A 56,350-nucleotide genomic window follows, 5' to 3' on the forward strand; every position below is an offset into this window, starting at 1 on the left:
TTGCCGGGCGGGTGCACGAGCTGGCGCATGATGTCCTTGCTGGCATCGGCGACGCCGCAGGGCACGAGGACCGGGTACCACTTGAAGCCCTGGCCGGTCTCCTTGTCGTACGTGGTCAGCGCCGCGAAGTCGTTCTGCCAGCCGTCCATCGGCTCGCCGTCGCTGAGGAAGAAGACCGCCGGCCGGTGCACCTTGAAGCCGTCGGCCCGCAGCTGACCGATGTCCTGCTGCAACTGACTGCGCAGCAGCCGGAACGCCGCGCCGTAGTCGGTGCCGCCCCGCACGATCAGCTTCGGCAGGTAGTCCTGCCCGCTCATGTCGGACAGCGGCAGGACGACCTGGGCGTCGTCGGAGAAGTCGAGCAGGCCGAAACGGATCTTGTCGGCCAGGATCGGGTTCTTGGCCAGCGCGTCGGCCACCGACGGCAGGATCTCGTTGGCGGCGTCGATGTTACGGCCGGCCATCGAGTACGAGACGTCGACGACCAGGTAGAACGGCAACAGGATTCCCTGTTCGGACATGACTTCCTCCGGGCTCGGGTGGTGCTCAGGACAGGGTCTGGGCGATCTCGGCGATGCCCTGGGCGGCGCCGACCACGGCACCGGCCCCACCGGCGCCGACGGAGAGGTCCCGCAGCAGCGCGAGCAGGCGGTCCTTGCGTGGCCGCGGTTCGCCGGCCTCGGCGCGCAGGGCCAGCGCGGCCGCCTTGACCCGTTCGGGTTCGGCCAGCTCGGCGCGGTTGCGGTTGACGACCTCGAACAGGGCAGCGATCGCGGCGGTCAGCTGGTCGGCGGGTGTGCCGTACTGGTGCACCGTGCCGTTCGGGCCGATGACCTGGGTGCCGCCGCTGATGTGCTTGATCTCGACGTTCATCTCGGGCTCCTCGCTACGGGATGGCCGCGGGCGCCCACGGCGCCGCGGTGGGCTGACCCGGTACGGCGGCGGACGGCTGCTGCACGACGGTGCCGTTCGCGCCGATCACGGTGTTGCCGTTGGTGATCGAGCCGATGCTGATGCTCTGGTTGACGATGCTGGTCTGCTGCCGGGTGAACTCGGAGGTGTCGATCCCGTGCGTGCTCAGGAAGTCGAAGATCGACTCCAGCATCGCCTGGCGCAGGATGCCCAGGTCACGGTCCTCGTCGGCGTACTGGAAGAGGCCGATCCGCTCCGGGCTGGCGGCGTCGGAGCGCAGCCCGCTGCCGGCGCCGTAGTCGTAGATCGGGCTGCGCCGGGCCTGTTTGCGCTGCCGGTTGGCGGCTCGCGCCCGGCGGGCCGTGCCGCGCGCGTCGCGCAGCAGAGCACCGGGACTGCGCAGCAGCTCCCCCAGCGTGCCGGTCACCGAGCGCAGCACCACCCGCCAGGCCACGTTGCTGGGCAGGTACGCCGCAACGCACAACTCGGCCCGCAACGGCAGCAGCACGAAAGCGTGATGCTCGACGAACAGGTACGCGGCCGTCCGCTCGACCCGGACGAACACCTCGACGACCAGGTCACCGCCCCACGAGACCTTGCGCAGGCACAGATACGTACGGGTGGTCGGCTGCGGCTGGACGATCCCGGCGCGCAACGCGGCTGAGCTCACGGTCGTCAGCGGACGGTTCATCGGATCGGGATGCAGCCCCGGCACGGTGCCCGCCGCGGTGCCGGCCACGAACAGCCGGTTGTGCACGTCCAGCCCGGGGATGCCGGTGCGCCGGGCCGCCAGCGTCAGATCCTTGTGCAGGTCGGCGGCGGTGAACGGGCGGACAGCCGTACCCGCACTCGCGGGCCGGGTGCAGTTGATGTTGAGCTTCCAGCGGGCCAGCAGGGCGCCTGAGCCGACGAACGGCTCCCCGCCGGAGAAGACCACCACGTTCGAGGTCATCACCGAGGCCAGGTACGCCTCCGTCGCCCCGTCCAGCGGCGGCGCCAGGTCCCGGGGCTGGGCCGGATCGTCCCGTACGGCCAGCGCCCGGCGGTAGCCGTCGAGGCGATGCACCAGCAGCACCGTGAAACCGGCGATCCAGGCGCCCAGCAGCACCATGATCAGCAGTGGCGCCGCCGTCTCGCCGCCGGCCACCAGCACCGGCAGGGCCAGGGCCAGCGTGCCCGCCAGCACCCCGGCGAGCAGGCCGTGCTGCCGGCGGTGCCGGGTCACGGCGAGATCGGCGTGCCGGGCCAGTGCCACCAGGTCCATCCCCGGGCTGGGCCCGAGCGCGTCCAGCGAGTCACCGGTGAGGACGCCCAGCACGTAGCCGGCGAACCCGTCGGAGAGGTGCACGGCCGAGCACAGGTAGCGGTCGGCGTACGAACCGGTGCTCGTGGTGGGGGTGGTCATGGGACCGGCACGGAACCCTTCGTCTATGCGTTCGTTAGCTGCAGAGAGAGAACTTAGGGACGCTCTGGCGCAGCTATGGCGCACGAGGATCGGGGGAACGGTTCGTGACGGGGGGCGACTCGGGGCGGCAGGGACGCTGCACAGCCGAGCTGCGCCGCCTGCTGGAAGGCCCGTACCGGTACGTCTGGCTGCGGTCGGTGAGCCGCGCGCACGGCGAACAGATCAACTTCAGCGCGGTGGCGAAGGTGCTGGCCCGGACGGCTGAGCTGGACCGCCCGGAGGGCGTGCACCACCGCGAGCTCCGCGACCGGGTACGCCGCGCGCTGACTCACGACCGCCTGACGAACGACACCCTGGACCTGTTCATCCGGGCGTTCGGGATCCGCACCACGGACGCCGAGCGGCTGTGGATCCTGCTGCTGGAACGGCCCGCGGTGCCGGAACCACGAGCGCCGCAGCAGGACCGCGTCGACATCGTCCGGCCCGACGCCTGACCGATTGCGGACCGCCTTCTCGGCGGAACAATCCGGTGCCGCCGGTGGTTACGACAGTCAGCGCAGGTGGAAACCGGGCCTGAGAAGGTGATGAAGGTCATGGCTCAGCCGGCCCGTACCTGCCACGATGCTTGTGGCAGTGGCCGGGGCACGCTACCTTTAGCGCAGTCGGGACCTGGACGTAGGCGGCACTACCGCCCCTGGGAATCCCAAATCGGCCGAGTTTCAGACACCGGCCCCCTGTTTCTTTCTTTCCGGCGCACGGGCTGTCGTCGATCTTCCGCAGCCGCGCCGACGCGTATCCGCGTACCTCAGATGAGGAGTAGTTCATGACAGAGCGTGACGTTCGCTCCGGCGAACGCCGTACCACCAGTGCCCGCCGCCGGCCCGCCGGCACCGGGCCCCGCAACCGCCCGGCCGACACCGGCCCCGGCGCCCCCGGCGCCGATGTCGCGGTCGACGGCCTGCTCGACATCGTCGACGACAAGGCCTGGCTGCGCGCCGACGGCTACCTGCCCGGCCCCGACGACATCGCGGTGTCCTCGGCCCAGGTCCGCAGCCACGGTCTGCGCCGCGGTGACCACGTCACCGGCATCGCGCACGTCCCGAGCGGCCGCAAGCCGGCCACCCTGGACGTCGTCACCATCAACGGCGAGGACCCGCTGCGGGCCACCCGCCGGCCCGATTTCTACCAGCTGACCGCCCTGTACCCGCAGGAGCGGTTGCGGCTCGCGACCGAGCCGCACGTCCTCACCACCCGGGTCATCGACCTGGTGATGCCCATCGGCAAGGGGCAGCGCGCGCTGATCGTGTCGCCGCCGAAGGCCGGCAAGACGATGGTGCTGCAGGCCATCGCCAACGCCATCACCCACAACAATCCCGAAGTGCACCTGATGGTCGTGCTCGTGGACGAGCGGCCCGAAGAGGTCACCGACATGCAGCGCTCGGTGCAGGGCGAGGTCATCGCGGCCACCTTCGACCGGCCGCCGACCGATCACACCGCGCTGGCCGAACTGGCCATCGAGCGGGCCAAGCGCCTGGTCGAGACCGGCCGCGACGTGGTCGTGCTGCTGGACTCGATCACCCGGCTGGGCCGGTCGTACAACCTGGCCGCGCCGGGCCGCGGCCGCACGATGTCCGGTGGCCTGGACTCCACGGCGCTGTACCCGCCGAAGCGCTTCCTCGGCGCCGCCCGCAACATCGAGCACGGCGGCTCGCTGACCATCATCGCGACCGCGCTGGTCGACACCGGGTCGGCGATGGACACCGTCATCTTCGAGGAGTTCAAGAGCACCGGTAACGCCGAGCTCAAGCTCGACCGTTCGCTCGCCGAGTCCCGGCTGTTCCCGGCGATCGACGTGACCGGCTCGGGCACCCGGCACGACGAGGCGCTGGTGGCGCCGGCGGAGCTGGCCCTGATGCACCAACTCCGCCGGGCACTCGGTGGTGAGGACCGCAAGCAGAGCATGCGGCAGTTGCTCGACCACCTCAAGGCGACCAGCACGAACGCCGAGTTCCTGCGTCGCGCCACCCGAAATTAAGGCAGGTCGACCGGGCGCAGCACGCGGTCGATGGCGTGCGCGATCTGCTTGTTGCCCTTGTTGATGTCGAAGGCGGCGACCCGCGGGTTGCGGTCGTTGCGGTCGGCGTCGATCAGCGCCACCTTCTTGCTCCGCCACCAGGACCGGTAGACGTCGACGGTGACCGTCGCGCCCGCGGCGGTGGTGAGCTTGGCCCTGTCGGCCTTGAGCGCGGCCTTGCGGTCGATCGTGGCACCCGGCACGACGTGGTAGAGCAGCACCGCCTCGACGGTGTTGATGCCCAGGCCGGCGACCGTGGTGAACGCCGCCTTCTCGGAGGGCAGCTTGCGGGACTTGCTGACCTCCTTGGCGAGCTGGCGGAACGCACCGTCGTTGGGCACGAAGGCGGTCAGGGCGACCGTACCGTCGGTGAGGACCTTGACCGGGCTGGCGGGCTTGGCGTCCAGCACGGCCAGCACGGCCGCGGTGAGCACGTCGAAGTCCTTCGAGTTGCGGTCGAAGCCGCTCTTGTCCGCGGTGAGCACGGCGGCGAGCGACTTGGTGCCGAGCGGTTTGGTCTTGCCGTGGGCCTGCGCGGGCGCCCCGAGAGCAGCGGTGGCGAGAACGGTGGCCGTGGCCCCTGCGGCGATGCGGGTGGCCAGTCGAGCGATGTTCATCAACACGCCTTTCGTCATCCGTACCGGTCAGCGGCGAGTGCCGCCTCCTGGTGTTCGCCCACGATCGGGGCGCTGGATGCACGTGGCGCTCAGCGGTCCAGGAATTCACCCAGCAGCCGCTGCCAGGCGGCCGGCTGGTCGAGGTGGGCGTCGTGTCCCGAGTCCGGGATCGTCACCAGCTCAACGCCGGGACGCAGCTCGAGCATGCGTGCGACCTCCTCGTCCGGGATCCGGCTCTCCGCGCCGCGGACCAGCAGTGTCGGCACGCGGAGCCGCTGCCAGCTCTCCCATTGCGCGGTCGCGGCGACCTCACGGATGGCGGCCTCCATGATGTCGGCGTCGAAGCGCGGCCAGTAGCCGTCCGGCCGGTGCTCCAGTTCTTCGGCCCAGGCGCGGGCCAGGGAACCTTCCCCCAGGAACTCGACCGCGGCCGTACGGGACGGGAACGGCACCGGCCAGGAGGCGAACCACTTGCCGAGCCGGCTGGGGTAGTCGTCCTCGCTGCCGCCGACCCCGCCCTCCAGCATGATCAGCCGGCTGACCAGCTCAGGGTGCCATGCCGCGGTCAGCATCGCGGTGTGGGCGCCCATCGACTGGCCGGCCAGCGTCACCGGGCCACCACCGGCCAGCGCCTCTATGACCTTGACCACGTCGGCCACGTACGCCGCGCGGGAGACGTCGGCCGGCCGCCGGACGCTGTGACCGTGGCCGCGCTGGTCCGGGGCGATCACCAGGTGTCCGGGCCGGGCCACCGCCAGCTCCCGGGCGCTGCCGGCCAGGCCGTGCAGCAGCACCAGCGGCGGACCGTCCGCATCGGAGACCAGACAGGACAGATGCTCAACCGTGACACGCCGCATGTCCCCATCATCGGTTCGCCGCACCGGGGTCCGCACACCGGACGTTCGGGCAGCTAACCTCCGCGCTACGGACAATTCAGCTCACGGCAGAGCGAAGTCGCTGGTCGTCGACCATTTCGGCGTGCCAGGCTCTGCTGGTGAACTCAGACCCCGCCACAGTGCCCACCCGGGTGTACACCGCCGAGCAGACGGATGCCGGATGGCGTTCCATGTCCCTGCTGGTCCGGCATGTGCAGCGGGGTGGTCACCCGGTCGCCGTGACACCGACGGTCGAGCTGGAGGCCGAGGAGAAGCAGTACGGCTCCTTCCTGGTCGACGTGTCCGCGTACTTCTCCACCAAGGTGGACTATTCGAGCAGCATCTTCGCCAGTGGCGGGCTGTTCTTCACCGGGCACCGCGCCGAGCAGAGCAGCGAGGCCCGGGCCGGCTGGAGCGACGGTGAGCGGCAGGCCGCGACCGTCACCAGTCAGCGGCTGCTGGTCGGCGACACGGCCTACGACTTCCGCTCGCTGATCATGATCCAGCCCAACCCGCTCGACTGGTCGGTCAACCTCTACTTCCAGGGCGCCCAGCCGATCATGCTGCGCGGGCCGTGGGTGCCGTGGATGACCGTGGTCATGTGCGCCGAGCTCTACGGCTCGCCCTGGCCGCCCGGGCACGCACCGGAGATGGATATCCCGATCAAGGATATGTGCGAAAACGCGCAATAGCGCGGGCGCGGGCCGGGAGATCCTGTCACGCTGAGGCCCGTGTATGACTACGACCTGTTGGTGCTGGGCTCCGGGCCCAGCGGTCAGAAGGCCGCCATCGCCGCCGCCAAGCTGGGCAAGCGGGTCGCCATCGTCGACCGCCGCGACATGCTCGGCGGGGTGTGCATAAACACCGGCACAGTGCCCTCCAAGACCCTGCGCGAGGCCGTGCTCTATCTGACCGGCCTGAGCCAGCGCGACCTGTACGGCAGCAGCTACCGGGTCAAGGAGCAGATCACGGTCAGCGACCTCGCGGCGCGGACCCAGCACGTGATCACCCGGCAGACCGACGTCATCCGCAACCAGCTCGCCCGCAACCACATCGCCATGCTCACCGGCACCGGCCGCTTCGCCGACGCGCACTCGATCTGGCTCGACGGCGGCACCGGGCACGACGCCAAGGTCAGCGCCGACAAGATCATCATCGCTGCGGGCACTCGGCCGGCCCGTCCGGACAGCGTCGACTTCGACGACCGGACCATCGTCGACTCGGACGGCGTGATCAACCTGGAGGCCGTGCCACGCAGCATGGTGGTGGTCGGCGCCGGGGTGATCGGCATGGAGTACGCCTCCATGTTCGCCGCCCTGGGCACCAAGGTCACCGTCGTCGAGCGGCGCGACAAGATGCTCGACTTCTGCGACGAGGAGATCGTCGAGTCGCTGAAGTACCACCTGCGCGACCTGTCGGTGACGTTCCGGTTCGGCGAGGAGGTCGCCGCCGTCGAGCGGCACCAGACCGCCGCCCTGTGCATCCTCAAGAGCGGCAAGAAGATCGTCGCCGACACCGTGATGTATTCGGCCGGCCGCCAGGGGCAGACCGACGACCTGGCCCTCGAGGCCGCCGGGCTGAGCGCGGACAAGCGCGGCCGGATCGACGTGGACACCAACTACCGCACCGCGGTCGACAACATCTATGCGGTCGGGGACGTCATCGGCTTCCCCGCGCTCGCCTCGACGTCGATGGAGCAGGGTCGGCTCGCGGCCCAGCACGCGTGCGGCGAGCCGGCGCGCGAGATGCACGAGTTGCAGCCGATCGGCATCTACACGATCCCGGAGATCAGCTTCGTCGGGAAGACCGAGGACGAGCTGACCGACAGCGCCACCCCCTTCGAGGTGGGCATCGCCCGCTATCGCGAGCTGGCCCGCGGCCAGATCGTCGGCGACTCGTACGGGATGCTGAAGCTGCTCGTCTCCCCGGACGACGGCCGGCTGCTGGGCGTGCACGTCTTCGGCACCGCGGCGACCGACATCGTGCACATCGGCCAGGCCGTGATGGGCTGCGGCGGCACGGTGGACTACCTGGTCGACGCGGTGTTCAACTACCCGACGCTGTCGGAGGCGTACAAGGTGGCGGCCCTTGACGCCAGCAACAAGATCCGCAACATCACGAGGATCGACGGCTAATAGACCCAGACGCGGGTGTCGATCGGGATCTTGTCGTTGGTCCACATCCAGTTCATCGCGGCGATGGACACCCGCGCGCAGCCGTGCGACGCCGGGTACGGCGGCACACTGTTCGCCCCGTGCACGGCGATGCCCCCGTTGAAGTACTTCGGCCGCCAGAGCAGACCCAGCGGTGCGTGCCGCCAGCCGTCGATCTGCCGCGACACCCGGAACTTGCCGCTGGGGGTGTCGGCCAGGAACGTCGCGCCGTTCTGCTCGTAGTGCTCCATCGAGCCGGTCGAGGTGTTGAAGACGTGGCTGATGGTGCCGTTGTCGACCAGCATCAGCAGCTGGCGCCTGAGGTTGATCTCGATGACCCGGCCGCTCGTGCTCTTCGCCTTGGGCCGTACCCCCTGGTCCAGGGCTTTCTGGGTCTTGGGACCGACGACGCCGTCACGGTTCAGGCCCGCCGCCTTCTGCAGCGCGTAGACCGCCTGCTGGGTCCGGCCGCCGAAGGTGCCGTCGGCCTTGCCGTTCCAGTAACCGAGGTCGGTGAGGCGCTGTTGCAGCGCCACGACCCGGGCGCCCTTGACGCCGGTCTTCAGCTTCTGCGGCTTCGGCGCGGCGGCGGTGGGCTTCGTGCTGGGGCTCGTACTCGTGCTCGGGCTGGGTGACGCGGTCGGCACCGGTCCGGCCGACGACGGCGCGGTGGCGGGCGCGGAGGGTGCCGCGGCCTGCTCGGAGCCGCCGGTGTCGCACCCGGCGGCCAGTGTGACGAGGGCCGCCACCGTCGTCGCGTACGTCAGAGCTCTTCGCATGGTCACAAGCGAAAACTTCTCAGTGCGGTCGGCGCGCCGTCAAGCTCGGCCCTGACAGATTTGAGAACGATCGTTCTTGACCGATCGTTCTCAAATGGCCTACGGTGGGGACATGGGCCGGCCGCGTGGATTCGACGAGGACGAGGTCGTGCGCGCAGCGGTCACGCTGTTCGGGCGGCAGAGCTTCGCCGGCACCAGCGTCGACGACCTGGTCAGCCACCTCGGCGTGCACCGCGGCAGCCTCTACAAGACGTTCGGCAGCAAGCGCGGGCTCTATCTGGCCGCGCTGCGGCAGCACGTCGACCGGGACGTCACCGTCGCCGCGGAGGTCTTCGCCGCGGCGAACGACGTTGATGAGGCGGTGCGCCGGATCACCGTCGCGGGGCCGGATCTGGGGCTGCTGTTGCTGGCCCTGGTCGAGCGGGCGCCCGTCGACCCCGAGGTCGCCGCCGAGACGACCCGGGCCCTGGCCCGGCTGCGGGACGCCCGGGCCGAACTGGACCGGGCGCTGGGCCTGCTACTGCGGACGCGGGCCACCGGGCCCGCGCCGGAATTCGTGGGGGAGTGACGTCATGGCACACGTGCGCATCGAGGGCGGCGAGCTGATCGTCGAGATCGAGGGGCTCAACAAGGTCTGGGCGCTCAAGAGCAGAATCACCGTCCCGCTGAGCCACGTGCGGGGCGCCACCGTCGATCCGGGCATCGTGCGCGAGCCCAAGGGCCTGCGCTCGCCCGGCACCCACATGCCCGGCGTCATCGTGGCCGGGACGTTCCACTCCGACGGCGAGCGGATCTTCTGGGACGTGCGCGACGCCCGCAAGGCGATCGTCATCCAGCTCGACGACGAGGAGTACGCCCGGCTCGTCCTCGAGGTCGACGATCCGCACGCGGCAGTTGACCTGATCGAGCACGCGTTGTGACGGGCGCGGGCCGTCCTGCCGAGGGGGTGGGACGGCCCGCGCGATCAGAGACGCTCAGCGGGCGGTGAGCCGGAAGCTCTGCGCCGCCGTGCCGTTGCAGGCGTACTGCACCAGTTGGACGCTGTCGGCTGTCGAGGCGGCGGGGACGTCCAGGCACTTGCCACTGTTGCGGTTGACGAAGTGGTACGAGCCGTCGGCCTCGGCCACCGGCTGCCACTGCTGGTTCGCGCCGCCCCCGTACGCCCAGGTCTGGATCGGGGCGTTGTCGGCCGTCGACACGTTGGTCACGTCCAGCGCCTGCGCACTGTTGCCGCGGTTGTTGATCCGCACGTAGTTCCCGCTGGTCGGCACGAACTGGTACTGCTGCGCGGTGCTGGTGTTGCAGGCGTACTGCTGGATCGCGGTGCCGCTGGTGGTGCCGGCCGCGCGGGCGTCGACGCACTTGCCGCTGTTCTTGTTGGCCACGGAGTACCAGGCGGCCGGGTTGATCGCCGGGTCGACCGGCGGGTCGGTCGGCGGGGTGCCGGTCGCGCCGCCGAGCCAGAGCAGGCCGTTGATCAGCCACTGGTTCTGCTGGGCGCTCGCGAAGGTCGACGACGTCCGGGTGTTGGTCGCGTAGTTCATGTCGTTGTGCCCGAAGTTGGTGTAGAGCATCTTGTAGTTGCGGTTGGTCCAGATCAGCGGATAGAAGCCGCTGCGCCACTGCTGGTTCGGGTCGGTGCCGACCGGGAAGCTGCCGGCGTCGACCGAGGCCAGGATGTCGATGTCCGGGTTCTGCCGCAGGTCCCGGCTCCACGAGTACCACTCGCTGACCGCGGACGGGATCGTGGCCGGCAGGCCGGCGGTGGACGGATGCGCGCGGTCCTCGATCCGCAGCGTCTCGGCGGTCGGCCCCCACGTGTTGGTGGCGAAGTTCCCCGAGCCCAGGAACGAGTTGTAGTACCAGCTCCACGAGTTGGCGTCGGTGGTGAACGCGCTGACGTGGAAGCCCATCCAGGCGCCACCGTTCTGCATGTACTGCTGGAACGCCGCGCGCCGGTCGGCCGGCGGTGCGTCGTCCAGGAACATGATGACCTTGTACTGGGCCAGCTCACCGGCGTTGAGGCGGCTCCAGTCGGTGGTCGCCTCCCAGGTGAAGCCGTACTGCGCGCCGGCCCGGGGGAACCAGTCGCGGGCCTCCTTGTCGAAGTCGATGTGCGCCGCGTCCCAGGTGCCGTTGTAGAACGCCAGGACCTTGAACGGCGTGGCCGCGGCTGCTTCGGCGGGGCGCAGAGCAATGCCGGCGGTGGTGACGGTGAGGAGTGACAGGGTGGCGGCGAAAGCGCGTCTGAGCAGTTTTCTACCCACGTGATGTGTCCTTGGGGGAAGCAGGGGATTTGCAGGACGGGCGGCCGCTGCTGACATCTTCAGCCATCGATGCATGTGTTCACAAGGTTAGGAGTCCTAATAGTTAATTTAAGTTCCGATCACCGGGAAGCCGCGTCAGGCGACTGGTGGATGCGGGTGTGAAAAAGAATCAAGTACTCTTCGCCTATGTCATGGAAGGCGAGTGCCCGGCACGGCGTACGCGAGGCGCCCGCCGGCCTCGCCCTGCTGCAGGATCTGGTGAACACCCGCGGCAGCATGTCCTACGCTCCGGACCTGCTGGCCGGCCCCGACGACGCGCAGCGCTGGCTGACCGACGCGCTCGGCACGTGGTCGCGGGTGGCCGGTCTGCCGGCGCCGGTGATCCTGCTGTCCTCGACCGACATGCGCTCGCTGCGCCGGCTGCGCACCACCTTCGAGAACGTCATCCTGGCCGGCGGGCGTAACCCTGAACCGGACGGCGCCCTGCCGCCGGCCGACGTGCCGGTCAGCCTCGTGCCCGACGCGGACGGCTGGGTGCGGATGGTGCCCAGCGGGCGCGGCACCCGGTGGCTCGCCTCGGCTCTGTGGGCCGAGGCCCTGCTCGCCCAGCAGGCCGGGCTCTGGCCGCGGCTCAAGCTGTGCCACAACGTCGACTGCCGGGCGGCGTTCTTCGACACCTCGCGCAACAACAGCGGCGTCTGGCACGACGTCAGCACCTGCGGAAACACGGCCAACCTGCGGGCGTTCCGGGAACGCAAGCGGCTGATGGGCAACTCCGGCAACCAGCTCGGCGGCCCCAGCGTGCAGCGGCCCGACCTGCACTGAACCCGCGGGAACCAGGAGCCCTCGGCGGGCGACTATGGGGATATGGCGTGTGAGCGGTGGCGCGAGTTGGTGTCCGCGCAGCTGGACGGCGAGGACGACCCGGCCGATCGGCCGCGGGTCGAGCAGCATCTGGCCGGCTGTGCCGGCTGCCGGGGGTGGCTGGAGCAGGCGGCCACGGTCAACCGGCTGACGCGTACGGGGCTCGTGCCGGACGTGCCCGACCTCAGCGCGGCCATCCTGGCTGCCCTGCCGTCCCCGCCGGCCCGCCGGCGCCGGCGTCTCGGCTCCGGGCCGCTCTTCGTGGCCCTCGCCGCGGTCGGCGCCGTGCAGCTCATCCTCGGGCTGGCGCAGGTCGGAGGCGGGGCCAGCAGCGCCCACGTGCACACCGGGCTGGACGCGACGCCCGGGCACCTGTGGCACGAGTCGGCGGCCTGGAACGTGGCCGTCGGGGCGGGCTTCCTCTTCATCGCGCTGCGCCGCAGCCGGTCCACCGGCCTGGTGCCGATGCTGACCGCCTTCGTCGGGATGCTGCTGCTGCTCTCGGTCAACGACCTGTCGGCGGCCCGGGTCGACACGACGCGGCTGGTCAGCCACGGCTTCGTGCTTCTCGGCTACCTGATCGTGGTGGCGCTGTCCCGGGTCGCCGGCGACTCGGCCCGACCTCCCGGTGACCGGGTGGGCGGTGGCAACGGCTGGCACTTCGTCGAGGAGGAGCCCGCGCCCGAGCCGGCCCTGCCGAAGCTGCGCCTGGTGCCGCGGGGACCGCTCACCGCGGCCGCGCCGGTGCCGGGCCGGGAGGCGGAACGGCGCCACGCGGCCTAACGGGTGTCTCGCGGGCGGACCGACAGCTCACGCCACTCGTCCGGGCCGATCAGCAGCGCGCGCACCATGTCCAGCGCGGCGTCCTCACTGTCGTACTCGAAGAAGTGCGAGACGCCGTCCGAGCCACCGGCGCGCTGCTCGACGTACCACTGGTCACCGCTCGTCCGCAGGTAGACGTCCTTGCGGGCGATGCGGCCCCATCTGCCGTTCCACCAGTGCTTACGCTGTTCCATCCCGGCACTGTATCGAACATCTGTTCGAACAGTGCCGGGTGGGTTGATCTTTTCGCGGAATCAGCGCTGCGGCGGGTCCTGCTGCTGGTGCCGGCCCAGGATGTCGTTGACCGCACCCGGCGCGACCTGCTGGCGGACCAGTGCGTCGCGGATCTCGGTGAGCAGCTTGACCTCTTCGCTCGGGGCCTCCGGCGGCGGCTCCTCGCCCCGCTTGCGGCGCTCGGCCAGCCGGTTGAGCGGGTAGACGACGAGGAAGTAGAGCACCGCCGCGGTCAGCAGGAACGTGATGACCGCGTTGATGAAGCTGGCGTAGTCGAACTTCACGCCGTCGACTTCCCAGGTGCCCGCCGAGGCGCCGGTCCCGCCGCCGAGGAGCTGGATCAGCGGCTTGAGGAAGGCGTTGGTGAAGGCCGTGACGACCGCGGTGAACGCGGCGCCGATGACGATGCCGACGGCGAGGTCAACGACGTTGCCCCGCATGATGAAGTCTTTGAAGCCTTTGAGCATGGACAAGAGTCACTCCTGCACGTGAGGCGAGGGTTCGCCGGGGCAGGAGTTTCCCATGGTCCGTCGCCGACAAACCAGGCGGATCCGCTCAGTCGAGCGCCGGCTCCTCGGCCGTCACGGCCTCGTCCACGGTCGGGTAGGTGTGCAGCACCTCGACCAGGCCGCTGACCTCGAGGATGCGCAGCACCCCGCGCTGCGGGGCGGCCAGGCGCACGACCCCGCCGGCGTCGTCGGTGCTGTTCTTCGCGCGTACGAAGACCGACAGCCCGGTGGAGTCGCAGAACGACACCTCCGCGAGGTCGAAGACCAGACGGGTGCGCCCCTTCTCCAGCAGGTCGCTGATCTGGTCCTGGAGCTGCGGCGCGGTGGCCATGTCGAGTTCACCGGCGACCGACACGACGACCATTTCGCCGCGCTGTTCCGTTTGTACCGTCAAGGACATTCAGGACCTCCAGTTATGTCCCGAACGCTACTCCACGGCGGGACAGGTGCGCAGAACGGGGACCGAGTTGGTGCCGAGATTTTAATTGGCCTACAGCAAGTAACCGAAGACGCGGTGGTAAAGTCCGGCCGTCCCTCGGTGACGACTGCCCGCGATCCGCGGAGCCGCTCCCGGGAATGATCACTATCAGGGAGGGCGGCGGTGGCGCTGAGCACCGAGGAAGTAGGACGCTTCGCCGGACTGCTGGAGAGCAACGGCGACGCGCTGACCACCGCCTGGACCGATGCGGTGGCGACCCTGCTGCGGGGCCGGCTCAGCCACGCCGAGCTCCACCGGCAGATCGCGGAGCTGCAGAAAGGCTTCCAGTCGGCGCTGTCCGGCGGGGCCGGCGACCTCCAGGCCGACGCCGCCGGCGAGCTGCGCGCGCTGCTCAGCGAGCTGTCCAACACCCGCGCCCGGCAGGGCTTCAGCGCCACCGAGACGGCGGTCAGCATCTTCGCCCTCAAGGAGGCCATGCTGACCGTGCTGGGCCAGGGCGGCGACATCGATGCGGCTACGTTGCGTGACTATGTCGCCTTCTCGGCCTTCGTCGACCGGGCCGGGCTGTTCACCTTCGACAGCTACGTCCGCGCGCGCGAAGAGCTGATCTCCGACCAGGCCGAGCAGCTGCTGGAGCTCTCTACCCCGGTGGTGAAGCTGTGGGAGGGCGTCGTCGCCGTCCCGCTGGTCGGCACCCTCGACTCCGCCCGCGCCCAGGTGGTGATGGAGCGCCTGCTGCAGACGCTGGTCGACACCGGCTCGCCGTACGCGATCATCGACATCACCGGGGTCCCGGCCGTGGACACCCAGGTCGCCCAGCACATCCTCAAGACCGTGGTGGCCGCCCGGCTGATGGGCGCCGACTGCATCATCTCCGGCATCCGGCCCCAGATCGCCCAGACCATCGTGGCGCTGGGCATCGAGTTCGGTGACATCGCCACCAAGGCGAGCCTGGCCGACGCCCTGCGCCACGTGCTGCGCAAGGCGGACGTCAACGCCGGCCGGCGCGGTGCCGGACGCCGGGAGAGCTGAGCCCGTGGAACGCGTACCGGTCCTCAAGATCGGCGACATCCTGCTGGTGTCCATCCAGATCGACATGGAGGACCAGACCGCCCTGCAGCTGCAGGAGGATCTGGCCGACCGGATCGTGGCGACCGGCTGCCACGGCGTGATCATCGACATCAGCGCCCTGGACATCGTCGACTCCTTCGTCGGCCGCACGCTGGCCACCATCGCCTCGATCTCGCGGGTGCTGGACGCCGAGACGGTCGTCGTCGGCATGCGGCCCGCGGTGGCCATCACCCTCGTCGAGCTGGGTCTGTCGCTGCCGGGCATCCGCACCGCACTGAACGTGGAACGCGGCATGGAGCTGCTCGCCCGTGAACGCGACTTCGAGTTCGACGAGGACGACGCCGACGAGGACGACGCCGACGAGGCCGTCGTAGCGGCATCGTGACGGCCGGGGACGACATCGCCGCGGGACAGAGCCTCACCATCCGCTCCGACCAGGATGTCGTCCGGGTCCGTCAGCTGGTCCGCACCCTGGCCGTGTCGGTCAAGCTCTCTCTGGTCGACCAGACCAAGCTGGTCACGGCGGCCAGCGAGCTCGCGCGCAACACCCTGGTCTACGGTGGCGGTGGCACTGTCGAGGCGGGCCGGGTCGACAACGGCCGCCGCAGCGGCATCCGGATCGTTTTCAGCGATCACGGACCGGGCATACCCGACCTGGATCTGGCCCTGACCGATGGCTACACCACCGGCGGTGGCCTGGGCCTGGGTCTGAGCGGGGCGCGCCGGCTGGTCGACGAGTTCGACATCGACACCGCAGTCGGTCGAGGTACGACGATCAGCGTGATCAAGTGGTGCCGATGAGCGGAGGCGCGGTGGCGTCACTACCCGAGGGACTCCTCGACGTGGGGGTCTGGTTCCGGGTGGAAGCCGCCGGTACGGCCGCAGCCGTCCGCCGGGCCGCCGAGCGGCTCGCCACCGAGCTGGGCATGCCCCCGGCCCGCATCGCCGACCTCGCCATCGTCGCCACCGAGACCGCCAGCAACCTGGTCAAGCACGCCGACGAGGGCACCCTGCTGCTGCGCGCGGTGCGCGTACCGGGCCGGGCCGGGGTCGAGATCCTGGCGCTGGACCGGGGCCCCGGCATGACCGACATCACCCGCGCCATCGGCGACGGGCACTCCACCGCCGGCACCCTGGGCATCGGTCTCGGCGCCATCGTGCGCCAGTCGAGCTGGTCCGACCTGCACTCGGTGCCGGGCCGGGGCACGGTCATGGCCCTGCAGGTGTGGTCCGGCGAGACGCCGCCGCAGAGCTGGGCGGCCGGGCTGATCCGCGCGCTGGCCGGCGAGCCGGTCAGCGGCGACGGTTTCGCCGTACGCGAGGCCGACGGTCGCCGGCAGGTGCTGGTCTGCGACGGGCTCGGGCACGGCCGGCTCGCCCACGCGGCCACCCAGGAAGCGGTCCGGGTCTTCGCCGACGCACCGGCCGCACCGCCGGCCGCGGTCGTGGAGGCGCTGCACCGCAAACTCAGCCACACCCGGGGCGCCGCGCTCGCCGTCGCGGAGCTCGACCCGGACGCCGGCCTGGTCCGCTATGCCGGTCTGGGCAACATCGCCGGCACGGTTCTCAACCCGGACGGCAGCCGGCGTGGCATGGTTTCGCTGCCCGGCATCGCCGGGCACCAGCGCCGGCAGATCCGCGAGTACGACTACCCGCTGCCCGCCGGCGGCATCGTGCTGATGCACTCCGACGGCGTGGTCGACCGCTGGAAGGCAGCCGACTACCCGGGCCTGCTCTCGCACTCTCCGCAGGTCATCGCGGCGACCGTGCTGCGGGACGCCGGCACCCGGCGCGACGACGCCGGCGTCCTCGTGGCGCGTGGGTCATGACCAGCCCTGATCCCCTGGTGCGCACGCGGCTCCGGGTGGAGCAGGATGTGTTCGCGGTCCGGCAGCTGGGCCGCGAGGTGGGCCGGCTGGTCGGCCTGGAGCCCCGGGACCAGATCCGGCTGGCCACCGCCCTCAGCGAGGTGGGCCGGTTGCTGGTCGCCACGGGCCGCGAGACCGAGGTGGTGTTCGCAGCCGGCTCGGACGGGGTACCTGCACTGACGGTGAAGCTGGAACACACCGCGCACGGGGATGCGGACCGGCTCGCCGCCCAGCTGGCCCAGGTCGGACGCCTGGTGGACTCGATGGAGGTAAGGGATGGGGAGATCGGAACGGTCGTGCGGATGTCTCGTCGACTCCCGCCGAACGCGCCGGTCCTGAGTCCCGACCGTATGGATGACATTCGTGCCGAACTCGCCGGTCATGTGCCGGGGACGCCGTTGGACGAGCTCGCGGTGCAGAACCAGCAGCTCATCGCGACGCTGGACGAGGTACGCGCGCAGCGCGACGACCTGGCCCGGCTGAACGCCGAACTGGAGGAGACCAACCGGGGCGTGATGGCGCTCTACCACCAGCTCTCCGACGAGCTGGAGGAGACCAACCGGGGCGTCGTCGCGCTCTACAACGAGCTGGACGAGAAGTCCGTGCAGTTGCGCGCGGCGAGCGAGGCGAAGAGCCGCTTCCTGGCCAACGTCAGCCACGAGCTGCGGGCGCCGGTGACCGCGATCATCGGCCTGGGCCGGCTGCTCAGCGACGACGCCTCCGATCCGCTCACCCCCGAGCAGGATCGCCAGGTGGAGCTCATCCGGGGCTCCGCCGCCGACCTGTTGTCGCTGGTCAACGACCTGCTGGACCTGGCCAAGGCCGAGGCCGGCCGGCTCGAGCCGAACTGGAGCGACGTCGACCTCAAGGCGGTCTTCGGTCAGCTCCGCGGCACTCTGCGCCCGCTGGCCACCCGGCCCGAGGTCGACTTCGTCGTGGAGGAGCCCGCCGTGGCCCGGCTGCGCTCCGACGAGGTGCTGCTCGCCCAGGTGCTGCGCAATCTGCTCACCAACGCGATCAAGTTCACCGCCGAGGGCTCGGTGCGGCTGGCCGCCACCCGGGTCGGCGACGAGATCGAGTTCACCGTCACCGACACCGGTGCCGGCATCCCGCCCGAGCTGCAGGAACGCATCTTCGAGGAGTTCTACCAGGTGCCCGGCAGCCACGCGCTGAGCGGCAAGGGCACCGGGCTGGGGCTGCCGTACGCCCGCCGGCTGGTCGGCATCCTGGGCGGCGCGCTGCGGGTGAGCTCGGAGCCGGGCCAGGGCAGCACGTTCACCGTCTCCCTGCCGGTGTCGCCATGACCCCGGCGACCGTGCTGGTCGTCGACGACAGCGCGACCAAGCGCTACCTGCTGGTGAGCTGGCTGTCGCGGGCCGGGTTCTCGGTGGTCGAGGCCGAGACCGGCGGCGAGGCCCTGCACCGGCTCACCGAGGCCGACATCGACCTGGTCGTGCTCGACGTCAAGCTGCCCGACATGAACGGCTTCGAGGTCTGCGAGCGGATCAAGACCGATCCCGAATACGGCGTCCTGCCGGTCATCCACGTGTCGGCGCACGCGGTCGACGTGGTGGACCGCACCCAGGGGCTGAACCGGGGCGCGGACGCGTACCTGGTCGAGCCGATCGAGCCGGACGAGCTCATCGCCACCGCCCAGGCCGTCCTGCGCTACTACCGGGCCCGGCAGCGGGCCGAGACGCTGGCCGCCCGGATGGTCCGGCTGGCCGAGACGACGCTGGCCATCAACTCGGCCTCGACGCTGCCCGGCCTGCTCCAGGCGGCGGCCGACGGGGCCCACGAGATCTTCGGCGGACCGGTCGTGGTCGTGGCCGAGACGTCCGACGGCGACGGCGTGGCCGCGGTGGCGAACGGCGCCCCCGCAACGGTGCAGCCGTGGTCGGTCGAGGACCACGAGATCGCCGTCGGGTCCACCCTGCGCACCGACGACACCGCCGCCTGGAGCGGCGCCGGCCCGTGGGCGGAGGGCGAGTCGGTCGCGGTGGCGGCGGCCCGGCTGCGCAACGACCGGATGCCCGTCTACGTGGCCGTTCCGTCGAGCACGCAGAGCCCGGGCTTCCCGGTGCTGCGCCAGCTCGCGCAGGCGGTGGCGGCCGCGGTGGAGGCGCAGCGCTCGTACGACGAGGAGCACCGGATCGCCGTCACCCTGCAACGCAGCCTGCTCCAGTCCCGGCTGCCGGATGTGCCCGGGCTGGAGCTGGCGGTCCGCTACGAGCCGGCCGGCGCGCAGACCGAGGTGGGCGGCGACTTCTACGAACTGACCATGCTGGACGGCCGGCTGCTGGTGGCGATCGGTGACGTGGCCGGGCACTCGCTGCACGCGGCGACGGTGATGGCCGAGGTGCGCCACGCCGTCCGCGCGTACGCGGTGGAGGGGCATCCGCCGGGCGCGGTGCTGGAGCTGGTCAACCGCTTCATGCGTACCGTGCTGCCGGCCGAGTCGGCGACGCTGTGCCTGCTCACCCTCGAGCCGGACACCGGCCGGATCCGCCTGGCCAGCGCCGGCCACCTGCCCCCGCTGCTGCACGTGGCCGGCCAGGCCCACTTCCTCGAGCCACGCGGCCCGCTGCTGGGCATCAACGCGCCCCGGCCGGCCGACCTGGAGTTCGTCCTGCCGCCCGGCGGCACGCTGGTGCTCTACACCGACGGCCTGATCGAACGCCGGGACGCCGACATCGACGTGGGGCTGAACGCCCTGGCCGGCTGCGCCACCCGGGTGGAGCCGAGCCTGGACGCCTTCTGCCAGCGGCTGCTGGTGAGCCTGGCCGGGGCGGGAGAACAGGCCGACGACATCGCGGTCGTGGCGCTGCGCCGTACCGCCGGATCCTGACGCGGCGCGAGCCCGGCCGACGCGGCCGGGCCCACGCACTCGGTCAGGCCAGGCCCAGGGTGTCGAGGGTCCAGGCGTTCACGAACGCCTCTTCCTTCCACGAGTCGTAGCGGCCGCTGGGACCGGCGTGCCCGGCGCCCATCTCGGTCTTCAACAGGTACGACCCGTCGGGCGCGACCGACCGCAGCCGCGCAATCCACTTGGCCGGCTCGTGATAGAGCACCCGGGTGTCGTTCAGGCTGGTCACGGCCAGGATCTTCGGGTACGCGAGCTTCCCGACGTTCTCGTACGGGCTGTAGGACTTCATGTACGCGTACACGTCGGCGTCCTCCAGCGGGTTGCCCCACTCCTCCCACTCCGTCACCGTCAGCGGCAGCGACGGGTCCAGGATGGACGTCAGCGGATCCACGAAGGGCACCTGCGCGACGATGCCCGCGAAGGCCTCCGGCGCGATGTTCGCCACCGCGCCCATCAGCAGGCCACCCGCCGAGCCGCCGCGCGCCACGAGCCGCTCCGGCGTGGTCCACGACGACGCCACGAGCGCCCGCGCGCACGCCACGAAGTCGGTGAACGTGTTCCTCTTGGCTAGCATCTTGCCCTCTTCGTACCAGCGCCGGCCCATCTCGCCGCCGCCGCGGATGTGCGCGATGGCGTAGACGACGCCGCGGTCCAGCAGCGACAGGCGGGGGATGGAGAAGTACGGGTCCATGCTGAGCTCGTACGAGCCGTAGCCGTACAGCAGCAGCGGCGCGGTGCCGTTGCGCGGCGTGCCCTTGCGGGCGACGACGGAGATCGGCACCTTGGTGCCGTCGTCGGCGACCGCCCACTCGCGGAACTGCTCGTAGTCCGCCGGGTCGTAGCCGCCCAGCACCGGCTTCTGCTTGCGCAGCACCATCGCCCGGGTGATCAGGTCGACGTCGTAGACCGACTCCGGCGTGACCATCGAGGTGTAGCTGATCCGCACGATGTTCGTGTCGTACTCGGGGTTGCCGGCGAGCCCGACGCTGTAGATCGGCTCCGGGAACTCCATGTCGTAGCTGTCGGTGCTGCCGTCGGCCAGCACACGCAGGCCGGTCAGCCCGTCGCGGCGCTGCGAGACGACCAGGTGCCGCTGGAACGCGTCGACAGACTCCAGCCGGGTGCCGGGCTGATGCGCGATCAGCTCGACCCAGTCGCCCGGGTTGTCCACCGAGGTGTACGCCAGCGCGAAGTCCTCGGCGTTCTCGTTGTGCAGGATCAGGAAGCGGTGACCGTGGTGCTCGACGGAATACTCGACGCCCTGGACCCGCTCGCGGATGACGGCGGGCTCGGCGGTCGGGCGGGCCGCGTCGATGACCCGTACCTCGCTGGTGACCTTGCTGTTGGCGTCGATGACGATGAACTTCTCGCTGCGGGTGAGCTCCACGCCGACCCAGAAGCGCTCGTCGGCCTCCTCGAAGACGACCACGTCGTCCGCGGCGGCCTGCCCGACGATGTGCCGCCACACCTTGTTGGGCCGCCAGGCGTCGTCGACGGTGATGTAGAACAGCGTGGACCCGTCGGCCGACCAGGCGGTGCCGTAGAAGGTGTCGGGCACCTCGTCGCTGAGCACCTCGTTGGTGCGCAGATCCTTGACCTTGAGCAGGAAGCGCTCGTCGCCGTCGAAGTCGACGGAGTAGGCGAGGCGGTCACCGGCCGGGCTGACGTCGAAGGTGCCGAGCGCGAAGAACTGCTTGCCCTCGGCGAGCTCGTTGCCGTCGAGCAGCACCTCCTCGCCCGGCAGCGGCGCGCCGTCACCGGTGGCAGGCGGGTCGACGGCATCGGGGGCGGCGACGCGGCACTGGATGCCGTACTGCTTGCCCTCGACCGTGCGGGTGTAGTACCAGTAGCCGCCCTTGCGGCTCGGCACCGACAGGTCCGTCTCCTGGGTGCGGCCCTTGATCTCGTTGAAGATCGTGTCCTGGAGGTCGGTGAGGTGTGCCGTGGCCGCCTTGGTCCAGGCGTTCTCCGCCTCGAGATAGGCGATCGTGTCCGGGTTGTCCTTCTGGGCGAGCCAGGAGAACTCATCCGTGACAGTGTCGCCGTGGAAGGTGCGCTCGGCGGGCACCTGACGGACCGCGGGCGGGGTCGTGGGCATGTCGGTGGTCACGCTGAACCACGTTACCGGGAGGGCAGTGCCCGGGGCGGTCACACGCACGTCTCCCCTCGCCATTCGAACATGTGTACGATATGCCAGAGTGGACGATCTTCGAGCTGTGCGATCTTCGGGGAGGGCTGATGGTGACCGCGCTTCCCGGGCGTGAGCCGCTGCTGCGCGCGCTGATCGACATATGTGGCCCCGACTTCGCCCGCGAGGCAGCCGCGCCGGACATGGTGGCCGGCCACCTGGCCAGCTTCGTCGCGGCGCCGGCGACGACCCGCGCGGTGAGGGACACGATGCGCCTGGCCGCCGAGCGCGGCCTGGCGGTGGTGCCCCGGGGCAGCGGTTCCAAAATCGACTGGGGTGCGCCGCCGCAGGGCATCGACCTGCTGCTGGACACCCGCCGCCTGGACGGCATCTGGGACCACGACGCCGAGGCGATGACGGCCCAGATCGGCACGGGCACGCCGGTGCGGGCGGTCCAGGCCGCGCTGGCGCTGCGCGGCCAGCGCCTGGCGGTCGACCCGCCGTCCGCGCAGGCGACCATCGGCGGCATGCTCGCGGTGAACGAGTCAGGCCCGCTCCGCCACCGGTACGGCAGCCCGGCGGCCCAGGCCGACCGGATCAGTTACGTGGACATCGAAGGGATGCCGGCGGAATCGGACGGCGAGCACGGCCGGCCCGGCATCGCCGAGGTGGCCGGCGTGATCGTGTCGGCCGCTGTCCGCCTGCAGCCCCTGCCGGCGGCCCGCCGCTGGGTGAACGTGCCGGTCGCGACGCCACTGCAGGTCCACGACGTGGTCGAGGCGACGCTGGCGCAACGCCTGTCGCCGAGCGCGATCGAGGTCGACCTGCCGGTCCCGGCGGGCAGCCGCACGGCGATGCAGCCATCGGGAGCGCTGGCGGTGCTGCTGGAGGGGGACGCGGCGGAGGCGAACGAGCGCGCCCGGCGGCTGGCGACGGTCCTGGGCAGCGTGGCTACGGTGACCCCGACGGCGCCGAGGTGGTGGGGCAGATATCCGTTCGGGCGCGAGGATGTGGCGCTGCGGATCGCTGTGCCGATCGCTGATCTGCATGCGGCGGTCTACGCGCTGCGGGACGTGGCGGGGATGGCGGTGCCGGTGCGCGGGTCGGCCGGGATGGGGACTGTGCACGCGGTGCTGCCGGGGAGCCTGCCGCCGGAGCGGGTCGAGGGGATCCTGGACGCGGTGCGGGGAGTGTTGCTGGCTCGTGGGGGGCGGTGCGTGGTGGTCGCGGCCCCACCGCCGATCAGCACGACGGTGGCCATGGCCGGCCGGCGCGACCTCTTCTGACCGCCCGCCGGTCGGACCGCTCCGGCGCGGCGGCGATCCGCGGCCGGAAGCGGGCCGGGTCAGCGGTAGGCGGGCTCGCGGGCCAGGGCGTCCGCGGCCAGGTGGCGGCCCAGTTTGGCCAGGGAGCCGACCGCATAGGTCAGGTAGGCGAACTGGCCCATCTGGGCGACGTGGGTCAGCGCCAGCTGCTGCGAGGTCAGCCGGCGGGGCAGCAGCGGTGTGCCCGCGCCCAGCATCGCCGGGGCCATGGCCAGGATGATCTCGTCGAGCAGGCCCGCGTCCGCGAACTCGCTGACCAGGTCGCCGCCGCCGGCCAGCCAGACGTTGCGGCCCTGGGCGGCGACCATCATGGCTTCGTGGACCCGCTGCACGTCGCCGCTGACCATGAAGACGTTGGCGTCCGGCACCGGCGGGAGCTCGCGGTGGGTGAAGACCCAGCACGGTACGTCGCCGTACATCTCGTGCCAGTTCTCCGGCTCCTCGAGCACGTTGTCGTTCTTCAGCACCCATTCGTAGGTGGCGGCGCCCATCGCGAAGGCGCCCACGCCGGAGAAGAACGCGCCGAACGGGTTGTCCGTGCCCTCGTCGACCTCGAACAGCCAGTCGAGCGAATTGTCCAGATCGGCGGTGAAGCCGTCGATGCTGGTCGCGGTGTAGTACTGCGTCTTTGCCACACCATCACGATGCCACGGCGTAGCCGACAAAAAGGCCGATTCCGGCGTAGCGGGTCAGGCCGGCGGACCCACCCGATACGTCAGGTACGCGAACTGGCCCACCTGCCGCATCCCGGTCAGCGCAAGCCGCGAAGAAGTCAGCTTCCGCGGCAGCACAGGCGCACCGGCCCCGAGCGTCACCGGCGCCACCCCGAGAATGATCTCGTCCAGCAGCCCGGCGTCCGCGAAGGCACCCGCCAGCTCGCCCCCGCCGACGACCCAGATGTTCCTGCCCTGGGCCGCCTCGGTCATCGCCGCATGCACCGGCCGGACGTCGCCCTGCACGAACCGCAGATCAGCGCCCGGAATCGGCGGCAGCGACCGGTGGCTGAACACCCACGCCGGGGTGTCGCCGTAGTACTCCGCCCACTTCTGCGGCTTGTCCAGCAGACCCTCGTGCTGCAGCACCCACTCGTAGGTGGTGGCACCCATGGCGAAGGCGCCCACCTCAGTGAAGAAGGACGCGAACGGGGCGTTGCCCGCCTCTTCCTCGCTGCCCTCGTCGACCTCGAACAGCCAGTCGAGCGAATTGTCGGCATCGGCGATGAATCCGTCGATGCTGGTCGCGGTATAGAACTGTGTCTTCGGCACGGCATTCAGCTTGCCGCAGCGGTACGACAAAAATCGCGCTAGAGGGCGTCGTTGCGCAGGACGAGGATCGCGATGTCGTCCCGGGGTTCCTCGACCGAGAAGTTGATCGTCGTCGAGCGCAGCCGGGCCGCCATCACATCCGCCGGGTAGCCCGCCAGTGGCGTCGCCGCGTCCCGCAGGCGCGAGGTGCCGAACAGCTCCCGGCCGCGCCGCCGTTCCGTCACGCCGTCGGTGTAGAAGATCAGGGAGTCGCCGGGGTGCAGGGTCACGTTCACGTCCGGGGAGGTGATCGTCTCCAGCAGGCCGAGCGCCGTGCCGCCCTCGCCCACGAAGGAGGTCTTGCCGTCCGCGCGGACCAGCACCGACCGGTCGTGGCCGGCCAGGTGCAGGCAGACCGCCAGGTCCGTGCCCGCGCGGGTCACCGTGGCCATGGCCAGCGTGCAGTAGCGTCCGCCGCCGCGCTGGACCAGGGTGCGGTTGACCCGGCAGAGGATCTCCGTCATCGGCTTGCCGTCGTCGACCAGGATCCGGATCACGTCGCGGACCAGGCCGGTCACCGTGGCGGCCTGGACGCCCTTGCCGGACACGTCACCCACCACGACCACCCAGCGGTCGTCGCCGGCCGGGACGACGTCGTAGAAGTCGCCGCCCACCTCCGAGCCTGTCGGGACGTACTCGGCGGCGAAGCCGATGCCGGTGACGTGCGGCAGCGCCGGGGGCAGCAGCGAGGCCTGCAGGGTCCGGGCGACCTTGCGGCGTTCGTCGTGGATGCGGGCGTTGTCGATGGCCAGCGCCGCGCGGCGGGCCACGTCCTCCAGCACCGCCACCTCGTCGCCGTCGTGCCGGTGCCGCAGGTGGCGGCCCACCGCGAGGGTGCCCAGCCGCTGTCCGCGGGCGACCAGCGGCACCGCGAAGCCCTCCGGCGGGGTGCCGAACATGACCTGCTGGCCGAGCCGGGACGCCTCCTCGAGCCGGGCCAGGATCGAGTCCGGGCCGGTCTCGGCGAGCGTCGCGTGCAGCTGCGGCACGGCCGCCTCGTCGGCGTGGGTGGCCGCGGCGAGCTGGAGCCGGCCCCAGGCGTCCGTGGTGTGCACCGCGCACCACTGGCCGAGCCGGGGCACCACCAGCTGCGGGATCAGCGCCATCGTGAGGTTGACGTCCAGGGACTGGGCCAGCAGCTCGCTGGCCTCGGCCAGGAACGTCAGCCAGGTCTGCCGGCGCAGGTCGGCCCGGCGCAGCCGGTCGTTCTCCAGGTGCAGGGAGAAACGTTCGGCGACGATCGTGGCCAGCGGCTGGGCGTATCCGGCCGGGGACGCGTCCAGCTCCAGCTCACCCGAGTACGGCCGCTGCACGGTCAGCGGCACCCGGATGGTCTCGGCGTCGTCGCGGGGAGCGCGGCCGTGCCGGGCCAGCAGCTGGCGTCCGCCGCCGTCGCCGCGGTCGAGCCGGACCACCCCGCCGGTGGCCCCGGTGAGCCGGGCGAGGCGGGAGAGCAGCTCGGTGCCGAACTCGGCCAGGCTCTCGTCGGTGAGCCGTTCGGGGCTCATCTGCAGCAGCGTGGTCAGCTCGCCGACGGACGGGGCGACCTCGTCGTCGGCGGTGGCCACGGGGATGCCGTCACGTGCCGGGCCCTTGCTCTCCAGCCGGAACCAGACGCCCTTGCCGACGCCCTCGTGCACGGTGCCCCAGCGGCTGGCGAAGTGGTCCACGAGCAGCAGCCCGCGACCGCGCTCCGCGACCTCGCCGATGTCCGACTGCTCGTTGCGGGGGCCGACCGCGAGCTGCTCGACCGGCCCGGGGGCGAAGTCGGTCACCGTGACGGTGAGTCCGGCCGGGTCGGCGTCGACCTCGATGTCCACTTCCGTGCCGGCGTGCACCACCGCGTTCGTGGACAGCTCGGTGGTCAGCAGCAGGGCCTCGTTGACCAGCGAGTCGAGCCCGGCCTCCTCGAGCACCGAGCGGACCAGGGCGCGCGCCGCCGCGGGCGTACGCCGGTCGTTGGGCAGCCGGACCCGGCGTACGAGAGCTGCCGCGATACGTCCCGCCTCTACCGACACGTCTGCATCCTCTCCCGCCGACCGGCTTCACACAAAGCTGCATCTCGCGCCGGACTGTCCCGGCGAGGGATGATGGAGCGCCCCAGCCGTTGGACAGCGAATGAGGACAGCATGACTGCGACCCACCAGGTCAATGTCGGCGTGCCCGACGAGACTGCCGTGCTCGTCGAGCTCGCGGAAGCCCTACGCCGGGTGAGCCGTGGCGATTTCAAGGTTCGCCTGCCCCGGCGCAGCGGTGTCGCCGGTGAGGCCGCGGATGCCTTCAACGAGGTCGTGGCGCTGCAGGAACGGCAGAATCGCGAGGTACGCCGGATCAGCCGGATCGTCGGCCGGGACGGCCGGCTGACCGAGCGGCTGGACGAGGAGGGCCTCGACGGCGCCTGGGCCGACAGCGCCCGCTCGGTGAACTCGCTGATCGACGACCTGGGCCGGCCCACCACGGAGATCTCCCGGGTCATCGTGGCCGTCGCCGACGGTGACCTGTCGCAGCACATGGCACTCGAGATGGACGGGCGACCCCTCCGGGGTGAATTCCTGCGCATCGGCCGGGTGGTCAACACGATGGTGGACCAGCTGTCCTCGTTCGCCGACGAGGTGACCCGGGTGGCCCGCGAGGTCGGCACCGAGGGCGAGCTCGGCGGCCAGGCCGACGTCCGGGGCGTGGCCGGCACCTGGAAGGACCTGACCGACTCGGTCAACACGATGGCGTCGAACCTGACCCACCAGGTGCGCTCGATCTCCCAGGTGGCGACGGCCATGGCCCGCGGCGACCTGTCGCAGAAGATCACCGTGACGGCCCGCGGCGAGGTGGCCGAGCTGGCCGACACCATGAACGGCGTGACCGACACCCTGCGGCTCTTCGCCGAGCAGGTCACCCGGGTGGCCCGCGAGGTGGGCACCGAGGGCAAGCTGGGCGGCCAGGCCGACGTACCCAATGTCGCCGGCACCTGGAAGGACCTCACCGACTCGGTGAACTCGATGGCGTCGAACCTGACCAGCCAGGTCCGCAACATCGCCCAGGTCTCCACCGCGGTCGCCAAGGGCGACCTGTCGCAGAAGATCACGGTGGCCGCGCAGGGCGAGATCCTCGAGCTCAAGGACACCGTCAACACGATGGTGGACCAGCTCTCGTCGTTCGCCGACGAGGTCACCCGGGTGGCCCGTGAGGTCGGCACCGAGGGCCGGCTGGGCGGTCAGGCCCAGGTCCGCGGCGTCTCCGGTACGTGGCGCGACCTCACCGAGAACGTCAACCAGCTCGCCGCCAACCTCACCGACCAGGTCCGCAACATCTCCCAGGTCTCGACGGCGGTCGCCAAGGGTGACCTGTCGCAGAAGATCACGGTGGACGCCCGCGGTGAGATCGCGGAGCTGAAGAACACCATGAACACGATGGTCGACCAGCTCTCGTCGTTCGCCGACGAGGTGACCCGGGTGGCCCGCGAGGTGGGTTCCGAGGGCAAGCTGGGCGGCCAGGCCGAGGTCAAGGGCGTTTCCGGTACGTGGCGCGACCTGACCGACAACGTGAACTACATGGCGTCCAACCTGACCAGCCAGGTCCGCAACATCGCCTCGGTCACGACCGCGGTGGCCAAGGGTGACCTGTCGCAGAAGATCACGGTCGACGCGCGCGGTGAGATCCTGGAGCTGAAGTCGACGGTCAACACGATGGTGGACCAGCTGTCCTCGTTCGCCGACGAGGTGACCCGAGTGGCGCGTGAGGTGGGCTCGGAGGGCAAGCTCGGTGGTCAGGCCCAGGTGCGTGGCGTGGCCGGCACGTGGCGCGACCTGACCGACAACGTGAACTCGATGGCGTCCAACCTGACGGCCCAGGTCCGCAACATCGCCCAGGTCTCCACCGCCGTCGCCCGCGGTGACCTGTCGCAGAAGATCACGGTCGACGCCCAGGGCGAGATCCTCGAGCTGAAGTCGACGGTCAACACGATGGTGGACCAGCTGTCCTCGTTCGCCGACGAGGTGACCCGAGTGGCGCGTGAGGTGGGCTCGGAGGGCAAGCTCGGTGGTCAGGCCCAGGTGCGCGGGGTCGCCGGCACCTGGCGCGACCTGACCGACAACGTGAACTACATGGCGTCCAACCTGACCGCCCAGGTCCGCAACATCGCCTCGGTCACCACGGCCGTGGCCAAGGGCGACCTGTCGCAGAAGATCACGGTCGACGCGCGCGGTGAGATCCTCGAGCTCAAGGACACCGTCAACACGATGGTCGACCAGCTGTCCTCGTTCGCCAACGAGGTCACCCGGGTCGGCCGCGAGGTCGGCATCGAGGGCAAGCTCGGCGGTCAGGCCGAGGTCAAGGGCGTTTCCGGTACGTGGCGCGACCTCACCGACAACGTCAACCAGCTCGCGTCCACGCTGACCACGCAGCTGCGCGCCATCGCGGAGGTGTCCACGTCGGTGACCCGCGGTGACCTCACCCAGAGCGTGGCCGTCGAGGCCCAGGGCGAGGTCGCCGAGCTCAAGGACAACATCAACCAGATGATCGTGACGCTGCGCGAGACCACCAAGGCGAACGCGGAGCAGGGCTGGCTCGACTCCAACCTGGCCCGCATCGGTGGCCTGTTGCAGGGCCAGCGGGACCTCGGCGAAGTCTGCCGCATGATCATGACCGAGGTGACGCCGCTGGTGGACGCGCAGCTCGGCGCGTTCTTCATGGTCGACCACGAGGAGGCCGTGATGCGGCTGCGCCTCGCCGCCTCGTACGGCTACGTCGCCCGCAACCATGAGGTGACCTTCGGGCCCGGTGAGGGACTCGTCGGCCAGGCCGCGGTCTCCCGCCGTACGATCCGGGTCCGGGCCACCCACGACGGCGTCCTGACGATGCGCTCGGGTCTCATGTCGATGCCGCCGAACGATCTGGTCGTGCTGCCGGTGCTGTTCGAGGGCGAGATGCTCGGCGTGATCGAGTTCGCCTCGGTGGCCGCGTTCTCCGGGCTGCACCTGACCTTCCTGGAGCGCCTGGTGGCGGCCATCGGCGTCGCCCTCAACACCATCCAGGCCAACCGGCGTACGGAGGAACTGCTCGCGCAGTCGCAGCGCCTGGCCCGCGAGATGCAGGACCAGTCGGCCGAGCTCCAGCGCACCAACGCCGAGCTGGAGGACAAGGCGCAGCTGCTCAGCGAGCAGAAGGGCAACATCGAGACGAAGAACCGGGAGATCGAGCTGGCCCGCCTCGGCCTCGAGGAGAAGGCGCAGCAGCTGTCCCGGGCGTCGGCGTACAAGACCGAGTTCCTGGCCAACATGAGCCACGAGCTGCGTACGCCGCTGAACTCGCTGCTGCTGCTGGCCCGGCTGCTCGCCGACAACCCCGAGCACAACCTGACCGAGAAGCAGATCGAGTTCGCCCGCACCATCCACAGCGCCGGCTCCGACCTGCTGTCGCTGATCGACGACATCCTCGACCTCAGCAAGATCGAGGCGGGCCGGATGGACGTCGAGCCGGACCAGGTCGACTTCGACGGCGTCCGCAGCTACGTCGAGCAGGCCTTCATCCCGCAGGCCGAGGAGAAGGGCCTGGAGCTGCGGGTGGAGGTCTCGCCGGAGCTGCCCGAGTCGATCGTCACCGACGCCCAGCGGCTCCAGCAGATCCTGCGCAACCTGCTCTCCAACGCGGTCAAGTTCACCGACAACGGCTCGGTGACCCTGAGCATCTGCCCGGCGCCGGCCGACCTCGACTTCGACATCCCCGGGCTGGCCTCGGCCCGCCAGGTGGTCGCCTTCGCGGTCAGCGACACCGGCATCGGCATCTCCGACGAGAAGCTCAGCCTGATCTTCGAGGCGTTCCAGCAGGCGGACGGCACGACCAGCCGCAAGTACGGTGGCACCGGCCTGGGCCTGTCGATCAGCCGCGAGTTCGCCGCGCTGCTCGGCGGCACGATCGTGGTCTCCTCGGCACCCGGCGAGGGCTCGACGTTTACGCTCTACATGCCGGACGTCCTGATCGGCGACGCGATCCCGACGCCGTCCCTGCCGCAGCTGCCCGCGTCGACCTCGGCCGGCGAGCCCCGCCGCTCGCTGTCGTCGCTGGACCTGCCGTTGATCACGCCCCGCCCGGAGCTGGAGACGCACACGGTCAGCCCGGCCAGCCGCCAGCTCGACGGCGCCACCGTGCTGATCGTCGACGACGACGTGCGCAACGTCTTCGCGCTGACCAGCGCTCTGGAGATGCACGGGCTCAACGTGCTCTACTCCGACAACGGGGTGGACGGGGTCCGGCTGCTGGCCGAGCACCCCGAGGTCGACATCGTGCTGATGGACGCGATGATGCCGGAGCAGGACGGCTACGAGACCACCCGCGGAATCCGCCGCAATCAGCGCTTCGCGGACCTACCGGTAGTCTTCCTGACAGCGAAGGCGATGCCCGGCGACCGGGAGTCGGCGCTGGCGGCGGGGGCGAGCGACTACATCACCAAGCCGGTCGACCTGGACGAGCTCATCGAGCTGATGGCCCGCTGGGTGAACGCGTCCGACAATTCCGGGACGGAGCACAAGGATGGCCTTTAGTCCGGTCAAGGGTGGCGGCGGGGAGGTTGGACAGGGTGGGTGAGCAGGCCAAGGCGCTGTTGGTCGACGACCGGCGCGACAACCTGCTGGCGCTGGAGGCGATCCTGCAGGGCCTGCCGGTGCAGGCGGTCGCGGTGGAGAGCGGCGAGGCGGCACTGAAGCAGCTGCTCACGGACGACTTCGCGGTGATCCTGCTGGACGCGCAGATGCCCAACATGGACGGCTTCGAGACGGCCGGCCACATCAAGCGGCGCGAACGCACCCGGCACGTACCGATCCTGTTCCTGACGGCGGCCGACCGTGACGCCCAACTCGCCCTGCGCGGCTACGCGGTCGGTGCGGTCGACTACCTGACGAAGCCGTTCGACCCGTGGGTGCTGCGGGCCAAGGTCTCCATCTTCGTCGAGCTGTGGACCAAGACCCAGCAGCTCAAGGCCCAGGCGGAAGCCAGCCGGGAGCGGGAGGCGCAGTGGCAGCGCCTGACCGACCTGGTGGACGAGGCCGCGAGAGCCCTGCGCGCGGGCGGCGACGCGGCCGCCGGCGAAGCCCTGGATCTGCTGGAGAAGGCCCGCTGGGGCAACTGACTCACCGGCCGACGAGGTCGAAGGTGTAGACGGCGCCACCGGCACTGCCCGCACTGATCCCGGTCCCGTCCGGCAGGGCGACGCAGGTGGTCAGCGCGGCGTCGACCCGCATCGCGGCGACCGGGGCCGGTTCGTCGGGACGCCACACGGTGATGGTGCCTTCGCGGGAGACGGCGGCTATCCAGCCGCCGTCCGGTGCGATCGTCAGGGCGCTGACCGACCGGTCGTGCCCGGTCAGCACGTGCCGGCAGGCGCCGGACGTGAGATCCCAGATCCGCACTGAGCCGGCCGCGCTGCCGGCGGCGAGCCAGCTGCCGTCCGGGGCCACGACCAGCCCACTGATCCACCCGTGGTGGCCGCCGAACACGTGTCGGCAAGCGCCGGTGACGGGGTCCCAGACCCGCACCGTGAAGTCACCGCTGCCGGTGGCCAGCCAGGAGCCGTCCGGGGCCGGCACGGGCGGACCGACCCAGTTGCCGTGGCCGGTCAGGTCATGGCGGTGACCGCCGGTGACGGGGTCCCAGATCCGGACCGTGCCGTCGAGGCAGCCCGCGGCGAGCCAGTCGCCCTGCGGGCTCACGGCCAGGCGTCCCACCACGCTGCCGTGGCCCAGCACGTGCCGGCAGCTGCCGGTGGCGGGATCCCAGATCCGTACGGTGGTGTCCGCGCTCCCGGTGGCGAGCCACGTGCCGTCCGGGGCCACCGCGAGCGCGCGGATCGAATCGTGGTGGCCCTTGAGCACGTGCCGGCACAGTCCGGTGAGCGGCTCCCAGATCCGGGTCGAGCTCACGCTGCTCGCGGCCAGCCAGGTGCCGTCGGGGGCGACGGCCAGCGCACCGATCGGGCTTCCGTGCCCGCTGATGACCTGCCGGCACGAGCCGGTGGCGGCGTCCCAGATCCGTACGGTGAGGTCCTGACTGGCCGTGGCCAGCCACGTGCCGCCGGGCTCGCTCACCAGCTCGGTGATCCGGTCGCTGTGGCCGTCGGGGGCGGCGTCGGCCGACGACGTCACCGGCTCCCAGGTCCGCGCCGTGCGGTCGTATCCGGCCGTGACCATCCACTGCCCGGTGGGCGCGGTGGCCAGCACGGTGATCCGGTCGGTGTGGCTGGAGCAGACCCCGGTGCACTCACCCGTCGAGGGGTCCCAGAGCCGGACCGTACGGTCGTGGCCCGCGGTGGCCAGGCGTGGCTCCGCGCCCGCGACGATCGCCAGCGCGACCACCCAGTCGGTGTGGCCCGACAGCACCTGCCGGCAGCGGCCTGTGGCCGGGTCCCAGATCCGGACGGTGTTGTCGTGGCTGGCCGTGGCCAGCCAGGCCCCGCCCGGTCCGGCGACCATGGCGCAGACGATTCCCGTGTGGCCGCGCAGCACGTGCCGGGCCGCCCCGGTCGCTGGGTCCCAGATCCGGACCGTGCTGTCGCCTCCGGCGGAGGCGAGCCAGGCGTCGTCCGGGGCCGCGGCCAGGCAGGCGATCCAGTTGGTGTGGCCTTCGAGGACGTGGGTGCGGTGACCCGTCTCGGTGTCCCAGAGGCAGACGGTGTGGTCCTGCCCGGCGCCGGCGATCCACCGGCCGTCCGGGGCGACGGCGAGTGCGGTCAGCCGGTCCGTGTGGCCGGTGAGCACCGACCGGCAGTCACCGGTGGCGGTGTCCCACAGCCGTACGGTCCGGTCGTCACCGGCGCTGGCGATCGATCCACCCGGGGCGGGAACCGCCAGTGCCGTCACCGGGCCGGTGTGGCCGGCCAGGATCTGCCGGAGTGCGCCGGTCGCCGGATCCCACAGCCGTACGGTGTGGTCGGCGCTCCCGGTGGCCAGCCACCTTCCGTCGCTGGCCGTGGCGATGGCGGTGATCTCGCTGGTGTGTCCGGTCAGGACATGTTCGGTGGCGCCGGTGCCCGGGTTCCAGATCCGGACGGTGTGGTCACCGCCGCCCGTGGCGATCCAGCTGCCGTCGGGGGCCACGGCGAGCGCGGTGATCCGGTCGGTGTGGCCGGTGAAGGTCCGCAGCAGAGCCGGGTGGGGCAGGTCGGGCAGCGGCCAGCGGTTGGCCAGGCGCGGCGTGGGCAGGCCGGGCACGTGTTCGCTGATCGTGGACTGGAACGTCGCGATGAAGTCGAGCCGGCTCACCAGCACCGCGGCCAGCGCGTGCTCGGGAACGATCGGGGTGAGCAGGTGGGCGTTCTGCCTGATCTTGCGGCCGAGGAGCCGCGCGATGTCGGTGGGCACCCGGGCGAGGTCCGCCTCCGCCCCGGCGGGGCCGTGCCGCCGCAGCCGGCCGGCGATCCAGCGCAGATCGGTGACCGTGGCGGCCAGGTAGTCCGGTTGCCCGGCGCCGAGTACGTGCTCGGCGAAGTGCCGGATCAGATAGTCGTGCTGCTCCGGCAGGTCCCACCACGCCGGTCCGCTCGCGGTGAACACCGTCTGCGCGGCCGCGTCCAGCAGCCGGGCGTGCAACGGGCGCAGGCCGGGCTCGCCGGCCTCGTGGATCAGGTAGGACCGGATGACGTCGTGCAGGCGGACCGTGCCGGCGTCCTGCCGATATTCCAGGACGAGCGCGAGGTCGGCGAGCGTCTGGCAGACGACGCGGACCTTCCGCGCGCTGGTGGCCCACAGCATCTCGAGGACGGTCACGGGCACGTCGGCGTCCTCGGAGAAGACGGCCATCTCGCGGAACTGCTCCACGGTGTCGGCCGGGAGCAGGTCCAGGCTCGCCCGGACGGTGGCCCGTACGGCCCGGCCGCGGTCGTGCACGTTGTCCAGGTCGAAGGTGACCGGTCCGTCCTCGTCGAGCCGGTCGGCGACGTCCTGCAACGCCTGCTCCACCGGGGTGCCGTAGTCCACCGCACGGACCAGGGCCCGGTTGGCCAGCGTCAGCAGCACCGGCCAGCGACCGGTCGCGGCGACCACCCGGTCGACCGGGCGGCCGGCGAGGCCGGGAATGTCGCGGGTCAGCAGAGCCGCCGCCTGCGCCGCGGTCATCCGGTCGAGCGGCACGCTGTTGCGCGGGTCGACCAACCGCCGGTGCCGCGTGGTCAGCAACCGGCGGCAGCGGCGGCCCCCGCAGAGGAAGGGTTCCACCTGCTGGTCGGTCCAGGCGTCGTCGATGACCAGCAGCATCGGATCCGGCTGGGCGTCCAGGACCTCGCCGAGCCGGAAGCCGGCCTGCAACGGATCGGTCAGGGCCGGCCGCAGCCCGGTGAGCTGGACGACCAGGTCGTTCACCCGGGCGGCCAGCTCGGCGCCGGCCACCTGTTCGCCCAGCGTGACCCACAGCAGGCCACCCGGGAACCGCTGCTTCGTGCGCGGCTCGTGGCAGATCCACTTCGCCAGCGTGGTCTTTCCGAAGCCACCTGTGCCGTGCACGCCCGTGATGCCGACCGGGTCGCTGTCGTCGGCGCACACCAGGTCCAGCAGCCGGTCGGTGATCTCGGGCCGCGCGACGATGCCGGCGGTGAGCGGTGGCGCCAGCCACAGGCGGCGCGGCCCCGCGGAGACCGATACCACGCTGTGTCCCCCGTCCGAGCCGAGTGGCCGTTCCAGGGTAGAACCGTATCGCTGCGCTCACGAAGAGTCATCCGCGCGCAGGTGGGTGATCACCGGGGCGAACTGGTGCATGAACATGGCGCTCACTCCGATGTAGGAGATGCCCAGCTCAGCCCGCCGCCGGTGGAGTCTCTCGGCGATCCGGCCGGGTTCCCCGATGAGGAACGCGATGCCGCCCGCCCCCGCCATCCGGCGGGCATCGCCGTCGACCATCCGGTCCACCCACTCCGGCACCGCCTCGGCCGTCTCAGCCACCGCCGCCACGTTGACGTGCACTTCCGGCGACCCGCCGAAGCCGCGGAGCCGTGCGACTGTCTCGGCCAGTTCCTCCTCCGACGACTGCGGGGGCAGGCCGAGGGCAACGATGTCGGCCTGCTCGGCGGCCAGCCGCAGCATCCCCGGCTTGCTCGCCGCCACCAGCACCGGCGGGCCGCCGCCGGGGAGTTCGCGGACGGCCCGGATCGTGTCCGCCACCCGCCGCAACCGCTCGCCCGGTGTCCCGAACTCCGCGCCCAGCGTCGCAGCATCCCGTTCGGCGCCCGGCCGCCCGCCCCCGATGCCCAGCTCGAAGCGGCCACCACTCAGGAGTTGCAAGGTTCTTGTCTCCCAGGCCACCAGTCCGGGCGCGCGGTTCGGGGCACTCAGCACATAGGTGCCGACCCGCAGCCTCTCGGTGCACGCCGCAGCGGCGGCCAGTGCCGCGAACGGTGACAACGTGTGCACGGTGTCCGGGACGAGCAGGGTGTCGTAGCCGAGTTCCTCCGCCTGTTGCGCGGTGGTGGTCCATTCCGCGCCCGTGCGGGCCGTTGCTGCCACTACGCCGAATCGAAACGTCATGGCCTCAGCGTGGTGCCGCCCCCGGGACGGTGTCGTCGTCCCGGGGGCGGCGTTCCGGCTACTGCGGGGAGCGTAGGTACGGCCGGGTGATCAGCTCCAGGGCGTGACCGGCCGGGTCCTTGAAGTACACGCCGCGGCCGCCGTGCTCGGTGTTCGTCTCGCCCGGGCGCTGCATCTGCGGGTCCGCCCAGTGCTCGATGCCGCGCTCACGGAGCAGCGCGTACGCCCGGTCGAACTGCTCGTCGTCCACCAGGAAGGCGTAGTGCTGCATCTGGATCTCGACCGGCGGCTCGGCGAACTGGAGCAGCACGCCGTCGTCCAGCTGGAGGTTGGTGAAGAAGCCCCAGGACGGGGCGTCGGCTGCTTCCAGCACGTCACGGTAGAAGGCGGCCGAGACGGTGCGGTCCTTCGCGGCGATGATGGTGTGGTTGAACGTCGCGCTCAATGTCGTCCCTACTGCTCGATCCCTGTCACGGAGAGCAGCCACCCAGGGTGGATGAGCCCACGGAGGATGGCCGAACAGCTTTCCCTCCGTGTCGGCCCATCCGGGGCTCGACAGGAACCTATCAGGTAGCGCTGGAGATCATCAGGGCACTGCGCAGGCCGGTGATGTCCAGGACGCGGAGCAGGAAGTCGCCGACGTTGGTCAGAGCCAGCACCGCGCGGGCATGCTGGGCCTTACGGCTGAGCACCACCAGGGTGCCCAGGCCCTGCGAGTCGCAGAAGGTCACGCCGGACATGTCGAGCACGATCCGGGAGGGTGGTTCCGGTTCCAGCAGGGTCTCGTTCACCATGGCGGACAGTTTGGCCACCGTGAGCACGTCGATCTCACCGGCGAGGTGGAAGACAACCTCGTCGGGGGCTCGCTCAACCGCGATGGACAGCTCCGGTCGCTCCACCGGGTCAGCCTATCGCGAGCGGTGGAATCCAGCCTGTTGGCACGGTTCATCCGCCCCGCATCCACCCACCGATCGTGACCTGTACAACCCGCCCCCGGGGCTGCTAAGGCGGCCGCCGCCCGGCGCTGACAGAATGGGATCCGCCGTGACCACCTCAAACCACGCCGCGGGCAGTCCGTACCCGGACGAGGCCCCGGTCTCCCAGGCCCTGTTCGACCGCGCCAAGGGCATCGTGCCCGGCGGGGTCAATTCACCCGTGCGTGCGTTCAACTCCGTGGGCGGCACACCCCGGTTCATGGCCCGCGGTGAGGGCCCGTGGATGGTCGACGTCGACGGGCGCCGCTACGTGGACCTGGTCTGCTCGTGGGGTCCGCTGATCCACGGGCACGCGCACCCGGCGATCGTCGCCGCCGTGCAGGCCGCCGCCGCGCTCGGCACCAGCTTCGGCACTCCGACGCAGGGCGAGGTGGAGCTGGCCGAGGAGATCGTCCGGCGCACCCCGGTCGAGCAGGTGCGCCTGGTCAGCTCGGGCACCGAGGCCACCATGACCGCGATCCGGCTGGCCCGCGGCTTCACCGGCCGCAGCAAGATCGTCAAGTTTGCCGGCTGCTACCACGGCCACGTCGACGCGTTGCTGGCCGCGGCCGGTTCCGGCGTCGCCACGCTGGGCCTGCCCGATTCGCCCGGGGTCACCGGCGCGGCGGCCAGCGAGACCATCGTGCTGCCGTACAACGACGTCGCCGCGGTCGAGGCGGTCTTCCGGGACAACGACGACATCGCCGCGATCATCACCGAGGCCGCCGCCGGCAACATGGGCGTGATCCCGCCGCGGGCCGGCTTCAACCAGCGGCTCGCCGAGCTGGCCCACGCCGCCGGGGCCCTGCTCATCGTCGACGAGGTGATGACCGGCTTCCGGGTGTCACCGGGCGGCTGGACCGGGCTTGATCCCGTGGACGCCGACCTCTTCACGTACGGGAAGGTCATGGGGGGTGGCCTGCCCGCCGCGGCCTTCGGGGGCCGCACCGAGATCATGTCCCGGCTGGCCCCGGCCGGGCCGGTCTATCAGGCCGGCACGCTCTCCGGTAACCCGCTGGCCTGCGCGGCCGGCCTGACCAGCCTGCGGCTGGCCGACGACGCGGTCTACAAGCGGCTCGACGAGGTCTCCGCCACGATCGGCGCGCTCGCCTCGGACGCCCTGAACACCGCGGGCGTCCCGCACCGGCTGTCCTTCGCCGGCAACATGTTCTCCGTCTTCTTCACGGACGCCGAGGTCGTCGACTACGACTCGGCGAAGACCCAGGACACGGCCGCGTTCCGGGCGTTCTTCCACGCGATGCTCTCCTGCGGTGTCTATCTGCCGCCGAGCGCGTTCGAGTCGTGGTTCGTCTCGGCGGCGCTCGACGACGCCGCCTTGGAGCAGATCAGCGCGGCACTGCCGGCGGCGGCGCGGGCCGCCGCGGCAGCGGGGGGAGCACAATCTTGAGCCCGACCAAGACCACGGTGCACGTGCTGCGGCACGGCGAGGTCCACAACCCAGGCAAGATCCTGTACGGCCGCCTGCCCGATTTCCACCTCTCGGAGCTGGGCCGGCAGATGGCCAAGGCGGCCACCGAGGCGCTCGCTGACCGCGACGTCACGCACGTGGTGGCCAGCCCGCTGGAACGCGCGCAGGAGACGGCCGAGCCGTTCGCGGCCCACTTCAAGCTCGAGACGGCCACCGACACCCGGCTGATCGAGAGCGCCAACTTCTTCGAGGGCAAGAAGGTGTCGGTCGGCGACGGCGCGTTCAGCAACCCGCGCAACTGGTGGGTGCTGCGCGACCCGATCACCCCGTCCTGGGGCGAGGCCTATCTGCAGATCGCCCAGCGGATGTTCGCCGCCGTGCAGGCCGCCCGGGTCGCCGCCGAGGGGCACGAGGCGGTCTGCGTCTCGCACCAGCTGCCGATCTGGACCCTGCGCCGGTACGTCGAGAAGAAGCGCCTCTGGCACGACCCGCGCCGCCGCCAGTGCGGCCTGGCCAGCCTCACCTCGTTCGTCTTCGAGGACGCGAAGGTCGTCGGCATCGAGTACGCCGAGCCCGCCGCCGCCCTGGTGGCCATGTCCCCGAGCGCCCGGACGGCCAAGGGGGCATGACCGTGCGCCGGCTCACCGCAGTCGCCCTCACCGCCGCCGTCACGGCCGGTGCGCTGGCCGGTTGCGGGGAGGAGAGCTGGGAGAAGAAGTGCTCGACGAACGCCGACCGGGTCATCGAGTGCACCCCGGACCAGCGTCCCGAGGCCCGCGCGGTCACCGGTGAGCTGCTCGCCGGCGGCACGTACGACGTCACGCAGGACCGCGGCAAGGTGGTCGTCGTCAACTTCTGGGGCTCGTGGTGCAACCCGTGCCGGGCCGAGGCGGACGATCTGGAGCGCACGTACCAGGCCACCAAGGACAAGAACGTGACCTTCGTGGGGGTCAACTCGCGTGACGAGAAGGATCCGGCGAAGGCGTTCGAGCGCGGCTTCGGGGTGACCTATCCGAGCATCTACGACCCGAACGGCAGCGTCGCTCTCAAGTTCGACGTCACGCAGGTCACCACCCCGGCCACGCTGATCCTGGACCGGCAGGGCCGGATCGCCGCGGGCATCCGCGGGGCCACCACGATCGGTGTGCTGCAGCCGGTGGTCGAGCGGATCGCCGCGGAGGGCCCGGGCTGATGGGGGAGACCTTCGCCGACGTCGCCAGCAGTGGTCCGTTGCTGCTGGCGATCGGCGCTGCTGCGATAGCCGGTCTGGTCAGCTTCCTGTCGCCGTGTGTGCTGCCGCTCATGCCCGGCTACCTCTCGTACGTCACCGGGCTGGCCGGCGCTGATCTCGACGCCGCGCTGGGCGTGCCCCCCAAGTCGCAGCCGGAGCCGGGCGGATCCGTCGCGGTGGCCACCAAGCCGCAGGCACGGACCGCCGGACGCGGCCGGGTCCTGGCCGGGACGGTGCTTTTCGTCGTCGGCTTCTCCGTCGTGTTCATGCTGCTGGCCACCCTGGTCGCCAACATCGGCCTGGCGCTGAAGACCCACGAGCGCACCCTCAACATCGTGCTCGGGGTGCTGATCATCGTGCTCGGCCTGATGTTCATCGGCCTGGTCCCCGGTATGCAGGGCCAGGCCCGGATCAACTGGCTGCCCAACGCCGGCCTGGCCGGGGCGCCGGTCCTCGGGGCGCTGTTCGGGCTCTCCTGGCTGCCCTGCACCGGCCCCACCCTGGGCGCGGTCCTCGGCCTGGCCACCACCAGCGGGCAGACCGACCGGGCCGTCGTGCTGGCCCTGGCCTACAGCCTCGGGCTCGGGGTGCCGTTCGTGCTGTTCGGGCTCTTCTTCCGCCGGCTGCTCGGCGTCTTCAAGGCCGTGCGCCGCAACAGCCGGTGGGTCACCCGGATCGGCGGCGTGCTGCTGGTCCTGGTCGGCCTGGCCCTGGTCACCGGCGGCTGGAACAGCTTCCTGATCTGGCTGGTCACCACGTTCAACTTCGACGCCGGGACCCTGCTGTGACCGTCGTCGAGCAGCGCCCCGCGCCCGCCGCCGAGCCACCGCCGCGCCGGCCCAACCGGCTGTGGGCGCTGCTGCGCAACTCCTGGCGGCAGCTCACCAGCATGCGTACGGCCCTCGTGTTGCTGTTCCTGCTGGCCGTGGCCGCGATCCCGGGCTCGGTGCTGCCGCAGCGCGCGATCAATCCGGAGAACGTCGCCGGCTACTTCCGGGACCATCCCGACCTGGCCCCGGTGCTGAGCCGGCTGGGCGGCTTCGACGTCTACGCCTCGCCCTGGTTCGCGTCCATCTACCTGCTGCTGTTCACCTCACTGGTCGGCTGCGTGATACCGCGGCTGCTCGACCACGTGCGCGCGCTGCGCACCGTACCCCCGGATGCTCCTCGCCGGCTGGAGCGGCTGCCGCAGCACGCGGCGGCAGAGCCGCGACCCGACGACCCGGCCACCGCGGCCGCTGCCGTCGCCGCCGGCCTGCGCCGGCACCGCTTCCGCACAGTCGTGCGCGAGCGGCCGGACGGCACGTGGACGGTCTCGGCCGAGAAGGGCCTGCTCAAGGAAACCGGCAACCTGTTGTTCCACTTCGCGCTGCTGGCGGTGCTGATCGGGGTGGGCTTCGGGCACTGGTACGGCTGGCACGGCAACCGCCTCCTGGTGCAGGGCGACGACCTGGGCTTCTGCAACTCGGTGACGCAGTACGACGAGTCCACCCTCGGCCCCCGCCTCGACGCCGCCGACCTGCCGTTCTTCTGCCTGCGGTTGAACGACTTCGACGCGACCTACCAGAGCAGCGGCCAGCCGAAGTCGTTCGGCGCGCACGCCACCGTGCAGACCGAGCAGGACGGGCCGTGGCGCCCGACCGAGTTCACGGTCAACCACCCGCTGCGCCTGCCGCAGGCCAACGTGCACCTGCTCGGCCACGGCTACGCGCCGATCCTGCGGTTCACCGACCGGTTCGGCCAGCAGCAGACCCGGATCGTGCCGTTCCTGCCACGCGACCAGATGCTCACCAGCGAGGGCGTCGCGCAGTTCCCCGACGTCAACATCGACCCGAAGACCAACCAGCGCGACGAGGACCTTCAGGTCGCCTTCGAGGGCGTCTATCTGCCCACGGTGGATCCGAAGGGCGGCCCGACCTCGGTCTTCCCGGCCGAACGCGAGCCGGCGCTGTTCCTGACGGCGTACCGGGGCAATCTCGGGGTCGACGCCGGCCTGCCCGGCTCGGTCTACGCGCTGGACCGCGGCCAGCTGGCCAACGGCCAGCTCAAGCAGGTCAGCGGCGAACGGCCGCAGCGGCTGACGCCCGGTCAGACCTGGACCCTGGACGACGGCACCAAGCTGGAGTTCGTCGGCACCCGCCAGTTCGCCACCCTCGCGGTGCGCTACGACCCGACCCAGCCGCTGGTGCTGGGCGGCGCGGTGCTGGGCCTGCTCGGGCTGATGCTGTCGCTGTCCGGGCACCGCCGCCGGGTGTGGTTCCGGGTTTCGCCCCCGGCCGGGTCCGAGGCGGGCACCGGCGGTAGTTTGATGGAGGCCGGTGGTCTGCCGCGCACCGACTATCCGGGCTTCCACGAGGAGTTCGAGCAGGTCGTGGCGGCGGCGCGCCGGACGCCGGAGGAGAGGACGCCGTGATGGCGGAGTTGTCTGACCAGTTGATGGCCTTCACCGTGCTGGCGTACCTGGCCGCGATGGTCTGTTACGCGGCGGAGTACGCGTTCGGCAACCGCAGCCACATCGGCCGCGCGGCGACCCGTCCGGCCCGCCGGCTCGTCGGCGCCGGGGGACCGGGCGAGGTGGAGGTGCCGCCCGCGGACGACGTGGTGCCGCCGGCGCCGCCCCGGGACCGCGGTGCCCTGCTCGGCCTGATCGGCGTCGGGCTCACCTGGCTCGCCTTCGCGCTGCACCTGGGCACGGTGGTCACCCGCGGCGTCGCGGCGCACCGCATGCCGTGGGGCAACATGTACGAGTTCATCCTCGCGGTGACCCTCGTCGGCTCGGCGGTCTGGCTCGGTGTGATCACGCGCAAGCCGGCCGTGCGCCACCTCGGCCTGTTCACCGCGCTCGCCCTGGTCGTGCTGCTCGGCGCGGCCGGGCTGATCGCGTACACGCCGGTCAGCCCGCTGGTGCCGGCGCTGAACTCGTACTGGTACATCGTGCACGTCTCGACGATCATCCTGGCCTCCGGCATCCTGCTGATCGGGGCCGTGCCGGCCGCGATGTTCCTCATCCGGGCCGGCTACGACCAGGGCAAGCGCAACTTCCCGTACACGCTGGGGGCGAAGGTGCCGCCGGCGGAGCTGCTGGAACGGCTGACGTTCCGGCTGCACGCGTTCGCGTTCCCGCTGTTCACCTTCGGTGCGCTGATCGCCGGGCCGCTGTGGGCCGAGGCGTCGTGGGGGCGTTACTGGGCCTGGGACCCCAAGGAGGTCTGGGCGTTCATCTCCTGGGTCGTCTACGCGGCGTACCTGCACGCCCGCGCGACCCCGAGCGTCAAGCGCACCACCGCGACCTGGATCGCCCTGCTGGGCTTCGTGACGATGCTGATGAACCTGTTCGGCGTCAACCTGTTCTTCGCGGGCCTGCACTCGTACGCCAACGCCGGCGGGATGTGAGCCGTTGCGCCCGGCCTACCGCTGAGCTTGTCCCCCGCCCCGCCACCCGGGGCGGGGGACGAGCTCACCGGCCGAGCGTCTCGCGGTTCAGCCCGATCGTCCCGGCCTGTGCGCCCCACCCGCCGAGCGCCCCGGAGGCAGGCCCTCCCCGGCCGACCTCCCGGGCCTGCCGGTGCCACTGGGTGTGCAACGCCGGGTCGACCACCCAGCTGCCGCAGGCCGGGCAGGTGTGGCCCGAGCCGGTGACGGCCGGTGGCACGGCCGGCACCGCGGTGGTGGCCGGCTCGGCCGCGGCCCGCTCGCGCACCCCGCCCGGCCTGCGCCGCAACGTGTTGGCCGCGGTCCACAAGTGGAACCACTCCCGGATGACGGTCTGCGTCGGCACCCCGAGCTCGGCGGCGAGCCCCTCGACCAGTGGCCAGGAGGGCACCATCTTGCCGGCGAACACCTTGGACAGGGTGCCCTTGCTGTAGTGGACGGCTTCGCTCAGCACGGCCAACGACGGCTTGCCCGCGTTCACGTGGGCGAAGGTCAGGCGTTCGGCCAGCTCCCGGAGCGCGGTCTCCGGGTCCATCAGTTTGGCCCGCATGCGGGCCGCTTCGTGCTCCAGCGCCAGGGCTTCGCTGGACGGCCGGCGGAAGGTGGCGAAGTCGGCGCGGTGCCGGCCCTCGTTGGGTTCCCCGGGCTCCTGCACCACGCCGGTCATCACGCCCGTCCTCCGACTGTGATGTAACTGACTGTCACTGCACTTGCTCCTTGGGGTGATGAGGCGTCAATGGAATTGGTCTCGGGCCATAGCTCAAGGAAGGCGGGGGTCCCGTTCGTGGGCGGAACCCATCGCCGTGCTTGATTGTGCACCAGGGTGCCGACGTATTCCAGCACGCAGCGTCGCTGTTGTGTGGTGGCCGGATAGGCCGTCGGCCGGGCGTGACCCGCGGGAGGAAAAGACCTACCCGCCGGTAGTGTCGGTGCTGGAATGAAAAAGGGGCCGGAGCGATGCCGCGCGGGCATCGGGCCGACCCCTTGATCACTTCCGGAAGCTGCCACGACAACTGCTTTCCGGGTCCTGCTCATTCGATGCCGGCCCGAGACCAATCAGACGCACCATCGAGCGGAAATGCGCTGACTTCCGCGGTGGCCACCATACCGGCCGGCACCATCGATCTCCACAGCGGCGGCCGAAAGCGCAGGCGAGGCCCCTGATCGTGGGCCGGGCCGGGCGGCGGTCCCCGGTGGCCGCCGGTGCCCCCGACGCTGCCGCACTGCCGACCCGGTCCATTTACCGCGCTCACCAGGGCATTCATCCGCACGATGATCTCCATCGCCGAGCCCGCGAAGATCCATTTCGGGAATGATCATTTAAGTGGCCCCGCCCGTCCGGGCGTAAACGAATGTCCTTTCGCGGACCGGCGCCACCGGAATGGACGCGGCGGCGGCCATAAAGACGGGGAGCGCTCTCCGGGGCGCTCGTTATCGATACGAGATGTGCGAACCCGCCACGGCGGCGCCGAATGAAATGACCCGGACCGCGGTGAAGGGGATCGCGCCCATTCATTACGCCGGCTCTTTTGATCTGTCGCGATCGATATTCGCCGGTCGCGTGCCGTCGCCTTTCCGGCCCGTTGGGCGTCCGTTGCGGCAGGCAGCGCAGCGCTACGTTCCGTGACGAGACGGGTTCGAGGTGAGACCGTTGCGGATATTTTCCTGAGGTCAAGTACCGAGTGTCGGGTGCCCGACGCTGTTCGCACGGCCTGACCCGCTAGGGGCGTTCCTCGGCCGAGGGTGTCACGCCGGTCGGTGAGCTGGGCGAGCCGGCACCCACGCCACCGGCGCAGTCGCCGGCCGTCCAGGTGTCGTAGCGGGTCACCCAGTTCAGGCAGAAGCCGCCGGCCCGTTGCTGGGCCTGGTCGCCGATCTGGGTGTCGACGTCGTCACGCCAGTAGCGGGCCGAGCCGCCGTCCGGCGGCCGGAGCTGGACGTTGTCCACGGTCACCGGGGGAACCACCACCCGGGCCGGGCGGCTCGGGTCGACGTGGACCTCGACGTACTGCTCGACGTACGCCCGGGAGCCGACCGGCAGCTGCTGCGCGGTCAGCAGGTTCCACCGGTTGTTCCACCACAGCCACGCCTGCCAGACGTTGTTCGCGTCCGTGTGCAGGTCCAGCCAGACCTTGTCGCCCGGCTTGAGCTGGTACTGGTCGTAGAACTGCCAGGTCTTGGTGTTGGTGTTGAAGGTGTAGATGTGCTGGCGGCCGCTGCCGGCCCAGCCCGTCTCGGCCCAGCCCGCCTCCAGCCAGGCGATGGAACCGGCACCCATGTCGCGCTTGACCATGAAGCGGCCGGCCACGAAGTCGTACGTGTTGCGCCGGACCGCGCCGTCCACGATCTCGATGCGGCCCGAGACCCCGCCCCACTCGCCGCCGGTGCCCGCGCCGAGGTGGTGATAGCCGCTCGGGGTGGCCCGCTCGCGCATCCGGTCGAGCCGGACGCCCGACTCCAGGATCGGTCCGGTGGCCCGGCAGGCCTTGCGGGCGTGCCGGCCGGCCGGCTCGGTCGGCGCTGTGACAGACGCCTCACCGCCCGGGCAGGCGGGCAGCCGGTGGTTGCGGTGCGAGGCGGCCGGAGCGGCCGTCGCCAGCGCCGTGACCAGGCCACCCAGGGCGCACCAGCGCGCCACGGACCGGAATTTCAAGCTGCCCACCTCGCCCCTGACCAGCGCGGAAACCACATCTCTGGCTCAACGCCGGACGAGATCCCCCGGTGACGGTTCCCGCCCGCCGATCACTTGCCGTCCCGTGGTGCGAGACTGGGAACATGGCTGCCAAGGGCTTCCCGTACCACGATCTGCAGAGCTTCATCTCGGCCCTGGAGGCGGCCGGTGAGCTGCGCCGGGTCCGCGTACCGGTCGATCCGACGCTGGAGATCAGCGAGATCGTCACCCGCACCGTCCGGGCCGGCGGCCCGGCCCTGCTCTTCGAGCGCCCGACCCGCGGTGACATGCCGATCGTCGTCAACCTCTTCGGTACGGAGAAGCGGATGGCCATGGCGCTGGGCGTGGACAGCCTCGACGACGTCGGCAACCGGATCGGCTCGCTGATCCAGCCGGAGCTGCCGGTCGGCTGGTCCGGCATCCGCGAGGGCATCGGCAAGGTGCTGCAGCTCAAGTCGGTCCCGCCCAAGAAGGTCAAGAGCGCCCCCTGTCAGGAGGTCGTGCTCAAGGGCGACGAAGTGGACCTGGGCAAGCTGCCCGGCCTGCAGGTCTGGCCGGACGACGGCGGCATCTTCCACAACTACGGGCTGACCCACACCAAGCACCCGGAGACCGGCAAGCGCAACCTCGGCCTCTACCGGTTGCAGCAGCACTCGAAGAACACGCTCGGGATGCACTGGCAGATCCACAAGGACAGCACCGCCCACCACGCCGTCGCCGAGCGCCGGGGCGAGCGGCTGCCGGTGGCCGTCGCGATCGGCTGCGACCCGGTGGTCAGCTATGCGGCCAGCGCCCCGCTGCCCGGCGACATCGACGAATACCTGTTCGCCGGCTTCCTGCGCGGCGAGCGGGTGGAGATGGTCGACTGCCTGACCGTGCCGTTGCAGGTGCCCGCGCAGGCGCAGATCGTCCTCGAGGGCTACCTGGAGCCGGGGGAGCGCGCGCCCGAGGGCCCGTTCGGCGACCACACCGGCTTCTACACCCCGGTCGAGCCGTTCCCGGTGCTGCACATCGAGTGCATGACCATGCGCAAGCAGCCGGTCTACCACTCGATCGTCACCAGCAAGCCGCCGCAGGAGGACCACGGCCTGGGCAAGGCCACCGAGCGGATCTTCCTGCCGCTGCTGAAGATGCTGATCCCGGACATCGTCGACTACGACATGCCGGCCGCCGGGGTGTTCCACAACTGCGTGATCGTCTCGATCCGCAAGCGCTACCCGAAGCACGCGCAGAAGATCATGAGTGCGGTCTGGGGCGCCCACCTGATGTCGCTGTCCAAGCTCATCGTGATCGTCGACGAGGACTGCGACGTGCACGACTACAACGAGGTGGCGTTCCGGGCCTTCGGCAACGTCGACTACGACCACGACCTGCTCATCACCCAGGGCCCGGTGGACCACCTCGATCACGCCTCCTACCAGCAGTTCTGGGGTGGCAAGGCGGGGCTGGACGCGACCCGTAAGCTGCCCGGCGAGGGCTACACCCGGGGCTGGCCGGAGGAGATGACCATGGCGGACGAGGTCGTCTCGCTGGTCGACAAGCGGTGGAAGGAATACGGCATATGACAGCGGTCGCCGCGGCGCCGGAGCAGCCAGGGAAGATCAAGTCTTTCCTGAAGCTGGTGGCGATCGAGCACTCGGTCTTCGCGCTTCCGTTCGCCTACCTGTCCGCCCTGGTCGCCATGGACCGCACTGGCACCGGCGTGCGCTGGGTCGACCTGCTGCTGGTCACGATCGCCATGGTGTCCGGGCGCACCTTCGCCATGGCGGCCAACCGGATCCTGGACCGCAAGATCGACGCGCAGAATCCGCGTACCCGTAATCGCGAGCTGGTCACCGGGGCCGTCAGTGTGCGCACGGCCTGGACCGGCGCCGCCGTGTCCCTGGTCGTGCTGTTCGCCGCCGCGGCGCTGCTCAACCCGCTCTGCCTGCTCCTGTCGCCGCTCGCGGTGATCCCGCTGGTGATCTACCCGTACGCGAAGAGGTTCACGAACTTCCCGCACTACGTGCTCGCGCTGGCGCAGGCCGTCGCGCCGGTCGGGGCGTGGCTGGCGATCACCGGCACGTTCGACGGCTCGGGCCCGGCCTGGGTGCTCGGCGTCGCGGTCGGGCTGTGGATCGGCGGCTTCGACATCATCTACGCCTGCCAGGACGTCGAGGTCGACCGGCGGATCGGCGTGCACTCCACGCCGGCCCGCTTCGGCGTCCGCACGGCGCTGCACATCTCCACCGGCACCCACGTGCTGACTTTCGCGCTGTTCGTCTGGTTCGGCCAGCTCGTCGGGCTCGGCTGGCTGTGGTGGATCGGCCTGGCCCTGACTGCGGCCGCGTTCGCCTACCAGCACATCGTGGTCACGCCCACCGACCTCTCCAAGGTCAACAGGGCGTTCTTCACGGCCAACGGCTTCGTGGGCATAGCCCTGTTCGTCTTCGCCGTCCTTGATCTGATTCTGTTGTAACTTTCCGGCCGCCGACTTCCGTCTATCAGCTGTGAGTGACAGAGACAGGGAGTTCAGCGCCTTCGTAGCCGCGCAGATGGAGCCGCTGCGCGGGCTCGCCTATCTCACCTGCGGCGATTGGCAGGCGGCTGAGGACGCGGTCCTCATCGCGCTGGCGAAGTTGTACGTGAAGTGGCGGCGCATCGACAACCCGGGCGCGTACGCGCGCACCGCCGTGGTCCGTGCGGCGATCGACGAGACCCGCCGCCCGTGGTGGCGGCGGGAGCGCGCGCAGAGCAATGCCATGCCCGACCGGCCCAACCTGCGTGACGACACGAACGCGGTCGACGAACGGCTGCGGATCCGTGACGCACTGCAGAAGATCCCCGCACGGCTGCGTGCCGTGCTGACTCTGCGCTACCTGGAGGGTCTGAGCATCCAGGAGACCGCCGAGGCCCTGGGGTGCCCAGAAGGAACCGTCAAGAGCTACACCTCGCGGGGCCTCGAGGCCCTGCGCACCGCCATGGGCGCCGAGGTGTTCGTCAACAGGGAGAATTACCGTGCCGCACGAGCTGTCTGACATGTTGCAGGAAGCCAAGTCGGATGCCCCGCCCCCGCGCTACAGCGTGCAGGACGCGCTGACGGCCGGACGCAAGCGGCAGCAGCGGCGCCGGGCGCTGTGGGCCGGCACCGGATCGGCCGCCGTCGTGCTCGCCGTGACCGGGGCGGTCGCCGTCCCTCAGCTGTTGCCCGCGGGCAACGACAAGTCGACGACGGTGAACGCCGGAGCGGCCACCTCGAAGGCCGAGAAGCCGGCCAAGGTGCCGTTCGCCTATCCGTCCACCGAGTTCTCCGGCACGTTCGCGAAATACAAGGTGGGAGACCTCACCGTCGACGGCACCGTCCTGGTGACCCCCGGCTACCAGGTCGCCTCAATCACGGCGCCGGGCAAGGGCCAGGCGTACGAGGACAAGAACGGTGGGCGGTACTACGCGCCGAACGTCATCGGGCACGTGGTGACGTACGCGAAGGGTGCTTTCGACCCGGCCAAGGCGAAGAAGGATCCCAAGTCGGGCGCCGGCTGGTTCCACGCGGGCGAGAAGAAGGAGGCGATCAAGCCCGGCATCCCGGCGCCGTACGCCGAGTCCACCTACACCTGGAAGTACGCCGACGACGCCTGGGCGCAGGTCATCGTGCAGGGCCGGCTCAAGTACCCCGCGACGAAGCTGGCGTCGATCGCCGAGGGCCTCACCGGGGGCGCCGAGGAGCCGGTGAAGGTCGGCATCAAGCTGGGTTACGTGCCCGCGGGCTTCGCGCTGGGCTCAGCCGGGACGACGTCGGACTACCTCGAGTCCACGTTCGCCGGGACGTCCTTCCTGCGCCTGATCAAGGGCGACTTCCCGTACGAGAAGCTCACCGGCACCGTCGGCGACCCGTTCATCGTGCAGGACACCCAGCTGCCCATCCTGTCGCTGCAGGTCTACCCGGCGAAGGAGCAGAAGTACACCGCGCCCGGGAACGCGCCCTACTGCCCGCAGGAAGGCCTCTGCTACCGCTACACCGCCGACAAGAAGTTCTTCGTCGAGCTCAACGGGGGCGGCTTCATCGGCAACACCGAGATGATCAAGATGCTGAAGAGCGTGGAGTTCGCCGACCCGACCGACTCCTCGACCTGGTTCGCGGCCACCGAGGCCGTCAGCTGATCATCGCCTGGGGCATGCTGGAAGCATGCGCACCCCGTGGATCGTCGGTGTCTCCGGAGCCTCCGGCACGCCCTACGCGAAGGCCGTTCTGAACGGGCTCCTCGATGCCGGCGAAGCAGTTGACCTGGTCGTCTCCAAGGCGGCCAGGTTGACGCTGCTCGACGAGACCGGGGCGACCGTACGGGACGCGCACTGGAAGGACGACGTGCAGCAGTGGCTCGGCCGCGATCTCGGCGACCTGAGCTACTGGTCCGCCGGTGACCTGGCCGCCGGTCCGAGCAGCGGCTCGTACCCGGCCAAGGGGATGGCGGTCGTGCCGGCCAGCACGGCCGCCTGTGCCGGCATCGCGATCGGGCTGTCCAAGGACCTGCTCCAGCGGGCCGCCGAGGTCAACCTCAAGGAGCGCCGCCGTACGGTGGTCGTGCCCCGGGAGACCCCGGTGACCCGCAGCCACCTGGAGCACCTGATCGCCCTGCACGACGCCGGGGCAGTGGTCCTACCGGCCAGCCCCGGCTTCTACGGCTCGGGCGCGCAGGCGACCGCCGGCCAACTGGTGGACTTCGTGGCCGGCAAGGTGCTCGACGCTCTGGGCGTACCCCATCAGCTCTTCACGCGATGGGCGGGGGAGCTGAATCAGCGCAGTCCGTTGGGCGGGCCGTAGCTCTGCCCCGGGTTGGTGGGCCCGCCGTTGCGCGGGCGGTTGGCGGCGTCGTCCTCGCGCATCTCCTCGACGACACCGTCGCCCTCGAGCAGCGCGCGCACCTCGGACTCGCGGAACCGGCGGTGGCCACCCGGAGTACGGATGCTGCCGATACGTCCGGCGGCTGCCCAGCGCGTGACCGTCTTCGGGTCCACCCGGAACAGCGCGGCCACCTCCCCGGGCGTCAGCAGTCGATCTCCTGTGTCCACGGCCCTCTCCTCGCGTCGTGTTGGAGCGCCGTTGGTCACAGTGAGTGTCGGCGTGCTCGATCGGGACGTAGTGCCATTAGAGCACCGCCAAAAACAGCAAGTCGCTGAAATGCGGAAAAAGCCCCGATTGCGACGTTGACCATTATCCTTGCTGCGTCCGGCGGTCCGAGCCCGCTACCGGGCGTGAGGTAGCAGGACGTGTCGCACTAACCTCTGAAGCCATGGACGCCATCGACCTGCGCCTGATCGACCTGTTGCGGGACAACGCCCGCTCCTCGTACGCGGAGCTGGCCCGGCAGGTGGGGCTCTCCGCGCCGGCCGTGCACGAGCGGGTGGGCAAGCTGGAAGCCGCCGGCACGGTCCGGGCGTACCGTGCCGAGGTCGACCACGAGGCCATCGGGCTGGGCGTCACCGCCCTGATCGGCATCGTCGAGGACTCCGGCGCCGACACCGACGACGTGCTGTCCGCGCTGCGGGTGATGCCCGAGATCGAGTCCTGCTACTTCATGGCGGGCGTGGAGTCGTACCAGCTCACCGTCCGGGTCGGCACGATCGCCGAGCTGGAGCAGCTGATCGTCCGCATCAACCGGACCCGCGGCGTAGCGTCGACCAGGACGGCCATCGCGCTGTCCACGAAATGGGAGAACCGCCCCCAGCCCGGCCTCGACCCGACGGCAGGTTGAGCCATGGACCAGCACGACCGCTGTGACGACACCGCCCGCGAGTGGGCCCGCGAGGCCATCGCGCTCGTGGAGGCGGACGCGAACCGCTCGGCCGACACCCACCTGCTGCCGTTCCCACTGCCCCGCTCCTGGGGCATCGACCTCTATCTCAAGGACGAGTCGTCGCACCCCACCGGTTCGCTCAAGCACCGGCTGGCCCGCTCACTTTTCCTGTACGCCCTCTGCAACGGCTGGATCGGCCCGCACACCCCGGTCGTCGAGGCGTCCTCCGGCTCGACCGCGGTCAGCGAGGCGTACTTCGCCCGGATGCTCGGACTCGAGTTCATCGCGGTGATGCCGGCGAGCACCTCACCCGAGAAGATCTCGCTGATCGAGTTCCAGGGCGGCAAGTGCCACCTCGTCACCGACCCGACGGCGGTCGTCGCGGCAGCCCGTACGCTCGCGGCCGACCTCCGCGGACACTTCATGGACCAGTTCACCCACGCCGAACGGGCCACCGACTGGCGCGGCAACAACAACATCGCCGAGTCCATCTACCTGCAGCTGGCGCTGGAGCGGCATCCCGTACCGGCGTGGATCGTGGTCGGCGCCGGCACCGGCGGCACCAGCGCGACCATCGGCCGGTACGCCCGCTACCGGCAGCTGAACACCAAGCTCTGCGTGGTCGACCCGGAAGGGTCGGCGTTCTGGCCCGCCTACGTCTCCGGCGACTGGACGGTGTCCACCGGCCGCGGCTCGCGGATCGAGGGCATCGGCCGCCCCCGCGTGGAGGCCTCTTTACAGCCCGCGGTGGTCGACCGGATGGTGCAGGTGCCGGACGCGGCGTCGCTGGCGGCGATGCGGGCCGGCTCGGCGGTGCTCGGGCGCCGGGTCGGCGGCTCCACCGGCACGAACCTGTGCGGGGCCTTCGGCCTGATCGCCGAGATGCGGGCGGCTGGCCACAAGGGGTCGGTGGTCACCCTGATCTGCGACGGCGGCGAGCGGTACGCGGACACGTACTACTCGGACGCCTGGGTCGCCGGGCAGGGCATCACCCTCGAACCACACCTGGCGGCGATTGACACGTTCCTGGCCACGGGCGTCTGGCAGCCTGCCTGAATTGGGGGCAGCGCTGCGGCGGTGGACCTGGGAGGATCTGAGACCTGTGACGGGTTTCGGGTTCGAGGAGCGCAGTGCACGACGCTGAGGAAGTACCCGCCGCTCCTCCGATGGTGTCCGGCCCCTGGTCGTCGCCGCCGGCCGGTTTTGCCCAGATTCCTGGCCAGCGGGCGCCGCAGGCCAGTGAGTTCTTTCCCTCGACCCACCCTTTTGTGCAGTCGCCGATCGAGGTCGGTGACCTGCCGCCCGGCATCGTCCCGGTGCCTTTTCCTGCGCCGCCGTCTCGCCGGGGCCGTGGCCTGCTGGTCGGTGCCGCTCTGGCCCTGGCCGCCGCGCTCGCCGTCGGTGCCGGGGTCGTCTACGTCAACCGCGCGCCGCTCTCACTCAACGAGCGCGCCGCTGCGGCCGGCCCGGAGCCCACTGCCGCGCGGACCCCGCTGACGCCCGCCGAGGCCGCCGTCGCGGCGCTCAAGGCTCAGGCGGCCGCCCTGCTGGCCAACAACGAGAAGGGCTGGCTGGCCGCCGTCGACCCGGGCCAGTCCAAGCTCCGCACCCGGTACACCTCGATGTTCCGCTCGCTGCGCGGGCTGGGCGTCAGCCACTTCGCCTACCAGACCTCCGTCGACCCCGTCGATGCCAAGAGCGGCACGGTCCAGGTGACGGCCGAGGTCGCGTACTGCTTCAGCACCGACAAGTGCCCGGAGGAGAAATACAACGCGTCGGACGGCCCGCCGACGATCAGCCAGGTCCTGACCTTCAAAAAGGTCAGCGGCCGGTACGTGATCGCGAAGGTCACCGAGAAGAAGAGCCGCAGCCGCCAGCAGCCAACCCCCTGGGAGTCCGGCGACCTCAGCTTCCTCTCCGGCGAGCGGGTCACCGTGATCGGCAACCGCACCGAGCGCAAATACTTCAAGCAGGTGCTTGCCGCCGCCGAGAAGGCCGCCGTCGTCAACGACCGCTTCGCCGGGCTGGTCGGCAACCCCCAGCGCCGATACCGCGTCTACGTCGCCGGCGCCAAACAGTGGAAAACCTGGTACGGCGGCATCACCGACAAATGGGTCATCGGCTACGCGATCCCGCTCAAGGACTCGGGCAGCGACGTGGTGCTGAACATCTCCGCCGTCCGTACGGACAGCGACGTGCTCGCCACCACGCTCCAGCACGAGCTGGCTCACGTCGTCACGCTCGGTGGCGCGTACCGGACCGGCGGCAGCGACGACATGTGGCTGGAGGAGGGCATCGCCGAGTACGTCGGCTGGTACCCGAGATCCGCCACGGACAGCTGGCGGCGTTCGGCGGTGCGCTCCCTGCTCACGGGCAGCAAACGCCCGAAGTCGATCGCCGCGAAGGCCCCCGGCGACAACGCCAGCCCCGACACCAGCGACGCCTTCTACGGCTTCGGCCACTTCACCGCCGACTGCCTCGCCCGCAAGTACGGCCAGGGCGCCCTCTTCGACTTCGTCCGGCTCTACCTGCGGGAGAACCGCGACCTCGACCCGGCTTCCCGCGAGGCGTTCGGCAAGCCGTTCACGACGGTCGACAAGACCTGCCTGACCTGGATCCGCGACAAGGTCTAGCGCACCCGCTGGGCCAGCCCCGGATAGTCCACGACAAAGCCCTCGTCGTCGACGACCAGATCCGCACTGAAGGTCTCGGTGGCGTAACGCACCCGCCCGTCGCCCAGCGCGGTGTAGATCTGATCCGCCTGCACGATCTCCAGGCTGGGCAGCAGCACCCAGGCGACGCTGACCCGGTGGGCCACCCCCGCCTCGGCCTTGAGCAGCCCCAGCCGCCGGATCGGCAACGTGTTGGTCAGCGGCGAACCGGTCAGGTCGACGTCGAAAGCCCCGAACAGCAGGTCCGGATCCTCGGTGCCGGGCAGACCGGCTCCGGGGTGACCGCCGGCGGTCAGCGCCGCATCCAGATCACCCCGCTCGGAGGTCGATGTCCGCCACCGTCCACCCTCGGACTCCAGGCGCAAGTTGCGGCTCCAGCCGGCGCCCTCGGTGCTGACCTCGAGCGCGGTGGTGACCCAGTCCGGGCCGGTGCGGAGCTCGTAGCGGGCGCTGTAGGCGATCGGATCGACGGCCACGGCGGTGCCCCGGGCGTGCAGCCCGGCCTGCGTATCAACCAGTGCATGCTCAGCACCGGACGTGTCGCGGCGATCCCAGAAAAGTGAACCCGGCAGAACGGCCATAGTTACCGACTACCCGTTCCCGCCCCGCCACGAACCCCGCCACGCAGTCCCGTGCTCGGCGCGAATCCGGCGGCCCCGTTCCGGCCGGGGCGAACCCCGCCACTCCGTCCCGGGCCGGGCGCGAACCCCGCCACCCCGTTCGGGGCCCGCCGCGAACCCCGCCACCCTGTTCCGGGCCCGGCGCGAAACCCGCCACGCCGTTCCGGGCTCGGCGCGGACCCCGCCACCCCGTTCCGGGTGCGGCATGAGTTCTGCCGTCCCCGTTCCGGGTCCGGGGTGAGATCCGCTGGCCATTGCAGGTCAGGCACGACCCCCGGCGTCAGCTCCTGGTTCGGCGCGAACCCCGCCATGCAGAAGAAGGCCCCGGCGCGCGGAGCGCCGGGGCCTTCTTCACGTGCTATGGATCAGTGCGTGTGCGCCGGACGGCCGGTCGAGAAGCGGCCGTTGCCGGTCTCCCGCCGGTCGTTGCGAGCGGGCTCGCGACGGAAACCGCCGGGACGCTCGCTCAGGTTGCGCGCCGTCCGCTCGCCGAAGCCGCGCTGGCGGTCGGCGAACGACGGACGGTCACCCGTCGGCTGGTCGCCGCCGGTCGCCGGACGCTCGGCGTAGGAACGGTCGCCCGACGGGCGGTCGCCGTACGTGCGCTGCTCGCCACGGGGACGGTCGCTGAACGAGCGCTGCTCGCCACCACGCGGCCGGTCGCCGTAGGTGCGGTCGCCGCCGCCACTGCCGCCACTGCCGCCGCTGAAGCTGCCCCGCGGACGGTCGCCGAACGAACGGTCTCCGCCACCGGTGCGCGGCCGGTCGCCGTAGCTGCTGCCACCGCGGGAACGGTCGCCGTAGCTGCTGCCACCACGCTGCGGCCGGTCACCGAAGCGACGCGGCCGGTCGCCACGCTCGCGCGGCTCGGGCTCGATCTTCACCGGGACACCGCTGGGCTCGCGAGCCCCGGTGACCTTGGCCAGCTGCTCGTCGCCGAGGCGGACCCGCAGCTCGGCCGGCGTGACGCCCGCCTTCAGCATCATCGATGCCGTGGTGCGGCGCTGCTTCGGCAGGACCAGCGTGACGACCGCGCCGGACTCGCCGGCCCGGGCGGTGCGACCCGCGCGGTGCAGGTAGTCCTTCGGGTCCTTCGGCGGGTCCACGTGCATGACCAGCGAGATGCCGTCGACGTGGATGCCGCGCGCCGCGACGTCCGTGGCGACCAGCACGTTCGTCCGGCCTTCCTTGAACTCGGCCAGCGTGCGGGTGCGTACCCGCTGGGTCTTGCCGCCGTGCAGCGCGCCGGCGCGCACGCCGACCGCCGCCAGCTGGTCGACCAGCCGGTCGACACCCATCTGGGTGCGGGCGAAGACGATGGTCTTGCCGGTCCGGTTGGCGATCGACGCCGTGATCGGGAACTTGTCGTGCGGCGGGATCAGGAGCATGTGGTGCTCCATCGTGGAGACGCTGGCCTCCGCCGGATTGGTGGAGTGCGTCACCGGGTCGTGCATGAACCGCTTGACCAGCGCGTCGACGTCACCGTCGAGCGTCGCCGAGAACAGCAGCCGCTGCGCGTTCGCCGGGGTCTTGG

53 protein-coding genes and 1 pseudogene (2 of these 54 cut by a window edge) are annotated in these 56,350 nt (G+C 70.8%); 31 read left to right on the top strand and 23 right to left on the bottom strand.

Translation table 11 applies throughout. The features are described from left to right. The 3 genes in view from ACQP2Y_RS01250 to ACQP2Y_RS01260 are tightly spaced (at most 25 nt apart) and all read right to left on the bottom strand, a layout consistent with a single transcriptional unit that may run on beyond the window. A protein-coding gene (locus ACQP2Y_RS01250; protein WP_433723776.1) for a vWA domain-containing protein crosses the window boundary here: on the bottom strand, positions 1–521 show its 5' portion. Its footprint begins 187 nt before the window's first position; only the first 521 of its 708 coding nucleotides appear in the window; the start codon lies at positions 519–521; its stop codon lies off the left edge, out of view. A gap of 25 nt (positions 522–546) precedes the next feature. Next, positions 547–873, bottom strand: a complete 327-nt coding sequence (locus ACQP2Y_RS01255; RefSeq protein WP_433723778.1) for a hypothetical protein — start codon at positions 871–873, stop codon at positions 547–549. A 13-nt stretch (positions 874–886) separates the two neighbouring features. Then, positions 887–2,317: a hypothetical protein gene (locus tag ACQP2Y_RS01260; RefSeq protein ID WP_433723780.1), complete on the bottom strand. Its 1,431-nt coding sequence runs from the start codon at positions 2,315–2,317 to the stop codon at positions 887–889. A gap of 104 nt (positions 2,318–2,421) precedes the next feature. On the opposite strand from ACQP2Y_RS01260, the gene ACQP2Y_RS01265 reads away from it, so the two are divergent. Further along, entirely contained in the window at positions 2,422–2,811 is a 390-nt protein-coding gene (locus ACQP2Y_RS01265) for a hypothetical protein (RefSeq protein ID WP_433723782.1), read from the top strand. Positions 2,812–3,146: 335 nt separating this feature from the next. Beyond that, positions 3,147–4,352 (top strand): annotated as a pseudogene (rho, locus tag ACQP2Y_RS01270) (transcription termination factor Rho); the annotation flags it as partial. On the opposite strand, the gene ACQP2Y_RS01275 reads toward rho, so the two are convergent. Next, positions 4,349–5,008, bottom strand: coding sequence for a fasciclin domain-containing protein (locus ACQP2Y_RS01275; protein ID WP_433723784.1), 660 nt, complete (start codon positions 5,006–5,008; stop codon positions 4,349–4,351). The pseudogene rho and the gene ACQP2Y_RS01275 overlap by 4 nt on opposite strands. Before the next feature lie 89 nt (positions 5,009–5,097). Then, the gene (locus ACQP2Y_RS01280; protein WP_433723787.1) at positions 5,098–5,865 is read right to left on the bottom strand and encodes an alpha/beta fold hydrolase; all 768 of its coding nucleotides are present in this window, start codon (positions 5,863–5,865) and stop codon (positions 5,098–5,100) included. Positions 5,866–6,002: 137 nt separating this feature from the next. Here ACQP2Y_RS01280 and ACQP2Y_RS01285 point away from each other — a divergent pair, with 137 nt between their 5' ends. Together ACQP2Y_RS01285 and sthA are read left to right on the top strand one after the other, a co-directional pair. Beyond that, the gene (locus tag ACQP2Y_RS01285) at positions 6,003–6,575 is read left to right on the top strand and encodes a hypothetical protein (RefSeq protein ID WP_433723790.1); all 573 of its coding nucleotides are present in this window, start codon (positions 6,003–6,005) and stop codon (positions 6,573–6,575) included. A gap of 39 nt (positions 6,576–6,614) precedes the next feature. Further along, positions 6,615–8,018: a Si-specific NAD(P)(+) transhydrogenase gene (sthA, locus tag ACQP2Y_RS01290; RefSeq protein ID WP_433723792.1), complete on the top strand. Its 1,404-nt coding sequence runs from the start codon at positions 6,615–6,617 to the stop codon at positions 8,016–8,018. Here the strand turns inward: sthA and ACQP2Y_RS01295 are convergent. Beyond that, positions 8,015–8,815 (bottom strand): L,D-transpeptidase family protein, encoded by an 801-nt coding sequence (locus tag ACQP2Y_RS01295; protein WP_433723794.1) that lies wholly within the window; start codon positions 8,813–8,815, stop codon positions 8,015–8,017. The genes sthA and ACQP2Y_RS01295 overlap by 4 nt on opposite strands. Before the next feature lie 112 nt (positions 8,816–8,927). On the opposite strand from ACQP2Y_RS01295, the gene ACQP2Y_RS01300 reads away from it, so the two are divergent. Both ACQP2Y_RS01300 and ACQP2Y_RS01305 read left to right on the top strand, forming a co-directional pair. Then, positions 8,928–9,383, top strand: coding sequence for a TetR/AcrR family transcriptional regulator (locus ACQP2Y_RS01300; RefSeq protein WP_433723796.1), 456 nt, complete (start codon positions 8,928–8,930; stop codon positions 9,381–9,383). Between the two features lie 4 nt (positions 9,384–9,387). Beyond that, positions 9,388–9,735, top strand: a complete 348-nt coding sequence (locus tag ACQP2Y_RS01305; protein ID WP_433723798.1) for a hypothetical protein — start codon at positions 9,388–9,390, stop codon at positions 9,733–9,735. A 54-nt stretch (positions 9,736–9,789) separates the two neighbouring features. Here the strand turns inward: ACQP2Y_RS01305 and ACQP2Y_RS01310 are convergent, their stop codons facing one another. After that, positions 9,790–11,082, bottom strand: a complete 1,293-nt coding sequence (locus ACQP2Y_RS01310) for an RICIN domain-containing protein (RefSeq protein ID WP_433723800.1) — start codon at positions 11,080–11,082, stop codon at positions 9,790–9,792. A gap of 186 nt (positions 11,083–11,268) precedes the next feature. On the opposite strand from ACQP2Y_RS01310, the gene ACQP2Y_RS01315 reads away from it, so the two are divergent. Then, positions 11,269–11,907, top strand: coding sequence for a CGNR zinc finger domain-containing protein (locus ACQP2Y_RS01315; RefSeq protein WP_360821625.1), 639 nt, complete (start codon positions 11,269–11,271; stop codon positions 11,905–11,907). Between the two features lie 69 nt (positions 11,908–11,976). Then, the gene (locus ACQP2Y_RS01320) at positions 11,977–12,729 is read left to right on the top strand and encodes a zf-HC2 domain-containing protein (protein WP_433723802.1); all 753 of its coding nucleotides are present in this window, start codon (positions 11,977–11,979) and stop codon (positions 12,727–12,729) included. Here ACQP2Y_RS01320 and ACQP2Y_RS01325 read toward each other — a convergent pair. The 3 genes from ACQP2Y_RS01325 to ACQP2Y_RS01335 all read right to left on the bottom strand — a co-directional run bounded on the left by ACQP2Y_RS01325 (position 12,726) and on the right by ACQP2Y_RS01335 (position 13,911). Beyond that, the gene (locus tag ACQP2Y_RS01325; RefSeq protein WP_433723804.1) at positions 12,726–12,962 is read right to left on the bottom strand and encodes a hypothetical protein; all 237 of its coding nucleotides are present in this window, start codon (positions 12,960–12,962) and stop codon (positions 12,726–12,728) included. The two genes, ACQP2Y_RS01320 and ACQP2Y_RS01325, sit on opposite strands and share 4 nt — an antisense overlap. Positions 12,963–13,022: 60 nt before the next feature. Next, positions 13,023–13,469 (bottom strand): large conductance mechanosensitive channel protein MscL, encoded by a 447-nt coding sequence (gene mscL / locus ACQP2Y_RS01330; protein ID WP_360821791.1) that lies wholly within the window; start codon positions 13,467–13,469, stop codon positions 13,023–13,025. 88 nt (positions 13,470–13,557) lie between these two features. Further along, entirely contained in the window at positions 13,558–13,911 is a 354-nt protein-coding gene (locus ACQP2Y_RS01335; protein WP_203773135.1) for an STAS domain-containing protein, read from the bottom strand. Positions 13,912–14,112: 201 nt separating this feature from the next. Here ACQP2Y_RS01335 and ACQP2Y_RS01340 point away from each other — a divergent pair, with 201 nt between their 5' ends. The 6 genes from ACQP2Y_RS01340 to ACQP2Y_RS01365 are packed head-to-tail and all read left to right on the top strand — an operon-like array spanning position 14,113 to position 19,737. Continuing rightward, positions 14,113–14,982 carry an STAS domain-containing protein gene (locus ACQP2Y_RS01340; protein ID WP_433723806.1) on the top strand — a complete coding sequence of 290 codons (870 nt, stop codon included), beginning with the start codon at positions 14,113–14,115 and terminating at the stop codon, positions 14,980–14,982. 4 nt (positions 14,983–14,986) lie between these two features. Continuing rightward, positions 14,987–15,406, top strand: coding sequence for an STAS domain-containing protein (locus tag ACQP2Y_RS01345; RefSeq protein WP_433723808.1), 420 nt, complete (start codon positions 14,987–14,989; stop codon positions 15,404–15,406). Beyond that, a complete protein-coding gene (locus ACQP2Y_RS01350) occupies positions 15,403–15,822 on the top strand; it encodes an anti-sigma regulatory factor (protein WP_433723810.1) in 420 nt (139 codons plus the stop codon). Before ACQP2Y_RS01345 ends, ACQP2Y_RS01350 begins: the two co-directional genes overlap by 4 nt. After that, positions 15,819–16,850 carry a SpoIIE family protein phosphatase gene (locus tag ACQP2Y_RS01355; protein ID WP_433723812.1) on the top strand — a complete coding sequence of 344 codons (1,032 nt, stop codon included), beginning with the start codon at positions 15,819–15,821 and terminating at the stop codon, positions 16,848–16,850. Before ACQP2Y_RS01350 ends, ACQP2Y_RS01355 begins: the two co-directional genes overlap by 4 nt. Next, entirely contained in the window at positions 16,847–18,193 is a 1,347-nt protein-coding gene (locus ACQP2Y_RS01360; protein ID WP_433723814.1) for a sensor histidine kinase, read from the top strand. Before ACQP2Y_RS01355 ends, ACQP2Y_RS01360 begins: the two co-directional genes overlap by 4 nt. Continuing rightward, on the top strand, positions 18,190–19,737 hold the full coding sequence (locus tag ACQP2Y_RS01365) for a SpoIIE family protein phosphatase (protein WP_433723816.1): 1,548 nt from the start codon (positions 18,190–18,192) through the stop codon (positions 19,735–19,737). The genes ACQP2Y_RS01360 and ACQP2Y_RS01365 overlap by 4 nt, the downstream gene beginning before the upstream one ends. 43 nt (positions 19,738–19,780) lie before the next feature. On the opposite strand, the gene ACQP2Y_RS01370 is transcribed toward ACQP2Y_RS01365, so the two are convergent. Beyond that, entirely contained in the window at positions 19,781–21,853 is a 2,073-nt protein-coding gene (locus tag ACQP2Y_RS01370; protein ID WP_433731680.1) for a S9 family peptidase, read from the bottom strand. A 140-nt stretch (positions 21,854–21,993) separates the two neighbouring features. Between ACQP2Y_RS01370 and ACQP2Y_RS01375 the strand changes: the two genes are divergently transcribed. Then, entirely contained in the window at positions 21,994–23,169 is a 1,176-nt protein-coding gene (locus ACQP2Y_RS01375) for an FAD-binding oxidoreductase (protein ID WP_433723818.1), read from the top strand. 59 nt (positions 23,170–23,228) lie between these two features. Here the strand turns inward: ACQP2Y_RS01375 and ACQP2Y_RS01380 are convergent, their stop codons facing one another. Genes ACQP2Y_RS01380 through ACQP2Y_RS01390 form a run of 3 tightly spaced genes read right to left on the bottom strand, consistent with a single transcriptional unit; the run spans position 23,229 to position 26,530 of the window. Beyond that, positions 23,229–23,843, bottom strand: a complete 615-nt coding sequence (locus ACQP2Y_RS01380; RefSeq protein WP_360550761.1) for a dihydrofolate reductase family protein — start codon at positions 23,841–23,843, stop codon at positions 23,229–23,231. Positions 23,844–23,897: 54 nt separating this feature from the next. Beyond that, positions 23,898–24,473, bottom strand: coding sequence for a dihydrofolate reductase family protein (locus ACQP2Y_RS01385; protein ID WP_433723821.1), 576 nt, complete (start codon positions 24,471–24,473; stop codon positions 23,898–23,900). A 38-nt stretch (positions 24,474–24,511) separates the two neighbouring features. Then, on the bottom strand, positions 24,512–26,530 hold the full coding sequence (locus ACQP2Y_RS01390) for a SpoIIE family protein phosphatase (protein WP_433723823.1): 2,019 nt from the start codon (positions 26,528–26,530) through the stop codon (positions 24,512–24,514). 111 nt (positions 26,531–26,641) lie between these two features. On the opposite strand from ACQP2Y_RS01390, the gene ACQP2Y_RS01395 reads away from it, so the two are divergent. Next, positions 26,642–31,048 carry a HAMP domain-containing protein gene (locus ACQP2Y_RS01395; RefSeq protein ID WP_433723825.1) on the top strand — a complete coding sequence of 1,469 codons (4,407 nt, stop codon included), beginning with the start codon at positions 26,642–26,644 and terminating at the stop codon, positions 31,046–31,048. 35 nt (positions 31,049–31,083) lie between these two features. Then, on the top strand, positions 31,084–31,632 hold the full coding sequence (locus tag ACQP2Y_RS01400) for a response regulator (RefSeq protein WP_433723827.1): 549 nt from the start codon (positions 31,084–31,086) through the stop codon (positions 31,630–31,632). A 1-nt stretch (position 31,633) separates the two neighbouring features. On the opposite strand, the gene ACQP2Y_RS01405 is transcribed toward ACQP2Y_RS01400, so the two are convergent. From ACQP2Y_RS01405 to ACQP2Y_RS01420, 4 genes are all read right to left on the bottom strand, one after another. Next, entirely contained in the window at positions 31,634–35,137 is a 3,504-nt protein-coding gene (locus ACQP2Y_RS01405) for an NB-ARC domain-containing protein (RefSeq protein WP_433723829.1), read from the bottom strand. 57 nt (positions 35,138–35,194) lie between these two features. Next, the gene (locus ACQP2Y_RS01410) at positions 35,195–36,013 is read right to left on the bottom strand and encodes an LLM class flavin-dependent oxidoreductase (RefSeq protein WP_433723831.1); all 819 of its coding nucleotides are present in this window, start codon (positions 36,011–36,013) and stop codon (positions 35,195–35,197) included. Positions 36,014–36,071: 58 nt separating this feature from the next. Beyond that, a complete protein-coding gene (locus ACQP2Y_RS01415) occupies positions 36,072–36,458 on the bottom strand; it encodes a VOC family protein (protein ID WP_433723833.1) in 387 nt (128 codons plus the stop codon). Between the two features lie 121 nt (positions 36,459–36,579). Next, positions 36,580–36,912 (bottom strand): STAS domain-containing protein, encoded by a 333-nt coding sequence (locus ACQP2Y_RS01420; RefSeq protein ID WP_360550781.1) that lies wholly within the window; start codon positions 36,910–36,912, stop codon positions 36,580–36,582. Positions 36,913–37,045: 133 nt separating this feature from the next. On the opposite strand from ACQP2Y_RS01420, the gene hemL reads away from it, so the two are divergent. The 6 genes from hemL to ccsB are packed head-to-tail and all read left to right on the top strand — an operon-like array spanning position 37,046 to position 43,040. Beyond that, on the top strand, positions 37,046–38,395 hold the full coding sequence (gene hemL / locus ACQP2Y_RS01425; protein ID WP_433723835.1) for a glutamate-1-semialdehyde 2,1-aminomutase: 1,350 nt from the start codon (positions 37,046–37,048) through the stop codon (positions 38,393–38,395). Continuing rightward, positions 38,389–39,045, top strand: a complete 657-nt coding sequence (locus ACQP2Y_RS01430; RefSeq protein WP_433731682.1) for a histidine phosphatase family protein — start codon at positions 38,389–38,391, stop codon at positions 39,043–39,045. Before hemL ends, ACQP2Y_RS01430 begins: the two co-directional genes overlap by 7 nt. Then, positions 39,042–39,608, top strand: coding sequence for a TlpA family protein disulfide reductase (locus ACQP2Y_RS01435; RefSeq protein WP_433723837.1), 567 nt, complete (start codon positions 39,042–39,044; stop codon positions 39,606–39,608). Before ACQP2Y_RS01430 ends, ACQP2Y_RS01435 begins: the two co-directional genes overlap by 4 nt. Continuing rightward, on the top strand, positions 39,608–40,435 hold the full coding sequence (locus ACQP2Y_RS01440) for a cytochrome c biogenesis CcdA family protein (RefSeq protein ID WP_433723839.1): 828 nt from the start codon (positions 39,608–39,610) through the stop codon (positions 40,433–40,435). Before ACQP2Y_RS01435 ends, ACQP2Y_RS01440 begins: the two co-directional genes overlap by 1 nt. Continuing rightward, positions 40,432–42,060, top strand: coding sequence for a cytochrome c biogenesis protein ResB (gene resB / locus ACQP2Y_RS01445; RefSeq protein WP_433723841.1), 1,629 nt, complete (start codon positions 40,432–40,434; stop codon positions 42,058–42,060). The genes ACQP2Y_RS01440 and resB overlap by 4 nt, the downstream gene beginning before the upstream one ends. Then, positions 42,060–43,040 (top strand): c-type cytochrome biogenesis protein CcsB, encoded by a 981-nt coding sequence (ccsB, locus tag ACQP2Y_RS01450; protein ID WP_433723843.1) that lies wholly within the window; start codon positions 42,060–42,062, stop codon positions 43,038–43,040. The genes resB and ccsB overlap by 1 nt, the downstream gene beginning before the upstream one ends. A 64-nt stretch (positions 43,041–43,104) precedes the next feature. Here the strand turns inward: ccsB and ACQP2Y_RS01455 are convergent, their stop codons facing one another. Together ACQP2Y_RS01455 and ACQP2Y_RS01460 are read right to left on the bottom strand one after the other, a co-directional pair. Next, positions 43,105–43,746 carry a hypothetical protein gene (locus tag ACQP2Y_RS01455; RefSeq protein ID WP_433723845.1) on the bottom strand — a complete coding sequence of 214 codons (642 nt, stop codon included), beginning with the start codon at positions 43,744–43,746 and terminating at the stop codon, positions 43,105–43,107. A 1,053-nt stretch (positions 43,747–44,799) separates the two neighbouring features. Further along, positions 44,800–45,732 (bottom strand): hypothetical protein, encoded by a 933-nt coding sequence (locus ACQP2Y_RS01460; RefSeq protein ID WP_433723847.1) that lies wholly within the window; start codon positions 45,730–45,732, stop codon positions 44,800–44,802. Positions 45,733–45,854: 122 nt separating this feature from the next. Between ACQP2Y_RS01460 and ACQP2Y_RS01465 the strand changes: the two genes are divergently transcribed. The 5 genes from ACQP2Y_RS01465 to ACQP2Y_RS01485 are packed head-to-tail and all read left to right on the top strand — an operon-like array spanning position 45,855 to position 50,551. Continuing rightward, positions 45,855–47,315, top strand: coding sequence for a menaquinone biosynthesis decarboxylase (locus ACQP2Y_RS01465; protein ID WP_433723849.1), 1,461 nt, complete (start codon positions 45,855–45,857; stop codon positions 47,313–47,315). Continuing rightward, positions 47,312–48,208 (top strand): menaquinone biosynthesis prenyltransferase MqnP, encoded by an 897-nt coding sequence (gene mqnP, locus ACQP2Y_RS01470; RefSeq protein WP_433723851.1) that lies wholly within the window; start codon positions 47,312–47,314, stop codon positions 48,206–48,208. Before ACQP2Y_RS01465 ends, mqnP begins: the two co-directional genes overlap by 4 nt. A gap of 31 nt (positions 48,209–48,239) precedes the next feature. Beyond that, positions 48,240–48,767: a SigE family RNA polymerase sigma factor gene (locus ACQP2Y_RS01475; protein WP_360550801.1), complete on the top strand. Its 528-nt coding sequence runs from the start codon at positions 48,240–48,242 to the stop codon at positions 48,765–48,767. Position 48,768: 1 nt separating this feature from the next. Next, positions 48,769–49,890 (top strand): hypothetical protein, encoded by a 1,122-nt coding sequence (locus ACQP2Y_RS01480; RefSeq protein ID WP_433723853.1) that lies wholly within the window; start codon positions 48,769–48,771, stop codon positions 49,888–49,890. A 25-nt stretch (positions 49,891–49,915) separates the two neighbouring features. Then, positions 49,916–50,551: a UbiX family flavin prenyltransferase gene (locus ACQP2Y_RS01485; RefSeq protein ID WP_433723855.1), complete on the top strand. Its 636-nt coding sequence runs from the start codon at positions 49,916–49,918 to the stop codon at positions 50,549–50,551. On the opposite strand, the gene ACQP2Y_RS01490 is transcribed toward ACQP2Y_RS01485, so the two are convergent. Beyond that, positions 50,524–50,799, bottom strand: coding sequence for a BldC family transcriptional regulator (locus ACQP2Y_RS01490; protein ID WP_125808202.1), 276 nt, complete (start codon positions 50,797–50,799; stop codon positions 50,524–50,526). The two genes, ACQP2Y_RS01485 and ACQP2Y_RS01490, sit on opposite strands and share 28 nt — an antisense overlap. A 221-nt stretch (positions 50,800–51,020) precedes the next feature. Between ACQP2Y_RS01490 and ACQP2Y_RS01495 the strand changes: the two genes are divergently transcribed. The 3 genes from ACQP2Y_RS01495 to ACQP2Y_RS01505 all read left to right on the top strand — a co-directional run bounded on the left by ACQP2Y_RS01495 (position 51,021) and on the right by ACQP2Y_RS01505 (position 54,157). Further along, positions 51,021–51,482, top strand: a complete 462-nt coding sequence (locus ACQP2Y_RS01495; RefSeq protein WP_360550808.1) for an Lrp/AsnC family transcriptional regulator — start codon at positions 51,021–51,023, stop codon at positions 51,480–51,482. A 3-nt stretch (positions 51,483–51,485) separates the two neighbouring features. Continuing rightward, on the top strand, positions 51,486–52,580 hold the full coding sequence (locus ACQP2Y_RS01500; RefSeq protein WP_433723858.1) for a PLP-dependent cysteine synthase family protein: 1,095 nt from the start codon (positions 51,486–51,488) through the stop codon (positions 52,578–52,580). Positions 52,581–52,690: 110 nt separating this feature from the next. After that, entirely contained in the window at positions 52,691–54,157 is a 1,467-nt protein-coding gene (locus ACQP2Y_RS01505; protein WP_433723860.1) for a hypothetical protein, read from the top strand. On the opposite strand, the gene ACQP2Y_RS01510 is transcribed toward ACQP2Y_RS01505, so the two are convergent. Further along, complete coding sequence (locus tag ACQP2Y_RS01510) at positions 54,154–54,777, bottom strand: putative glycolipid-binding domain-containing protein (protein WP_433723862.1); 624 nt, start codon at positions 54,775–54,777, stop codon at positions 54,154–54,156. The two genes, ACQP2Y_RS01505 and ACQP2Y_RS01510, sit on opposite strands and share 4 nt — an antisense overlap. A 404-nt stretch (positions 54,778–55,181) precedes the next feature. Then, positions 55,182–56,350 carry the 3' portion of a DEAD/DEAH box helicase gene (locus ACQP2Y_RS01515; protein ID WP_433723864.1) on the bottom strand. It continues 694 nt past the right edge of the window, so only the last 1,169 of its 1,863 coding nucleotides appear in the window; the start codon falls outside the window, past its right edge — the gene reads right to left on this strand; it ends in the stop codon at positions 55,182–55,184.

This window comes from Actinoplanes sp. CA-051413 (genome assembly GCF_050955795.1).
Lineage (GTDB): Bacteria > Actinomycetota > Actinomycetes > Mycobacteriales > Micromonosporaceae > Actinoplanes.

Coding starts and splice junctions, on each gene's coding strand:
- ACQP2Y_RS01305 (WP_433723798.1), top strand. CDS start 9,388: ATGGCACACGTGCGCATCGAGGGCGGCGAGCTGATCGTCGAGATCGAG.
- hemL (WP_433723835.1), top strand. CDS start 37,046: ATGGGATCCGCCGTGACCACCTCAAACCACGCCGCGGGCAGTCCGTAC.
- ccsB (WP_433723843.1), top strand. CDS start 42,060: ATGGCGGAGTTGTCTGACCAGTTGATGGCCTTCACCGTGCTGGCGTAC.
- ACQP2Y_RS01370 (WP_433731680.1), bottom strand. CDS start 21,853: ATGCCCACGACCCCGCCCGCGGTCCGTCAGGTGCCCGCCGAGCGCACC.
- ACQP2Y_RS01335 (WP_203773135.1), bottom strand. CDS start 13,911: ATGTCCTTGACGGTACAAACGGAACAGCGCGGCGAAATGGTCGTCGTG.
- ACQP2Y_RS01375 (WP_433723818.1), top strand. CDS start 21,994: ATGGTGACCGCGCTTCCCGGGCGTGAGCCGCTGCTGCGCGCGCTGATC.
- mscL (WP_360821791.1), bottom strand. CDS start 13,469: ATGCTCAAAGGCTTCAAAGACTTCATCATGCGGGGCAACGTCGTTGAC.
- ACQP2Y_RS01275 (WP_433723784.1), bottom strand. CDS start 5,008: ATGAACATCGCTCGACTGGCCACCCGCATCGCCGCAGGGGCCACGGCC.
- ACQP2Y_RS01480 (WP_433723853.1), top strand. CDS start 48,769: ATGTTGCAGGAAGCCAAGTCGGATGCCCCGCCCCCGCGCTACAGCGTG.
- mqnP (WP_433723851.1), top strand. CDS start 47,312: ATGACAGCGGTCGCCGCGGCGCCGGAGCAGCCAGGGAAGATCAAGTCT.
- ACQP2Y_RS01500 (WP_433723858.1), top strand. CDS start 51,486: ATGGACCAGCACGACCGCTGTGACGACACCGCCCGCGAGTGGGCCCGC.
- ACQP2Y_RS01355 (WP_433723812.1), top strand. CDS start 15,819: ATGAGCGGAGGCGCGGTGGCGTCACTACCCGAGGGACTCCTCGACGTG.
- ACQP2Y_RS01465 (WP_433723849.1), top strand. CDS start 45,855: ATGGCTGCCAAGGGCTTCCCGTACCACGATCTGCAGAGCTTCATCTCG.
- ACQP2Y_RS01435 (WP_433723837.1), top strand. CDS start 39,042: ATGACCGTGCGCCGGCTCACCGCAGTCGCCCTCACCGCCGCCGTCACG.
- ACQP2Y_RS01260 (WP_433723780.1), bottom strand. CDS start 2,317: ATGACCACCCCCACCACGAGCACCGGTTCGTACGCCGACCGCTACCTG.
- ACQP2Y_RS01440 (WP_433723839.1), top strand. CDS start 39,608: ATGGGGGAGACCTTCGCCGACGTCGCCAGCAGTGGTCCGTTGCTGCTG.
- ACQP2Y_RS01455 (WP_433723845.1), bottom strand. CDS start 43,746: ATGACCGGCGTGGTGCAGGAGCCCGGGGAACCCAACGAGGGCCGGCAC.
- ACQP2Y_RS01505 (WP_433723860.1), top strand. CDS start 52,691: ATGGTGTCCGGCCCCTGGTCGTCGCCGCCGGCCGGTTTTGCCCAGATT.
- ACQP2Y_RS01495 (WP_360550808.1), top strand. CDS start 51,021: ATGGACGCCATCGACCTGCGCCTGATCGACCTGTTGCGGGACAACGCC.
- ACQP2Y_RS01280 (WP_433723787.1), bottom strand. CDS start 5,865: ATGCGGCGTGTCACGGTTGAGCATCTGTCCTGTCTGGTCTCCGATGCG.
- ACQP2Y_RS01510 (WP_433723862.1), bottom strand. CDS start 54,777: ATGGCCGTTCTGCCGGGTTCACTTTTCTGGGATCGCCGCGACACGTCC.
- ACQP2Y_RS01325 (WP_433723804.1), bottom strand. CDS start 12,962: ATGGAACAGCGTAAGCACTGGTGGAACGGCAGATGGGGCCGCATCGCC.
- ACQP2Y_RS01295 (WP_433723794.1), bottom strand. CDS start 8,815: ATGCGAAGAGCTCTGACGTACGCGACGACGGTGGCGGCCCTCGTCACA.
- ACQP2Y_RS01395 (WP_433723825.1), top strand. CDS start 26,642: ATGACTGCGACCCACCAGGTCAATGTCGGCGTGCCCGACGAGACTGCC.
- ACQP2Y_RS01365 (WP_433723816.1), top strand. CDS start 18,190: ATGACCCCGGCGACCGTGCTGGTCGTCGACGACAGCGCGACCAAGCGC.
- ACQP2Y_RS01360 (WP_433723814.1), top strand. CDS start 16,847: ATGACCAGCCCTGATCCCCTGGTGCGCACGCGGCTCCGGGTGGAGCAG.
- ACQP2Y_RS01300 (WP_433723796.1), top strand. CDS start 8,928: ATGGGCCGGCCGCGTGGATTCGACGAGGACGAGGTCGTGCGCGCAGCG.
- ACQP2Y_RS01315 (WP_360821625.1), top strand. CDS start 11,269: ATGTCATGGAAGGCGAGTGCCCGGCACGGCGTACGCGAGGCGCCCGCC.
- ACQP2Y_RS01410 (WP_433723831.1), bottom strand. CDS start 36,013: ATGACGTTTCGATTCGGCGTAGTGGCAGCAACGGCCCGCACGGGCGCG.
- ACQP2Y_RS01255 (WP_433723778.1), bottom strand. CDS start 873: ATGAACGTCGAGATCAAGCACATCAGCGGCGGCACCCAGGTCATCGGC.
- ACQP2Y_RS01485 (WP_433723855.1), top strand. CDS start 49,916: ATGCGCACCCCGTGGATCGTCGGTGTCTCCGGAGCCTCCGGCACGCCC.